Origin of the sequence: Streptomyces sp. NPDC101160 (assembly GCF_044768205.1) — a bacterium.
Lineage (GTDB): Bacteria > Actinomycetota > Actinomycetes > Streptomycetales > Streptomycetaceae > Streptomyces.
Window position 1 is genome coordinate 57,330 of the sequence record NZ_JBIWPJ010000005.1, and the last position, 57,162, is coordinate 114,491.

General features: G+C 72.6%; 46 protein-coding genes and 2 pseudogenes (2 of these 48 running past the window's edge). 32 read left to right on the forward strand and 16 right to left on the reverse strand.

The window, feature by feature from the left end:
- Positions 1-124 carry the end of an aminopeptidase gene (locus ACIRSU_RS16565; RefSeq protein ID WP_403792676.1) on the forward strand. Its footprint begins 1,325 nt before the window's first position, so only the last 124 of its 1,449 coding nucleotides appear in the window; its start codon lies beyond the left edge, outside the window; it ends in the stop codon at positions 122-124.
- A gap of 80 nt (positions 125-204) precedes the next feature.
- Here ACIRSU_RS16565 and ACIRSU_RS16570 read toward each other — a convergent pair whose 3' ends face one another.
- Together ACIRSU_RS16570 and ACIRSU_RS16575 are read right to left on the reverse strand one after the other, a co-directional pair.
- Positions 205-2,019 carry a glycoside hydrolase family 3 protein gene (locus ACIRSU_RS16570; RefSeq protein ID WP_403792678.1) on the reverse strand — a complete coding sequence of 605 codons (1,815 nt, stop codon included), beginning with the start codon at positions 2,017-2,019 and terminating at the stop codon, positions 205-207.
- 145 nt (positions 2,020-2,164) lie between these two features.
- Positions 2,165-3,076 carry a LysR family transcriptional regulator gene (locus ACIRSU_RS16575; protein ID WP_403792680.1) on the reverse strand — a complete coding sequence of 304 codons (912 nt, stop codon included), beginning with the start codon at positions 3,074-3,076 and terminating at the stop codon, positions 2,165-2,167.
- 91 nt (positions 3,077-3,167) lie between these two features.
- Here ACIRSU_RS16575 and ACIRSU_RS16580 point away from each other — a divergent pair, with 91 nt between their 5' ends.
- Positions 3,168-4,103: an EamA family transporter gene (locus ACIRSU_RS16580; RefSeq protein WP_403792682.1), complete on the forward strand. Its 936-nt coding sequence runs from the start codon at positions 3,168-3,170 to the stop codon at positions 4,101-4,103.
- Entirely contained in the window at positions 4,100-4,666 is a 567-nt protein-coding gene (locus ACIRSU_RS16585) for an AAA family ATPase (RefSeq protein ID WP_403792684.1), read from the forward strand. The genes ACIRSU_RS16580 and ACIRSU_RS16585 overlap by 4 nt, the downstream gene beginning before the upstream one ends.
- Before the next feature lie 17 nt (positions 4,667-4,683).
- Here ACIRSU_RS16585 and ACIRSU_RS16590 read toward each other — a convergent pair whose 3' ends face one another.
- The 3 genes from ACIRSU_RS16590 to ACIRSU_RS16600 all read right to left on the reverse strand — a co-directional run bounded on the left by ACIRSU_RS16590 (position 4,684) and on the right by ACIRSU_RS16600 (position 9,383).
- Complete coding sequence (locus ACIRSU_RS16590) at positions 4,684-6,441, reverse strand: hypothetical protein (protein WP_403792685.1); 1,758 nt, start codon at positions 6,439-6,441, stop codon at positions 4,684-4,686.
- Positions 6,442-6,483: 42 nt separating this feature from the next.
- Complete coding sequence (locus tag ACIRSU_RS16595; protein ID WP_403792687.1) at positions 6,484-8,226, reverse strand: hypothetical protein; 1,743 nt, start codon at positions 8,224-8,226, stop codon at positions 6,484-6,486.
- Between the two features lie 113 nt (positions 8,227-8,339).
- On the reverse strand, positions 8,340-9,383 hold the full coding sequence (locus ACIRSU_RS16600) for a LacI family DNA-binding transcriptional regulator (protein WP_403792689.1): 1,044 nt from the start codon (positions 9,381-9,383) through the stop codon (positions 8,340-8,342).
- 176 nt (positions 9,384-9,559) lie between these two features.
- On the opposite strand from ACIRSU_RS16600, the gene ACIRSU_RS16605 reads away from it, so the two are divergent.
- The 5 genes from ACIRSU_RS16605 to ACIRSU_RS16625 all read left to right on the forward strand — a co-directional run bounded on the left by ACIRSU_RS16605 (position 9,560) and on the right by ACIRSU_RS16625 (position 16,608).
- Positions 9,560-10,717 carry a Gfo/Idh/MocA family protein gene (locus tag ACIRSU_RS16605; RefSeq protein WP_403792691.1) on the forward strand — a complete coding sequence of 386 codons (1,158 nt, stop codon included), beginning with the start codon at positions 9,560-9,562 and terminating at the stop codon, positions 10,715-10,717.
- A 131-nt stretch (positions 10,718-10,848) separates the two neighbouring features.
- Positions 10,849-12,015, forward strand: a complete 1,167-nt coding sequence (locus ACIRSU_RS16610; RefSeq protein ID WP_403792693.1) for a dihydrodipicolinate synthase family protein — start codon at positions 10,849-10,851, stop codon at positions 12,013-12,015.
- A 26-nt stretch (positions 12,016-12,041) separates the two neighbouring features.
- Entirely contained in the window at positions 12,042-12,824 is a 783-nt protein-coding gene (locus ACIRSU_RS16615; RefSeq protein WP_403793604.1) for a sugar phosphate isomerase/epimerase family protein, read from the forward strand.
- Between the two features lie 101 nt (positions 12,825-12,925).
- On the forward strand, positions 12,926-15,139 hold the full coding sequence (locus ACIRSU_RS16620) for an ATP-dependent RecD-like DNA helicase (RefSeq protein WP_403792695.1): 2,214 nt from the start codon (positions 12,926-12,928) through the stop codon (positions 15,137-15,139).
- A 179-nt stretch (positions 15,140-15,318) separates the two neighbouring features.
- Positions 15,319-16,608: a citrate synthase gene (locus tag ACIRSU_RS16625; protein WP_403792697.1), complete on the forward strand. Its 1,290-nt coding sequence runs from the start codon at positions 15,319-15,321 to the stop codon at positions 16,606-16,608.
- Positions 16,609-16,977: 369 nt separating this feature from the next.
- Here ACIRSU_RS16625 and ACIRSU_RS16630 read toward each other — a convergent pair whose 3' ends face one another.
- On the reverse strand, positions 16,978-19,212 hold the full coding sequence (locus ACIRSU_RS16630; protein ID WP_403792698.1) for a heavy metal translocating P-type ATPase: 2,235 nt from the start codon (positions 19,210-19,212) through the stop codon (positions 16,978-16,980).
- A gap of 259 nt (positions 19,213-19,471) precedes the next feature.
- A complete protein-coding gene (locus ACIRSU_RS16635) occupies positions 19,472-19,705 on the reverse strand; it encodes a cation transporter (protein WP_403792700.1) in 234 nt (77 codons plus the stop codon).
- A 179-nt stretch (positions 19,706-19,884) separates the two neighbouring features.
- Here ACIRSU_RS16635 and ACIRSU_RS16640 point away from each other — a divergent pair, with 179 nt between their 5' ends.
- On the forward strand, positions 19,885-20,361 hold the full coding sequence (locus ACIRSU_RS16640; protein WP_403792702.1) for a cation:proton antiporter: 477 nt from the start codon (positions 19,885-19,887) through the stop codon (positions 20,359-20,361).
- Here ACIRSU_RS16640 and ACIRSU_RS16645 read toward each other — a convergent pair.
- Positions 20,307-20,975, reverse strand: a complete 669-nt coding sequence (locus tag ACIRSU_RS16645) for a TetR/AcrR family transcriptional regulator (protein WP_403792704.1) — start codon at positions 20,973-20,975, stop codon at positions 20,307-20,309. The genes ACIRSU_RS16640 and ACIRSU_RS16645 overlap by 55 nt on opposite strands.
- 163 nt (positions 20,976-21,138) lie before the next feature.
- On the opposite strand from ACIRSU_RS16645, the gene ACIRSU_RS16650 reads away from it, so the two are divergent.
- Positions 21,139-23,451, forward strand: coding sequence for an MMPL family transporter (locus tag ACIRSU_RS16650; RefSeq protein ID WP_403792706.1), 2,313 nt, complete (start codon positions 21,139-21,141; stop codon positions 23,449-23,451).
- On the opposite strand, the gene ACIRSU_RS16655 is transcribed toward ACIRSU_RS16650, so the two are convergent.
- Positions 23,448-23,639 (reverse strand): helix-turn-helix transcriptional regulator, encoded by a 192-nt coding sequence (locus ACIRSU_RS16655; RefSeq protein ID WP_403792708.1) that lies wholly within the window; start codon positions 23,637-23,639, stop codon positions 23,448-23,450. The two genes, ACIRSU_RS16650 and ACIRSU_RS16655, sit on opposite strands and share 4 nt — an antisense overlap.
- A gap of 235 nt (positions 23,640-23,874) precedes the next feature.
- On the reverse strand, positions 23,875-24,792 hold the full coding sequence (locus ACIRSU_RS16660; RefSeq protein ID WP_403792710.1) for a sugar phosphate isomerase/epimerase family protein: 918 nt from the start codon (positions 24,790-24,792) through the stop codon (positions 23,875-23,877).
- 147 nt (positions 24,793-24,939) lie between these two features.
- Here ACIRSU_RS16660 and iolC point away from each other — a divergent pair, with 147 nt between their 5' ends.
- From iolC to ACIRSU_RS16685, 5 genes are all read left to right on the forward strand, one after another.
- Entirely contained in the window at positions 24,940-26,151 is a 1,212-nt protein-coding gene (gene iolC, locus ACIRSU_RS16665; RefSeq protein WP_403792711.1) for a 5-dehydro-2-deoxygluconokinase, read from the forward strand.
- Positions 26,152-26,180: 29 nt separating this feature from the next.
- Positions 26,181-26,999: a 5-deoxy-glucuronate isomerase gene (gene iolB, locus ACIRSU_RS16670; RefSeq protein ID WP_403792713.1), complete on the forward strand. Its 819-nt coding sequence runs from the start codon at positions 26,181-26,183 to the stop codon at positions 26,997-26,999.
- Positions 26,996-28,858 carry a 3D-(3,5/4)-trihydroxycyclohexane-1,2-dione acylhydrolase (decyclizing) gene (gene iolD / locus ACIRSU_RS16675; protein WP_403792715.1) on the forward strand — a complete coding sequence of 621 codons (1,863 nt, stop codon included), beginning with the start codon at positions 26,996-26,998 and terminating at the stop codon, positions 28,856-28,858. The genes iolB and iolD overlap by 4 nt, the downstream gene beginning before the upstream one ends.
- Positions 28,859-28,872: 14 nt before the next feature.
- A complete protein-coding gene (gene mmsA, locus ACIRSU_RS16680) occupies positions 28,873-30,375 on the forward strand; it encodes a CoA-acylating methylmalonate-semialdehyde dehydrogenase (RefSeq protein WP_403792717.1) in 1,503 nt (500 codons plus the stop codon).
- Positions 30,376-30,438: 63 nt separating this feature from the next.
- On the forward strand, positions 30,439-31,053 hold the full coding sequence (locus tag ACIRSU_RS16685) for a DUF4291 domain-containing protein (RefSeq protein WP_403792719.1): 615 nt from the start codon (positions 30,439-30,441) through the stop codon (positions 31,051-31,053).
- Positions 31,054-31,091: 38 nt separating this feature from the next.
- On the opposite strand, the gene ACIRSU_RS16690 is transcribed toward ACIRSU_RS16685, so the two are convergent.
- A complete protein-coding gene (locus tag ACIRSU_RS16690; RefSeq protein WP_403793606.1) occupies positions 31,092-31,511 on the reverse strand; it encodes a GNAT family N-acetyltransferase in 420 nt (139 codons plus the stop codon).
- Positions 31,512-31,637: 126 nt separating this feature from the next.
- On the opposite strand from ACIRSU_RS16690, the gene ACIRSU_RS16695 reads away from it, so the two are divergent.
- The 4 genes and pseudogenes from ACIRSU_RS16695 (at position 31,638) to ACIRSU_RS16710 (ending at position 36,562) form a co-directional block, all read left to right on the forward strand.
- Positions 31,638-34,304: an alpha/beta fold hydrolase gene (locus tag ACIRSU_RS16695; RefSeq protein WP_403792721.1), complete on the forward strand. Its 2,667-nt coding sequence runs from the start codon at positions 31,638-31,640 to the stop codon at positions 34,302-34,304.
- On the forward strand, positions 34,301-35,143 hold the full coding sequence (locus ACIRSU_RS16700) for an ABC transporter permease (RefSeq protein WP_403792723.1): 843 nt from the start codon (positions 34,301-34,303) through the stop codon (positions 35,141-35,143). The genes ACIRSU_RS16695 and ACIRSU_RS16700 overlap by 4 nt, the downstream gene beginning before the upstream one ends.
- 124 nt (positions 35,144-35,267) lie before the next feature.
- Positions 35,268-35,378: pseudogene (locus ACIRSU_RS16705) on the forward strand (hypothetical protein); the annotation flags it as partial.
- A gap of 170 nt (positions 35,379-35,548) precedes the next feature.
- The gene (locus tag ACIRSU_RS16710) at positions 35,549-36,562 is read left to right on the forward strand and encodes an RHS repeat-associated core domain-containing protein (RefSeq protein WP_403793608.1); all 1,014 of its coding nucleotides are present in this window, start codon (positions 35,549-35,551) and stop codon (positions 36,560-36,562) included.
- Positions 36,563-36,815: 253 nt separating this feature from the next.
- Here ACIRSU_RS16710 and ACIRSU_RS16715 read toward each other — a convergent pair whose 3' ends face one another.
- A complete protein-coding gene (locus ACIRSU_RS16715) occupies positions 36,816-37,526 on the reverse strand; it encodes a DNA-binding response regulator (protein ID WP_403792725.1) in 711 nt (236 codons plus the stop codon).
- Positions 37,527-37,765: 239 nt separating this feature from the next.
- On the opposite strand from ACIRSU_RS16715, the gene ACIRSU_RS16720 reads away from it, so the two are divergent.
- The 4 genes from ACIRSU_RS16720 (at position 37,766) to ACIRSU_RS16735 (ending at position 43,858) form a co-directional block, all read left to right on the forward strand.
- Positions 37,766-39,247: a von Willebrand factor type A domain-containing protein gene (locus tag ACIRSU_RS16720; protein ID WP_403792727.1), complete on the forward strand. Its 1,482-nt coding sequence runs from the start codon at positions 37,766-37,768 to the stop codon at positions 39,245-39,247.
- A gap of 281 nt (positions 39,248-39,528) precedes the next feature.
- Positions 39,529-40,215 carry a ScbR family autoregulator-binding transcription factor gene (locus tag ACIRSU_RS16725; protein WP_403792729.1) on the forward strand — a complete coding sequence of 229 codons (687 nt, stop codon included), beginning with the start codon at positions 39,529-39,531 and terminating at the stop codon, positions 40,213-40,215.
- Between the two features lie 281 nt (positions 40,216-40,496).
- Complete coding sequence (locus ACIRSU_RS16730; RefSeq protein ID WP_403792731.1) at positions 40,497-41,345, forward strand: BTAD domain-containing putative transcriptional regulator; 849 nt, start codon at positions 40,497-40,499, stop codon at positions 41,343-41,345.
- Between the two features lie 176 nt (positions 41,346-41,521).
- Positions 41,522-43,858 (forward strand): helix-turn-helix domain-containing protein, encoded by a 2,337-nt coding sequence (locus ACIRSU_RS16735; RefSeq protein ID WP_403792733.1) that lies wholly within the window; start codon positions 41,522-41,524, stop codon positions 43,856-43,858.
- Positions 43,859-44,225: 367 nt separating this feature from the next.
- Here ACIRSU_RS16735 and ACIRSU_RS16740 read toward each other — a convergent pair whose 3' ends face one another.
- Positions 44,226-45,458 (reverse strand): IS701 family transposase, encoded by a 1,233-nt coding sequence (locus ACIRSU_RS16740; RefSeq protein WP_403792735.1) that lies wholly within the window; start codon positions 45,456-45,458, stop codon positions 44,226-44,228.
- Positions 45,459-45,837: 379 nt separating this feature from the next.
- Between ACIRSU_RS16740 and crcB (ACIRSU_RS16745) the strand changes: the two genes are divergently transcribed.
- The 4 genes and pseudogenes from crcB (ACIRSU_RS16745) (at position 45,838) to ACIRSU_RS16760 (ending at position 48,668) form a co-directional block, all read left to right on the forward strand.
- Positions 45,838-46,251, forward strand: coding sequence for a fluoride efflux transporter CrcB (crcB, locus tag ACIRSU_RS16745; protein ID WP_403792737.1), 414 nt, complete (start codon positions 45,838-45,840; stop codon positions 46,249-46,251).
- Positions 46,248-46,607, forward strand: coding sequence for a DUF190 domain-containing protein (locus ACIRSU_RS16750; RefSeq protein WP_403792738.1), 360 nt, complete (start codon positions 46,248-46,250; stop codon positions 46,605-46,607). The genes crcB (ACIRSU_RS16745) and ACIRSU_RS16750 overlap by 4 nt, the downstream gene beginning before the upstream one ends.
- Positions 46,604-46,957, forward strand: coding sequence for a fluoride efflux transporter CrcB (crcB, locus tag ACIRSU_RS16755; protein WP_403792740.1), 354 nt, complete (start codon positions 46,604-46,606; stop codon positions 46,955-46,957). The genes ACIRSU_RS16750 and crcB (ACIRSU_RS16755) overlap by 4 nt, the downstream gene beginning before the upstream one ends.
- A 201-nt stretch (positions 46,958-47,158) precedes the next feature.
- Positions 47,159-48,668 (forward strand): annotated as a pseudogene (locus ACIRSU_RS16760) (APC family permease).
- 131 nt (positions 48,669-48,799) lie between these two features.
- Here the strand turns inward: ACIRSU_RS16760 and ACIRSU_RS16765 are convergent.
- Positions 48,800-49,351: a hypothetical protein gene (locus ACIRSU_RS16765; protein ID WP_403792742.1), complete on the reverse strand. Its 552-nt coding sequence runs from the start codon at positions 49,349-49,351 to the stop codon at positions 48,800-48,802.
- Positions 49,352-49,776: 425 nt separating this feature from the next.
- On the opposite strand from ACIRSU_RS16765, the gene kdpF reads away from it, so the two are divergent.
- From kdpF to ACIRSU_RS16785, 4 genes are read left to right on the forward strand one after another with little or no spacing between them, the layout of a single operon-like run.
- A complete protein-coding gene (gene kdpF, locus ACIRSU_RS16770) occupies positions 49,777-49,866 on the forward strand; it encodes a K(+)-transporting ATPase subunit F (RefSeq protein WP_327354689.1) in 90 nt (29 codons plus the stop codon).
- 8 nt (positions 49,867-49,874) lie between these two features.
- Entirely contained in the window at positions 49,875-51,539 is a 1,665-nt protein-coding gene (kdpA, locus tag ACIRSU_RS16775) for a potassium-transporting ATPase subunit KdpA (RefSeq protein WP_403792745.1), read from the forward strand.
- Entirely contained in the window at positions 51,536-53,707 is a 2,172-nt protein-coding gene (kdpB, locus tag ACIRSU_RS16780) for a potassium-transporting ATPase subunit KdpB (RefSeq protein WP_403792747.1), read from the forward strand. Before kdpA ends, kdpB begins: the two co-directional genes overlap by 4 nt.
- 18 nt (positions 53,708-53,725) lie before the next feature.
- On the forward strand, positions 53,726-54,364 hold the full coding sequence (locus ACIRSU_RS16785) for a potassium-transporting ATPase subunit C (RefSeq protein ID WP_403792748.1): 639 nt from the start codon (positions 53,726-53,728) through the stop codon (positions 54,362-54,364).
- A 33-nt stretch (positions 54,365-54,397) separates the two neighbouring features.
- On the opposite strand, the gene ACIRSU_RS16790 is transcribed toward ACIRSU_RS16785, so the two are convergent.
- Positions 54,398-55,822 carry a DHA2 family efflux MFS transporter permease subunit gene (locus ACIRSU_RS16790; RefSeq protein ID WP_403792750.1) on the reverse strand — a complete coding sequence of 475 codons (1,425 nt, stop codon included), beginning with the start codon at positions 55,820-55,822 and terminating at the stop codon, positions 54,398-54,400.
- 13 nt (positions 55,823-55,835) lie between these two features.
- A complete protein-coding gene (locus ACIRSU_RS16795) occupies positions 55,836-56,468 on the reverse strand; it encodes an NADPH-dependent FMN reductase (RefSeq protein WP_403792752.1) in 633 nt (210 codons plus the stop codon).
- A 127-nt stretch (positions 56,469-56,595) separates the two neighbouring features.
- On the opposite strand from ACIRSU_RS16795, the gene ACIRSU_RS16800 reads away from it, so the two are divergent.
- A protein-coding gene (locus ACIRSU_RS16800; protein WP_403792753.1) for a TetR/AcrR family transcriptional regulator crosses the window boundary here: on the forward strand, positions 56,596-57,162 show its 5' portion. Its footprint extends 135 nt past the window's final position; only the first 567 of its 702 coding nucleotides appear in the window; the start codon lies at positions 56,596-56,598; its stop codon lies off the right edge, out of view.

Here is a 57,162-nt window from a genome sequence, read left to right on the forward strand (position 1 = left end):
CCTCGCCTGGGCCGGGGTCGACGCCCCCGCCGTCCAGGCCGCGAAGCCGCTGGCCCGCTTCGACGCCCGGATCGACAAGCCGGTCGACGAGGACGCGACCCGCGAGTACGGCCTGCGCCCGTAGCGGTTCGGCGACCGCCGTCCGCTCGAACCGGCCCCCGTCCCGCGCGGACGGGGGCCGGTTCCGCGTCACGCGGCTCCGCGTCACGCGTACGACAGGCCGTACCCCACCGGGTAGAGCACCCGCGTCGGGTCGTCCGCGCTCTGCACGGGCACGGGCAGCCGTCCGCGCGGCCTGTCCTGGCCGGCCAGCACCCGTACGGCCGCGCGCAGTTCCACGTCCGTCCAGGAGTAGCTGGCGAGCGCGGCGCGCTGACCGGTCGTCCTGGCCACGTCGTACGGGTTGCGGATGGCGATCGTCACCACGGGCACCCCGGTCGCGACGAGCCGGGCCACGAGGGTGCGCTGGGTGCTGGTCGCGGAGACGTTGTACGTGCCGACGACGACCAGGTCCTGCCCGGCGGCGGCCGTCACCGCCTCCTCGATCCTCGCGGCGGTCGGGGCGCTCCCGGTGGACAACGCCGTGGCCGTGAAGCCGAGTTCGGTGAGCGCGCCGGCGATCGTGGCCGTCGGCGGACCTGTGGTGCCGGACGGCGAGGCCGGGTCGGCGCCGACGACGAGCACCTTCGGGTGGCTGAGCCGGCTGACCGGCAGGAAGCCGCCCTCGTTGACGAGCAGGGTCGTGGTGGCCCCGGCGATCCGGTCGGCGTGCGCGAGGTGGGCGGCGGTGCCGACCACGCGGTCGACCTCGGCGTCGGTGACGAACGGTTCCCGGAACAGGCCCAGCTTCGCCTTGAGTCGCAGGATCCGCAGGATCGATTCGTCGAGCCGGGCCTCGGTCAGCTCGCCGTTCTTCACGGCGGCGAGCACCGCGTTCCAGGCCACGGCCAGATCCGGCGGGTTGAGCAGCTGGTCCGCGCCCGCCTTGAGCGCGAGGACGGGCACCCGCTCGTCGCCGTACTTCGTCCGCACGCCCTCCATGCTCAGCGAGTCGGTGACCACGACCCCGTCGTAGCCGAGCTCCTCGCGCAGGATGCCGGTGAGGATGGGCCGGGAGAGCGTCGCCGGATCGCCGCTCGGGTCGAGCGCGGGCACCACGATGTGCGCCGTCATGATCGCGTCGATGCCGGCGGCGATCGCCGCGCGGAACGGCGGCGCGTCGAGCTCGGACCACTGCTCGCGGGTGTGGTTGATGACCGGCAGGCCGGTGTGGCTGTCGACGGCCGTGTCGCCGTGCCCCGGGAAGTGCTTGGCGGTCGCCGCGATCCGCGCCTGCTGATAGCCCTTGACCTGGGCGGACACCAGGGCGGCCACCGCCGTCGGGTCGGCGCCGAAGGAGCGGACGCCGATGACCGGGTTGGCCGGGTTGACGTTGACGTCGGCGACCGGGGCGTAGTCCTGCCGGATGCCGATGGCGCCGAGCTCCGTGCCCGCGATCTGCCCCGCCTTGCGGGCGTCGGACAGCGAGCCGCCCGCGCCGAGCGCCATCGCGCCCGGCATCAGCGTGGCCGGCTTGCCGACCCGGGCGACGACGCCGTGCTCCTGGTCGACGGAGATCAGCAGCGGAACCGGGGTGGGCTGGGCGAGACCGGCCTGCTGGATGCCGTTGGAGAGCGCGGCGATCTGGTGCGGGTCGCGGGTGTTGTGCGCCCAGGCGAAGTAGATGATGCCGCCGACGTGGTAACGCTCGATCAGCTCGGCGGCGGTGCGGACGCCGATGTCCTTGAGGTTGGCGTCGATGTCGGCCTGGTCGGGTGCGGTCGCGGAGTGGCCGTAGACCCGCATGACGAAGAGCTGGCCGACCTTCTCCTCCAGCGACATGCGGGAGAGGACGTCGGCGACCTTGACCTCGTCGGCGTGGGCGACCGGGACGGTCACACCGGTGACGGCGGCGGCCGCTGCCGCCGCCGTCACCGTGAGGACGGTGCGTCTGGAGGGGGACGGTGCGCGGTGGTGCACTGGTGCTCCTTCCTTGAAGGAAACTTCCAAGGTGCCACCGATAGCCGGAAAGTAACTGCCAGGTCAAGGATCGGCGCAAGAATCGCGGCCCTCGGATCCGGCGTCACCCGGTCGACGCGCCTCGGGCCACAGCTCGGGTCCGTCGTCACCCGGTCGACGCGACCTCGGGCCACAGCTCCTGGAGCGTGCGCACCGTCTCCGTGATCGCCGGCCGGCGCGCCGCGCCCGTCCGCCACAGCGCCCGCAGCCGCCGCGTCGGGATCGGTTCGAGCCGCAGCGGCACCACCTCGGACGGCAGCGTGCCGCGCCCGAGCCGCGGCACGAGCGCGATGCCGAGGCCCGCCGCGACCAGCGCGACCTGGGTGTGGTTCTCCTCGGCCTGATGGGCGATCAGCGGCTCGCAACCCGTCGCCCGCAGCGTGCGCATCAGCCAGTCGTGGCACACCGTCCCCGGCGGCTGCGTGATCCACCGCTCCCGCGTCAGGTCCTCCCGGCGCACCGTGGCCCGCTCCGCCAGCGGATGCCCGAGCGGTACGAGGATGTCGCAGCGGTCGTCGCCGATCACCGCCTGCTCCACCCCCGGCGGTACGGGCAGCGGCGCGATGTCCCAGTCGTGCGCCACGGCCAGGTCGAGCACGCCCCGCGCCACCAGGTCCACGGACAGATGCGGGTCGACCTCCGTCAGCCGCGCGTCGAGCGACGGATGACGGCGGGCCAGGTCCGCGAGCACCCGGGGCATCAGACCGCGCGCCCCGCTCGCGAAACAGCCGATGCGCAGCCGCCCGGCCGGCAGCCCGCGCCGCTCCTCAAGACGCACCTCCGCCTCCTCCACGAGGGCGAGCAACCGCTGGGCGGTGTCGGCGAGTTGACGGGCCTCGTCGGTGAGCCGGACGCCCCGGCCCTCGCGTTCCAGCAGGGTCGTGCGGGTCTCCCGCTCCAGCTTGGCGATCTGCTGCGAGACGGCGGAGGGGGTGTAGCCGAGGGCGGTGGCGGCGGCGCCGACCGTACCGTGCACGGCGACGGCGTGCAGCGCCCGCAGACGTCCGAGATCGAGCACCTTCCCAGCCCCTTTCTGTAGCGGTGCTTCATCCAACCATGAAGGAATCCGTGCTGGTGCTACACAGTCCCGGCGGGCGATCCTCATGCACATGCGCCCCGCTCACATCGCTCTCGCCGCCCTGGTCGCCGCCGTCTGGGGAGTCAACTTCGTCGTCATCTCCATCGGCCTCGACCACTTCCCGCCGCTGCTCTTCTCCGCCCTCCGCTTCCTCGTCGCCGCGCTGCCCGCCGTGTTCTTCGTCGGCCGCCCGAAGGTGGCGTGGAAGTGGATCGTGGGGGTGGGCCTGGCGCTCGGCGTCGCCAAGTTCGGGCTGCTCTTCACCGGCATGAGCCTGGGCGCCCCGGCCGGCCTCTCCTCCCTGGTCCTCCAGATCCAGGCGGTCTTCACGGCGCTCTTCGCCTTCCTCGCCCTCGGCGAGCGCCCCGGCCGGACCAAGCTGCTCGGCATGGGCGTCGCCCTCGCGGGCATCGCCGTCGCCGCCGTCGACGAGACCTCCGCCCACGGCGGGGCCTCCGGCGCCCTCACCGGCTTCGCGCTCGTCATCGCCGCCGCCGTCTGCTGGGGCGTCTCCAACGTCCTCACCCGCAAGGCCGCCCCGCCGGACCCGCTCAACTTCATGGTCTGGGTCAGCACCGTCCCCGTACTGCCGCTGCTCGGCCTGTCCCTGCTCCTCGAAGGCCCGCAGCGGGACCTCGACGCCCTGCGCGGCCTCGACTGGACCGGTGCCGGCGTCATCGTCTACGTCGCCTGGATCACCACCGTCTTCGGCTTCGGCGCCTGGGGCTGGCTGCTGCGCCGCCACCCGGCCTCCTCCGTCGCCCCGTTCTCTCTCCTGGTCCCCGTCTTCGGCATGTCCTCGGCGGCCCTCTTCCTCGGCGAGTCGGTGAGCCCGCTGCGGTGGTGCGCGGCGGCGCTGCTCGTCGGGGGAGTGGCGCTGACGTCGGTCAATTTCCGGAGGCGGGAGCAGGACGCAGCCGGTACGGTGCGGTCCGAACCCGTCCTCGTAGCGAATGAGCGTGCGTGACCTTCGAGACCTTCGCGAACGTAGTCGTCGACAGCCCCGAACCCGCCCCCGGCACCCTCCTGTTGGCCGGCATCCCCGGCAGCGGCAAGTCCACCGTCGCCGCCGCCCTCGCGGCCCGCTTCGAGCGCTCCGCGCACATCGAGGTCGACCGGCTCCAGGAGCTGATCGCCGCCGGCGGCCACTGGCCGAGCCCGGACGGCGACGACCCCGAGGCGGACCGGCAGATCCTGCTGCGGGCCCGCAACGCCTGCCTCCTGGCCGGCAGTTTCGCCGCGGCGGGCTTCCTCCCGGTCCTGGACGACGTGGTCGTCCGCCGCTCCCACCTCGACTGGTACCGGGCACAGACGACGGCCGGCCCGCTCCACGTCGTCTTCCTCGCGCCCGGCCCGGACAAGGCCTGGAAGCGCAACAACGCCCGCCACAAGCGCCTCACGACCAACTGGGCCTTCCTCGACGAGGCGATGCGCGACGAGCTGTCCGGGGAAGGCGTCTGGATCGACAACGCGGAGCAGACGGTCGAGGAGACGGTGGAGGCGGTCCTGGCCGCGACGGACCTGGCCTGAACCGCCTCCAGGGCCCGTCAGCCGACCCGCGTACGGACAGTCACGGAGTTGTTGACCTGGTTCGGGTCGGCGGTGGTGCTGGTGACGGTCGCCGTGTTGGCGACGGTGGTGCCCGCGTCGGCCCGGACCGTGACGACAATGGTGGCGGTCTGGCTCGTGTTCGGGCCGAGCGTGCCCAGCTTGCAGGTCACGGTGTCCGTAGAGCCGGTGGGCGGGACGACGCAGCTGCCCTGGCTGGGGCTGGCGCTGACGAACTCGCCTTCGGCGGGCAGCGAGTCGTCGAAGGTGACGTTCTCGGCGGCCGAGGGGCCGTTGTTCTTCACCGTCACGGTGTAGGTGAGGTTGCCGTTGGCGGCTACGGGGTTGGGGGAGGACTTGAGGGCGATGGCGACGTCGGCGCTGGGCCGCGACGTCGCGAGGCTGAAGCCGCCGCCCGCACTGATGGCGCCCACGCCGTCCAGGTTCTGGGTGCACGGTGCGGTCTGGCGGGCCGCGCATACCCTGACGGGTACGGAGCGCTGGGTGGTTGTGCCGTCCCCGAGCTGGCCCCAGTAGTTCGCCCCCCAGCTGCGGACGGTGCCGTCGGTGCGCATCGCCAGGCTGTGACCGTAGCCCGCGGAGACGGTCGCGATTCCGGTCAGGACCGTGGCGCAGGGGGCGGTCGTCCCGGGTGCGCAGGCCTGCACGGGCACCGTGCTGGAGGTGGTGGTGCCGTTCCCGAGCTGGCCGCTGTCGTTGTTCCCCCAGGCACGTACGGTGCTGTCGGTCCGGGCGGCCAGACTGTGGCCGTAACCCGCGCCGATGGACCTCACCGCGGTGAGCCCGCTGACCTGGACCGGCGAGCTGCTGGAGGTGGTGGTGCCGTTCCCGAGCTGCCCGGAGGAGTTGTCGCCCCAACTGGCGACGGTGCCGTCGGTGGCGAGTGCCAGACTGTGCGCATCGCCCGCGGAGACGGCGGTCACACCGAACAGGAAGTCGTGGCAGGGGGCGGCTTCCCCGACGGCGCAGACCGCCACCGGGATGGCGCTGTCAGTGGTTGTCCCGTTGCCGAGCTGGCCGGAGTCGTTCCGGCCCCAGCTCTGGACGGTGCCATCGGCCCGCAACGCGAGGCTGTGGTCGCCACCGGCGGAGATGGCGGTCACCTGGGTCGTGTTTCCGTTCCCGACGGGGACAGGCACGGCGCTGTAGGAACTGGTGTTGCCTGTTCCGAGCTGACCGTAGATGTTGTTGCCCCAGGCGACGACGGTTCCGTTCGCCCGAAGGGCCAGGGTGAAGTCATGGCCCGCGGAGACGGCGATCACGCCGGTGAGGAAGGAGCCGCAGGGCGCCGTCGCGCCGACCGCGCACACCTGCACGGGAGTCATGCTGAGGTTGGTCGTGCCGTCGCCCAGTGCGCCGTCGAAGTTGTCTCCCCAGGTCCAGACCGTGCCGTCCGCGCGCAGTGCCACGCTGTGGAAAACGCCGGCGTCGACGGAGACCACGTCGTCGAGGGACGACAGGCACGGAGCGCTGCCGCAGACCCGGACCGGGGTGGTGGAGAAGTCGACCGTGGTGCCGTCGCCGAGCCGGCCCTCGTTGTTGGTGCCCCAGGCGAGCGCGGGCGCGGGGGCGGTCGGCCGCCCGTCCGCGGCCCGCGCGCCCTGCCCGGCGGCGGCCGGGGCGAGACCGCCCATCAGCAGCGCCGCCGCACCGAGGGCCGCGATGCGCGTGCGTACCGACCGCGCGTGTACGTACGTGGACCTGCCTGACGGCAGGAGTCTTCGACTCGTGATCACCTGATCACCTCTCGGTTCGGGGGATGACGTACGGGCGGGGCGTCAGCCCACGCGCGTACGGACGGTCACGGAGTTGTTGACCCGGTTCGGGTCCTCGGTGGTGCTCGTGACCTTCGCCGTGTTGGTGACGGTGGTGCCCGCGTTCGCCCGGACGGTGACGGTGATCGTTGCGGTCCGGCTCCTGTTCGCACCGAGGACGCCCAGCTTGCACGTCACCGTGTCCGTCGAGCCGGTCGGCGGCACGACGCAGCTGCCCTGGGTCGAGCTCGCGCTGACGAACTCGCCTTCGGCGGGCAGCGAGTCGTCGAAGGTGACGTTCTCGGCGGCCGAGGGGCCGTTGTTCTTCACCGTCACGGTGTAGGTGAGGTTGCCGTTGGCGGCTACGGGGTTGGGGGAGGACTTGAGGGCGATGGCGACGTCGGCGCTGGGGCGGGAGGTGACGAGGTTGTGGTAGTCGCCCGCGTTGAGGGCGCCCACGCCGTCGAGGAACTGGGTGCAGGGCGCGGTCTGCCCGACTGCGCAGACCTTGACCGGCACGGTGCTGCTCGTGGTGTCGCCGCTGCCCAGCTGGCCCCTGCTGTTGTCGCCCCAACTGCGGACCGTGCCGTCGGTGCGCAGCGCCAGGCTGTGCTGGAAACCGCCGGAGACGGTGGCGATGCCGGTCAGGAAGGAGGAGCAGGGGGCGGACGTCCCGGGTGCGCAGACCTGCACCGGGGTGCTCTTGCTGGCGTGCGTGCCGTCGCCCAGCTCACCTTCGACGTTGTATCCCCAGCTGCGTACGGTGCCGTCGGTCCGTGCCGCCAGGCTGTGGGAAGTACCGGCGCTGATCGACTTCACCCCGGTGAGCCCGCTGACCTGGACCGGGACGATCCTGCTGGTGGCGGTGCCGTCGCCCAGCTGGCCGCTGCTGTTCTCACCCCAGCTGCGGACCGTGCCGTCCGCCTCCAGCGCCAGTGAGTGGAAGCCGCCCGCGGAGACGCGGGTCACGCCGTCGAGAAAACTGCTGCACGGCGCGGTCTGCCCTGGGGCGCAGACCTGCACGGGGATGTCGCTCGACGTCGTCGTGCCGTCTCCCAGCTCCCCTTCGGCGTTGCTTCCCCAGCTGCGTACGGTCCCGTCGGTCAGCACCGCGAGGCCGTGGCGGTAGCCCGCGGCCATGTCGATCACGTCGATCAGGTTGGTGACGACGGGCACGGTGCGCATGTTGCCGTCGGTGCCGTCGCCCAGCTGGCCATAGGTGTTGTCGCCCCAGGCGACGAGAGAGCCGTCCGTCCGCAGGGCCAGGTTGTAGTGGATGCCCGCGGAGATGGCCATGACACCGGTGAGGAAGCTGCCACACGGCGCGCTCGCTCCGACGGCGCACACCGGGACGGGGGTGGTGCTGTTGTTGAACGTGCCGTTGCCCAGCTGGCCGTAGCCGTTGTACCCCCAGGTCCAGACGGTGCCGTCCGCGCGCAGCGCGATGCTGTGTACCCCGTCCCCGTCCACAGCCACCACTTGGTCGAGGGGCGAGGAGCACGGGGCGGCACCGCACACGCGGACCGGGGCAGTGGCCTTCAGGCTCGTGGCGCCGTCGCCGAGCTGGCCCAGGTCGTTGAGCCCCCAGGCGAGCGCGGTGCCGGGCCCGGCGGTCTGCCGGTCCGCGGCGCGCTCGCCCGGCGTCTGGACGGCCTGCGCCGCTGCCGGGGTGTAGCCGGTGGCCAGCAACGCCGCCACACCGATGGCCGCGAGCCGACGCCGTACGGATCCGGTCCTGCGCGGCGGCGACAGGGGGCTTGCTCTCATGGTCACCTCTCGGTTCGGGGCCTTTGAAAGGAAGCCTTCGGGCGTGTGCCCCGGCACGCCAGTCACGCAGGGCAACCGGCTGATCACTCAGATGCGGCGTCGCTGACCCCGCGTCACCCCCGAGGCGGCGCCGTCGACCCCCGTACCACCAGCTCCGCCGGAATCACCGCCGTGCCGCCCGCCGGTGCCGCCTCCGTGCCGAGTGCGAGCCGTCCGGCGCGGGCCCCCGCCTCGTGCAGCGGCAGTCGTACGGTGGTCAGCGCGGGCACCACGTCGACGGTGAACGGCAGGTCGTCGAAGCCGGCCACCGAGACGTCCCCGGGGATGCTCAGGCCCCGCTCGCGCAGCGCCGCGCACACGCCGAGGGCGACGGTGTCGTTGGCGGCGACGACGGCGGTCAGGCCGGGGGCGCGGCGCAGGAGTTCGGTGGTGGCGGTGCGGCCGGAGGCGCGGTCGTACGGGCCGTGCGCCGTGGGCCCCTCGGGTACCCCGGCCGCGGCGAGGGCCGCCCGGTGGCCCTCCAGGCGGTGCCGGGTGGTGGTGCGGTCGGCCGGCCCCGCCACGTAACCGATCCGCCGGTGACCGAGGGCCAGCAGGTGCTCGGTGAGCAGGCGCGCCCCGGTGCGGTTGTCGAAGGCGAGCGTGGCGGCGGCGACGTCGGGGACGGGCGGCCGGCCGCACAGCACCAGCCGGGTCCCGGCCTCGGCGAGCCGCGCCAGTTTGGCCGTCACCGCCGCCTGGTGCCCGGCGTCCTCCAGGGAGCCGCCGGTGAGGATGACGGCGGCGGCACGCTGGCGCTGGAGCAGGGTGAGGTAGGTGAGTTCGCGCTCGGGGGAGCCGCCGGTGTTGCAGACGACGGCGAGCTTCTCGCCCCCGGCGAGTCCCGGGCCGCCGGCGCCCATCGCGCTCTGCGCCGCGCCCGCCATGATCCCGAAGAAGGGGTCGGCGATGTCGTTGACGAGGATGCCGACGAGGTCGGAGGTGGCGGCGGCGAGCGAGCTCGCGGGGCCGTTGGGGACGTAGTCCAGCTCGTCGACCGCGTGCATCACCCGCTCGCGGGTGGCGGCGGCGACCGGGTAGTTGCCGTTCAGGACGCGGGAGACGGTCGCGGGGGAGACCCGTGCGCGGGCGGCCACGTCCGCCAGGGTGACGGTCATCGCGTACGTACCTCCGGGGCCCTTGTCGACGGTGATGTCGGCAGGCTAGCGTCACCGTCGAAAGAAAGCGCTTTCTACCGTGCTTTCTGCAGTGCTTTCTGCCGCGCCTTCTCGCGTGCCTTCCCTCGCGTCTTCTCTCCCCTCCGCCCCGCCCGCCGAACGAGAGGAACACCTCCGTGACCCGCAGGACAGTCCGCATCGCCATGAACGGCGTCACCGGACGCATGGGCTACCGCCAGCACCTCGTCCGCTCGATCCTCGCCCTGCGCGAGCAGGGCGGCCTCGACCTCGGCAACGGCGAGACCCTGTGGCCCGAGCCGGTCCTCGTCGGCCGCCGCGAGCACGCCCTGCGCGCCCTCGCCGAGCGGCACGGCCTGACCGAGTGGTCCACCGACCTCGACGCCGTCCTCGCCGACGACGGCATCGACATCTACTTCGACGCCCAGGTCACCTCCGCCCGCGTCGACGCCCTCACCCGGGCCATCGCCGCCGGCAAGCACGTCTACACCGAGAAGCCCACGGCCGCGGACCTGGCCGGCGCCCTCGAACTCGCCCGCCTGGCCGAGGCGAGGGGCATCCGCCACGGCGTCGTCCAGGACAAGCTGTTCCTGCCGGGCCTGCGCAAGCTCAAGCGGCTCGTCGACGGCGGCTTCTTCGGCGAGATCCTGTCCGTGCGCGGCGAGTTCGGCTACTGGGTCTTCGAGGGCGACTGGCAGCAGGCCCAGCGCCCCAGCTGGAACTACCGCGCCGAGGACGGCGGCGGCATCGTCGTCGACATGTTCCCGCACTGGGAGTACGTGCTCCACGAGCTCTTCGGCCGCGTCACCTCCGTCACCGCCACCGTCGCCACCCACGTCCCGCGCCGCTGGGACGAGCAGGGCAAGCCCTACGAGGCCACGGCCGACGACGCCGCGTACGGCATCTTCCAGCTGGCGGGCGGGGCCGTCGCGCAGATCAACTCCTCCTGGGCGGTACGGGTCCACCGCGACGAACTCGTCGAGTTCCAGGTCGACGGCACCCACGGCTCCGCCGTCGCCGGGCTGCGCGGCTGCCGCGTCCAGCACCGCTCCGCCACGCCGAAGCCGGTCTGGAACCCGGACCTGCCGCTCGGCGCGGGCCCGTCCTTCCGGGACCAGTGGCAGGAGGTGCCGGACAACGACGAGTTCGACAACGGCTTCAAGGCGCAGTGGGAACTGTTCCTGCGCCACGTCGTGCTGGGCGAGCCGTACCACTGGGACCTGCTCGCGGGCGCGCGCGGCGTGCAGCTCGCCGAACTCGGGCTCCGGTCGGCGGCCGAGGGCCGCCGGTTCGAGGTCCCGGAGGTGACGCTGTGAGCCCCGACCGCGCCCCTGCGACCTCCGCCCCTGCGACCTCCACCCCTGCGCCCGGGAGCTCAGCCTCCGTGCGCGTGAGCCCCGCCCCCGTACGCCTGAGCCCCGCGCACGTGAGCGTGAGTCCCGCGCGCGTGAGTCCCGCCCCCGTCCGGCTGCCCCAAGCCGGCGGCGGGCTGCGGACGTACGAGCCGCGCGCCGAGCCCCTCGCGCTCACCGCGACCGGCCGCCCGCCGACCTCCCGTACCGTCTTCGCCGCCGCGCACGTCGTCGCCGACCCGTACGCCGACACGACCCCCGGCGGCCCCGCCGCCGTCGACTGGGACGCCACCCTCGCCTTCCGCCGCCACCTGTGGTCGCACGGGCTCGCCGTCGCCGAGGCGATGGACACCGCGCAGCGCGGCATGGGCCTGGAGTGGGCCGGGGCAGCCGAGCTGATCCGCCGCTCGGCCGCCGAGGCGAAGGCGGTGGGCGGCCGGATCGCCTGCGGAGTCGGCACCGACCAACTCGTCCTCCCCGCCGGCCTGTCGGCGATCCGGCGGGCCTACGAGGAGCAGCTCGCCGTCGTCGAGGAGTCGGGCGCCCAGGCGATCCTCATGGCCTCGCGCGCCCTCGCGGCGACGGCGACCGGGCCCGAGGACTACCTGGAGGTGTACGGGCAGCTGCTGCGCCAGGCGGCCGAGCCGGTGGTCCTGCACTGGCTGGGCCCGATGTTCGACCCGGCCCTGGAGGGCTACTGGGGTACGGCGGACCTCGACGCGGCGACGGACGTCTTCCTGGAGGTGATCGCCGCCCACCCGGACAAGGTCGACGGCATCAAGGTGTCGCTGCTCGACGCGGGGCGGGAGATCGCGCTGCGGCGGCGGTTGCCCGACGGGGTCCGCTGCTACACGGGCGACGACTTCCACTACCCCGAGCTGATCGCCGGGGACACACGGTCCTTCAGCCACGCGCTGCTCGGCATCTTCGACCCGCTGGGCCCGCTGGCGGCGGAGGCGGTGCGGCTCCTCGACACGGGCGACACGGCCGGCTTCCGCGCCCTCCTCGACCCGACCGTCGCGCTCTCCCGGCACCTCTTCGAGGCCCCGACCCGCTACTACAAGACCGGCGTCGTCCTCCTCGCCTGGCTCGCCGGCCACCAGGACCACTTCACGATGGTCGGCGGCCTCCAGTCCGCCCGCTCCCTCCCGCACCTCGCCCGGGCGTACGAACTCGCCGACGGCCTCGGCCTGTTCCCGGACCCGGAGCTCGCGGCGGCCCGGATGCGTTCCCTGCTCACGGTCCACGGAGCGTCCCAGTGAACCTCGACCGTTTCAGCGTCAACCAGATGACCGTCAAGCAGCTCCCGCTGCCCGACCTGGTCGCCCAGTGCGTCCGGCTCGGCGTCCCGGGCGTCGGCCTGTGGCGCGAACCCGTGCGGGAGTACGGGGTCGAGGCCGCCGCCGCGCTCGTCCGGGACGCCGGGCTGACCGTCACCACCCTCTGCCGCGGCGGCTTCTTCACGAGCGAGGGCTGGGAGGCGGAGAACCGCGCGGCGATCGACGAGGCCGCCGCCCTCGGCACCGACACCCTCGTCCTCGTCTCCGGCGGCCTGCCGGCCCGCGGCCCGGGCCTGCGCGACCTGCCCGCCGCCCGCGCCCGCATCGCCGACGCGATCGCCGCCCTCGCCCCGTACGCGGCCGAGCGCGGCATCCGCCTCGCCATCGAGCCCCTCCACCCCATGTTCGCCGCCGACCGCTGCGCGATCTGCACCCTCGACCAGGCCCTGGACATCGCCGAGCGCTTCCCCGCCGGCGAGGTGGGCGTCGTCGTCGACACCTACCACCTCTGGTGGGACGACCGCGCCCCGGCGGCGGTGTCCCGCGCGGGCGCCGAGGGCCGTATCCACTCCTTCCAACTGGCCGACTGGATCACCCCGTTGCCGGCGGGCGTGCTGAACGGCCGGGGGCAGCTCGGGTCGGGGGCGATCGACCTGGCCGCGTGGTGCGAGCTGGTGGAGCAGGCGGGCTACTCGGGCCCGGTGGAGGTCGAGCTCTTCAACGACGAGCTGTGGGCGCGGGACGGCGTGGAGGTCCTGGAGGAGACGGTGGAGGCGTTCCTGGGGGTGTGAGCGGTGGGCCTCGGGGCGGGCACCCTGCCGCGGGCCCCCTTCCCGCGCCGGTTTTCCACAGCCCCGGCCCTGCTGTCCGACCCCTTCGCTACCGTCGCCTCATGTCCAATCCCGCAGTGGTCGAAGGGGTCCTGGAGCGGATCACCTACGCCAACGAGGAGAACGGGTACACGGTCGCCCGTGTCGACACCGGCCGTGGCTCCGGCGAGCTGCTCACCGTCGTCGGGTCGCTGCTCGGTGCCCAGCCGGGGGAGTCCCTGCGGATGGAGGGGCGCTGGGGCTCACATCCGCAGTACGGGCGGCAGTTCACCGTGGAGAACTACACGACGGTGCTGCCGGCCACCGTCCAGGGCATACGCCGCTATCTGGGCTCGGGCCTGATCAAGGGCATCGGGCCCCGGATCGCCGAGCGGATCGTGGACCACTTCGGCACGGACACCCTCGACGTCATCGAGACCGAGCCGAAGCGGCTCATCGAGGTGCCCGGCCTCGGGCCCAAGCGGACGAAGCTGATCGGCGCGGCCTGGGAGGAGCAGAAGGCGATCAAGGAGGTGATGGTCTTCCTCCAAGGGGTCGGCGTGTCGACCTCCATCGCCGTGCGGATCTACAAGAAGTACGGGGACTCCTCGATCTCCGTCGTGAAGAACCAGCCCTACCGGCTGGCCGCCGACGTCTGGGGCATCGGCTTCCTCACCGCCGACCGGATCGCCCAGGCCGTCGGCATCCCGCACGACAGCCCGGACCGGGTGCGGGCCGGCCTGCGATATGCGCTGTCGCAGTCCTCGGACCAGGGGCACTGCTTCCTGCCGGAGGAGCGCCTGATCTCGGACGCCGTGAAGCTCCTCCAGGTGGACACGGGCCTGGTCATCGACTGCCTGGGGGACCTCGCCGAGGATCCGGAGGGGGTCGTGCGGGAGAAGGTGCCGGGACCGGAGGGGCTGCCGGTCACGGCCGTGTACCTGATCCCGTTCCACCGGGCCGAGCTGTCCCTCGCCGGTCAGATCCGCCGTCTGCTCACCGCCGACGAGGACCGGATGCCGGGCTTCCAGGACGTGGCCTGGGACAAGGCGCTGGCCTGGCTCGGGGACCGTACGGGCGCCTCGCTCGCGCCCGAGCAGGAGCAGGCGGTGCGGCTCGCCCTGACCCGTAAGGTCGCGGTGCTGACCGGCGGACCGGGCTGCGGCAAGTCGTTCACGGTCCGGTCGATCGTGGAGCTGGCCCGGGCCAAGCGGGCCAGGGTGGTGCTCGCCGCGCCCACCGGCCGGGCGGCGAAGCGGCTCGCGGAGCTGACCGGGGCGGAGGCGTCGACCGTGCACCGGCTCCTGGAGCTGAAGCCGGGCGGCGACGCGGCCTACGACCGGGACCGGCCGCTCGACGCCGACCTGGTCGTGGTCGACGAGGCCTCGATGCTGGACCTGCTGCTCGCGAACAAGCTGGTCAAGGCGGTGGCACCGGGTGCCCACCTGCTCCTGGTGGGGGACGTGGACCAGCTGCCGTCGGTCGGCGCCGGCGAGGTGCTCGGCGATCTGCTCGCCCCGGGCAGCCCGGTCCCGGCGGTCCGGCTGACCCGGATCTTCCGGCAGGCGCAGCAGTCCGGTGTGGTCACCAACGCGCACCGGATCAACGCGGGCGTCCCGCCCGTCACCACCGGCCTGCCGGACTTCTTCCTCTTCGCCGAGGAGGAGACCGAGGACGCCGCCCGGGTGGCGGTGGAGGTCGCCGCCCGCCGGATTCCCGCCAAATTCGGCCTCGACCCGCGCCGTGACGTCCAGGTCCTCGCCCCCATGCACCGGGGCCCCGCCGGCGCCGGCTCGCTCAACGGGCTGCTCCAGCAGGCGATCACGCCGGCCCGCCCGGACCTGCCCGAGAAGCGTTTCGGCGGCCGGGTCTTCCGGGTCGGCGACAAGGTCACCCAGATCCGCAACAACTACGAGAAGGGCGCCAACGGCGTCTTCAACGGCACCGTGGGCGTCGTCACCTCCCTCGACACCGTCGAGCAGCGGCTCGTGGTCCGCACGGAGGAGGACGAGGAGGTGCCGTACGACTTCGACGAGCTGGACGAGCTGGCCCATGCCTACGCTGTGACCATCCACCGCTCGCAGGGCAGCGAGTACCCGGCCGTGGTGATTCCGGTCACCACCAGCGCCTGGATGATGCTCCAGCGCAACCTGCTCTACACGGCCGTCACCCGCGCCCGGAAGCTCGTGGTGCTCGTCGGCTCCCGCCGCGCGATCGCCCAGGCGGTGCGTACGGTTTCGGCCGGGCGCCGCTTTACCTCACTGGCCCATCGGCTCACAGGGGCCACTCTGGTGTGAAAGATCACGGAGGACTTCCAGAACCGGGGCGAAGGGGGCAGGATGAGCAGGTTGGCGGCACTGAGTGCCGCCAAATGGCCCAATGGTCGACCCCGAGTGCACTCTCCTGAGCCAAATGGGGGATGGTAGAGACAGTCAGGGCACCTCGAAGAAGAGGCACTACGTCGGTGAGGGATGACGTGAGCGACAACTCTGTAGTACTGCGGTACGCGGACGGTGAATACACCTACCCGGTGGTCGACAGCACCGTCGGCGACAAGGGCTTCGACATCGGCAAGCTCCGAGCCCAGACCGGTCTGGTCACCCTGGACAGCGGATACGGCAACACCGCCGCCTATAAATCCGCCATCACCTACCTCGATGGTGAGCAGGGCATCCTGCGGTACCGCGGCTACCCCATCGAGCAGCTGGCCGAGCAGTCCACCTTCCTGGAGGTGGCGTACCTGCTGATCAACGGTGAGCTGCCGAAGGCGGACGAGCTCACCACGTTCCAGAACGAGATCACCCAGCACACGCTGGTCCACGAGGACGTCAAGAACTTCTTCCGCGGCTTCCCGCGGGACGCCCACCCGATGGCGATGCTGTCCTCCGTGGTCTCCGCGCTGTCCACCTTCTATCAGGACAGCCACAACCCGTTCGACGAGAAGCAGCGCCACCTCTCCACGATCCGGCTGCTCGCCAAGCTGCCGACGATCGCGGCCTACGCGTACAAGAAGTCGATCGGTCACCCGTTCGTCTACCCGCGTAACGACCTCGGCTACGTCGAGAACTTCCTGCGCATGACCTTCTCGGTCCCGGCCCAGGAGTACGACCTGGACCCGGTCGTGGTCTCGGCGCTCGACAAGCTGCTGATCCTGCACGCGGACCACGAGCAGAACTGCTCGACGTCCACCGTCCGTCTGGTCGGCTCCTCGCAGGCGAACATGTTCGCCTCGATCTCCGCCGGCATCTCGGCCCTGTGGGGCCCGCTGCACGGTGGCGCCAACCAGTCCGTCCTGGAGATGCTCGAGGGCATCCAGGCCAACGGCGGCGACGTCGACTCCTTCATCCGCAAGGTGAAGAACAAGGAGGACGGCGTCCGCCTGATGGGCTTCGGCCACCGGGTGTACAAGTCCTTCGACCCGCGCGCCAAGATCATCAAGGCGGCGGCGCACGACGTCCTGTCGGCCCTCGGCAAGTCCGACGAGCTGCTCGACATCGCGCTCAAGCTGGAGGAGCACGCGCTCTCCGACGAGTACTTCGTCTCGCGCAACCTCTACCCGAACGTGGACTTCTACACGGGTCTCATCTACCGCGCGATGGGCTTCCCGACCGAGATGTTCACGGTCCTCTTCGCCCTCGGCCGCCTCCCGGGCTGGATCGCCCAGTGGCACGAGATGATCAAGGAGCCGGGCTCCCGCATCGGCCGCCCGCGCCAGATCTACACCGGTGTCGTCGAGCGCGACTTCGTTCCGGTCGAGGCCCGCTGACCCGAGGCCACCGCACGGCCGTGAGGCCGGCCGAGCCGTAAAGCGAAAGCGCCCCGCCGTCGATCCCCCCACGGGTCGACGACGGGGCGCTTCCCATATCCCCGGTGCGGATTCCCCCCACGGGATCCGGGCCGGGCGCCGTGCGGCGCGGTCTGCCGGGGTACGTATACGGGAGGGCCGCTCAAAGCTCCCCGGTGCACGTGCCCCGGCCGCGCTTGCCTGGGACGTCCCCCAAGACATCCCATGAACGTCCCCCAAGACGTTCTTGGCATCGCCCACTTAGACTCGCGAACGGCCCAGATGGTTACCCTCAAATATCTGTGATCTAGATCTCTTTGTGAAGGTCCTGTGAGTCACGTGTAGGTCAATTCACGAGAACCGGCGCAGCCGCAGGCTGTTCGTGACGACGAATACGGACGAAAAGGCCATCGCGGCGCCGGCGATCATCGGGTTGAGCAGTCCGGCCGCCGCCAGCGGCAGCGCGGCCAGGTTGTAGCCGAAGGCCCAGCCGAGGTTCCCCTTGATCGTCGCGAGGGTCCGCCGGGACAGCCGGATCGCGTCCGCCGCGACCCGCAGGTCTCCGCGCACCAGCGTGAGGTCGCCCGCCTCGATGGCCGCGTCGGTGCCGGTGCCCATCGCCAGGCCCAGATCCGCGGTGGCCAGGGCCGCGGCGTCGTTCACGCCGTCGCCGACCATGGCGACCGTGCGCCCCTCGGCCTGGAGCCGCCTGACCACGTCCACCTTGTCCTGCGGCAGCACCTCGGCGATCACCTCGTCGATGCCGACCTCCGCCGCCACCCGCTCGGCCACCGCGCGGGTGTCCCCGGTGAGCAGCACCGGCCGCAGCCCCAGGCCGCGCAGCCGGGCCACCGCCTCCGCGCTGGTCTCCTTGACCGCGTCGGCGACCGTCAGGGTGCCGCGCGCCCGCCCGTCCCAGGCCACGTGCACCACGCCCGCAGCGGCCTCCCCGGGCACGTCGACGCCCTCGGCCGCGAGCAGCCCGGCGCGTCCGACGAGCACCAGATGCCCGTCGACCGAGCCGCGCACCCCGAGCCCGGGCACGTTCTCGAAGGTCTTCGGTACGGGCAGCTCGCCGACCTTCTCGGCGGCGCGGGCCGCGATCGCCCGGGCCACCGGGTGCTCGGAGGAGTGCTCCAGGGCGCCCGCGAGCCGCAGCAGCTCCGCCTCGTCCGTACCGCCGGAGCCGTACGCGCCCCCGTACACGTGCACGCCGGTCAGCTCCATCCGGCCGGTGGTGACCGTGCCGGTCTTGTCGAGGACGACGGTGTCGACGCGGCGGGTGGACTCAAGGACCTCCGGACCCTTGATCAGGATGCCGAGCTGGGCGCCGCGGCCGGTGCCGACCATGAGGGCGGTCGGGGTGGCGAGGCCCAGGGCGCACGGGCAGGCGATGATCAGGACGGCGACGGCGGCCGTGAAGGCGGCCGTGATGTCGCTCGTGACGAGCAGCCAGGTGACGAGGGTGCCGAGCGCGATCAGGATCACGACGGGCACGAAGACGGCCGAGATGCGGTCGGCGAGCCGCTGCACCTCGGCCTTGCCGTTCTGGGCGTCCTCGACGAGCCTGGCCATGCGGGCCAGCCGGGTGTCGGCGCCGACCCGGGTGGCCTCGACGACGAGGCGGCCGGAGGTGTTGACGCAGCCGCCGGTGACGGCGTCGCCCGCCGTCACGTCGACGGGCACGGACTCGCCGGTCAGCATGGACGTGTCGACGGCGGAGTCGCCCTCGGTGACGGTGCCGTCGGTGGCGATCTTCTCCCCGGGCCGTACGACGAAGCGGTCGCCGACCGCCAGCCCGTCGACCGGCATCCGTACCTCCGTGACCTTCCCGTCGGCGCCGGCCCGCAGGACGGCCACGTCCTTGGCGCCGAGCCGCATCAGGGCGCGCAGGGCGGAGCCGGCCTTCCGCTTGGCGCGTGCCTCCAGGTAGCGGCCGAGCAGGAGGAAGGTGACGACGCCGGCGGCGACCTCCAGATAGACGGTGGAGGATGCGTGGTCGCGGGAGACGGTGAGGTCGAAGGTGTGCCGCATGCCGGGCATGCCGGCGTCGCCGAGGAAGAGCGCCCAGAGCGACCAGCCGAAGGCGGCGAGCGTGCCGACCGAGACGAGGGTGTCCATGGTGGCGGCGCCGTGCCTGAGGTTCGTCCAGGTGGCGCGGTGGAAGGGCAGGCCGCCCCAGACGACGACGGGCGCGGCGAGGGTGAGCGAGAGCCACTGCCAGTTCTCGAACTGGAGGGCCGGGACCATCGCGAGCAGGACGACGGGCAGGGCGAGGACGGCGGAGACGGTGAGCCGCTCGCGGAGCGAGGCGAGCTCGGGGTCCCGCTCGGGCTCCTCTTCCCCGGCGGGCCCGGGCTCGGGCTCCGGCGGAGGGGGTTCCTCGGCGGTGTAGCCGGTCCTGACGACCGTGGCGACCAGCTCGGCGACCGGGATCTGGGCCGGGTGTTCGACCCGGGCCTTCTCCGTGGCGAAGTTGACCGTGGCCGTCACCCCGTCCATCCGGTTGAGCTTCTTCTCGACGCGGGCCGCGCAGGAGGCGCAGGTCATCCCGCCGATCGTCAGCTCGGTGATCGTGGAGGTCATCAGCGGTTCCAAACGGGAGCAGGGCCGTACGTAGTCACCGTACGGCCCTGCGGCAGCGCTGCGGGAACCCCTTCCGGGCGAGGCCCTGGCCGAGACCCTAGGGGGTGTCTCGCCGATCATGCCGGGCTCGCGACGCCTGGCACCGCGCCTCGCCGCGTTGTCGTCGGTCGCCGATGCTCCGCATGGACTCCCTCCTCCGCCTTGCGATGCACGGCACCAGACGCCGCTCCCTGATCCGGCCTGATCGACAAGACACCCCCTAGGCGAGGCCGACCAGCTCGTAGCCGGCCTCGTCGACGGCGGCGGCGACGGCCTCCTCGTCGAGCGGGGCGGCGGAGACGACGGTGACCCGGCCGGTCGCGGCGACGGCCGTGACCGAGGAGACGCCGGCGATCTCGGAGATCTCGCCGGCCACCGCGCCCTCGCAGTGGCCACAGGTCATGCCCTTGACCTGGTAGACGGTGGTGAGTTCGGTCTTCGTCTCGGCGGTCATCGGCTCTCCTCTTCGAGGCATTCGGGGTGCGCGGTCCCGCGCGTCGCGGGTCCGTACGCCGTACTACCAGGCAGTGTACCCCCAGGGGGTATCAGTTCGCCCTGTGACCCTCCTCGCGCCGCTCCCGCGGCCCGGGTCGAGCCTTATGGTATTCGCCCGATATGTCGCATTCGGGGACCATGCTGATCCTGATCATGACGGTCGCCGTCCTGGCGCCGCTGCTCGCCTGCGGGGCCGGCCGCCGGCTCCCCGTGCCGCTCGTCATCTTCGAGACCCTGCTCGGCATCGTCATCGGCCCCGACGTACTCGGCTGGGCGCAGCCCGACGCGCTCGTCGACGGGCTCTCCCGGCTCGGCCTCACCGTGCTGATCTTCCTCGCCGGGTACGAGATCGGGTTCGGCAAGGTCCGCGGCGACACCCTGCGCCGCTCGGTGTGGGCCTGGCCGGCCGCCCTGGCGCTCGGCCTCGCCGCCGGCGTGCTGCTCGGCGGCGGCCGTACGCTGCTGCTCCTGCCGCTCTTCCTGGTGCTGTTCCTCGTCGCGCCGGGGGGGCGGCCGGGTGTCCGCGCGCGGGGAGGGGCGGGAGCAGGAGCGGGAGCGGGTCACGGGCTCGGAGTCGTGGTGAGCGCCCGGTCCGTCAGGAGCGGGCCGAGGTAGCGCAGCAGGACCGTCTTCAGCTCGGTGATCACCGCCTGCCGCTCCGGACCCTCGGGCGCGGCCAGGACGAGAGCGAGTCCAGCCTTCACGATGGCGAAGATCATATCGGAGATCCGGGTGCGCTGGGCGGCCTCGCTCGCGGGCAGGTAGTGGGCCATCAGCTCGCCGACCGCGGCCAGCATCGAGGCGTGCAGGGCATCGTGCTCCTCGGCGATCCGCCCGGGAATCTCCGAGCCGTGCATGAGGGCGAGGAGGACCGGGTGCTGGCAGTTGAACTCGATCAGCGGGTCGAGGACGGCGTCGACGAGCTCGGGGAGCGGCAGGCCAAGGTTCGCGGGAGTGAACGCCTGGCCGTGGGCCGCCCGCATCTCGGCGAGCAGCCGGTCGCCCAGCTCGAGGGCGATCGCCTCCTTGTTCGGAAAGTACTGGTAGAGCGTGCCGGGGGAGACGCTCGCCTCGCGCGCGATCGCGTTGGTGCTCGCCGCCGTGTAGCCCTTCGCGCAGAAGACGTTCGCGGCGGCCTGGAGCAGCTGCGCGATGCGGCGCTCGCCGCGGGCCTGACGGCGGCGCGGCTTCGTTTCCTCGGGGGTCGTCCCGGGAGTCTTCTCGGACATGGCTGTCCCCAGCTCTCTGAACGCGATTGACAAACACGAGAGGTCGCTCGCATTCTTGAAAAACGCGAGTGATCACTCGTGTTTGCCAGTCTATGGGCAATGGACGGGCGCTGGACGACCCCCGCACGGTCTGCGGGGGCCCTGGTGAAGGGGACACCGCGGCATGGCCGAAGTCAAGAAAGCGCTGCTCACGGGGGGTGGGTCCCCGCCGGTGGGCGACGGGCCCGGTGGCTGGACGAGGTTCGTCACGGCCCGGCCGCGCCTCTCGCTCCTCCTCGCGCTCGTGATCACCGCGCTCGCGGTGTTCGCCGGCAGTGGTGTCGCCGACCGGATGGGCAGCGGCGGCTGGGAGGACCCGGACGCCCAGTCCACGTACGCGCTCAAGGCCCTGGAGCGGGAGTTCCCCGCCTCCCAGCCCAATGTGCTGCTGCTCCTCGACGCCGGCCGGGCCGGGGTCGACTCCCCGGCCGTCGCCGCCGAGGCCCGGCGGCTCACCGGGCGGCTCGACGCCGAGCCGGGCGTAACCGGCGTCGGCTCCTACTGGCAGACCGGCTCCCCGGCCCTGCGCTCCAAGGACGGCCACCAGGCCGTCATAGCCGCCCGGATCGACGGCGACGAGAAGGCCGCCGGCGCGGTCCTGGAGCGCATCGCCCCCGAATTCCGCGGCATCCATGGGCCCGTACGGGTCTCCGTCGGCGGCCCGCTCGCCGTCCGCCACGAGATGCAGACGCTCATCCAGGAGGACCTGCTGCGGGCCGAGCTGATCGCCCTGCCGCTCACCCTCGTCCTGCTCGTCATGGTCTTCGGCAGCGCCGTCGCCGCCCTGCTGCCGCTCGGCATCGGCGTCGTCGCCATCCTCGGCACCAACGCCGTGCTGCGCGGCCTCACCGAGGTCACCGACGTCTCCGTCTTCGCCCTGAACCTCACCACCGCCCTCGGCCTCGGACTCGCCATCGACTACGCCCTCTTCGTGGTCCGGCGCTTCCGCGAGGAGCTGGCCGGCGGAGCCACGCCGGCGACGGCCGTCGCCACCACCCTGCGCACCGCCGGGCGGACCGTGCTCTTCTCCGCCCTGACCGTCGCCGTCTCGCTCGCCGCCATGATGGTCTTCCCGCAGTACTTCCTGCGCTCCTTCGCGTACGCCGGCATCGCCGTCGTCCTGCTGGCCGCCGCGGCGGCCCTGATCCTGCTGCCGGCCGCGCTGCTGCTCCTCGGCGACCGGGTCAACGCCCTCGACCTGCGCCGGCTCTTCCGCCGGAAGAGCGCCCGGAGCGCGCAGAGCGCCGAGGAAGGCGCGGGCTGGGGGCGGGCGGCGGCCCTCGTGATGCGGCGCGCGCCCTGGTTCGCCGTCGCCACCGCCACCGGGCTCGTGCTGCTCGGACTGCCCTTCCTGGGCGTCACGTTCGGCACCGCCGACGACCGTCAGCTCCCGGCCACCAGCGAGTCCCGCGTCGTCCAGGACCAGCTCCGCGACGGCTTCCCCGGCAACCCCGGCGGCACGCTCACCGTGCTCGCCGAGGGCCGGGCCACTCCCGGCCAGTACGCCGACTACCGGGACCGGATCGCCCGGCTCGACGGGGTCGCCCGGGTCGACGGGCCGGTGACCTCCCCGGCCGGCGGGCAGGCCCGCGCCTACTTCACGGTCGTCCCCGACGGCGAGAGCGTCGGCGCCGGGGCCCAGCGGGTGGTCGGCGAACTGCGCGCCGAGCGGGCCCCGTTCGGCACCTCCGTCACCGGCGCCGCCGCCGTCCTCGTCGACTCCAAGCACGCGATAGGCGGGCGGCTGCCCTGGGCGGCCGGCATCATCGCCGTCGTCACCCTGGTCCTGGTCTTCCTGCTCACCGGCAGCGCCCTCATACCGATCCAGGCCGTCGTGCTCAACGCGCTCAGCCTCACCGCCATGTTCGGCGCCGTCGTCTGGGTCTTCCAGGACGGCCACCTCTCCGGACTGCTCGGCTTCACCCCGAGCGGCGACATCGAGACCACCCTGCCCGTCCTGATGTTCTGCGTGGCCTTCGGACTCTCCATGGACTACGGGGTGTTCCTGCTCTCCCGCATCAAGGAGGAGTACGACGCCACCGGCGACCACGAGCACGCCGTCCGCTTCGGACTGCGCCGCACCGGCGGTCTGATCACCGCGGCCGCCGTCATCCTGGCCGTCGTGATGGTCGCGATCGGCACCTCCCGGGTCACCAACACCAAGATGCTCGGCCTCGGCGTCGCCCTCGCCGTCCTCATGGACGCCATGGTGGTGCGCAGTCTGCTCGTCCCGGCCGTCATGAAGCTGACCGGCCGCCTCACCTGGTGGGCCCCCGGGCCGCTGCGCCGCCTCCACGACCGCTTCGGCATCAGCGAGGGCGGCGGCGGTGGCGAGGGCGGCGACGGCGGCGGGAACGGCGGCGGTGGCGACGGCGACGGCGGGATACCGCAGGCGCCCCGTCCCGAGGGGGAGCGGGCGCCCGAACCGGTCGGCTAGGGCCTCCTGTTCCCTGGTCGGTTGGCGACCCAGGCGTGGATGGTGTCCGCGTACCAGTAGGGCTTGCCCGACTCGACGTGGTCGGGCGCCGGGAGCAGCCCGTGCTTCCGGTAGGAGCGGACCGTGTCCGGCTGCACCTTGATGTGCGCGGCGATGTCCTTGTACGACCAGAGCCTTCTGTCCGTCATGCGTGGCACCTCTCCTGCGTGTCCGGCGGCCTCGGCGCGGGGGCGCCGTCGGAGGAGTCGCCGGACGTCACTGGTGATCACTGAGCCTGTGCCCGGAGAACGGCCCCTGCCGACCGGAGGAGAGCGGCTGTTGAGCGCCTGTGACGGAAAACCCGCGTAATGGAGATATGTGTGACGAAGGGAGGACGGATGGCACGAAAGTGACACACGCTCACCAGAGCGCATCAGAGGGACATCAGTAACCGCAGGAACGGAGGAAGCGGCGGGTGCGCTCGGCGATCGGGTACGGCCGGTCCGGGTCGCACGGGTACATGTCCTGCTCGACGATCGCGAACAGGTCGACGTCCAGGGCCTGTGCGGCGGCGAGGACCGGTTCGAGGGCCGGGATCCCGGCCGGCGGCTCGCACATCACCCCGCGGGCCACCGCCGGGCCGAACGGCACCTCGTCGGCGACGACCTGGGCCAGCACTTCGGGATCGACCTGCTTGAGGTGGAGGTAGCCGATCCGCTCGCCGTAGGTCTCGATCAGCTTGACGCTGTCGCCGCCGCAGTAGGCGTAGTGCCCGGTGTCCAGACAGAGCGAGACCAGGTCCGGATCGGTGGCGTCCAGGAAGCGGGTGACGTTCTCCTCGCTGTCGAGATGGGTGTCGGCGTGCGGGTGGACGACGATCCGCAGGCCGTAGCGGTCCCGGACCTCGTGGCCGAGCCGCTCGGTCAGACGGGTCAGATGGCGCCACTGCTCGGCGCCGAGGACGCGGTCCTCCAGGACGGCACCGGTGCGGTCGTCCCGCCAGAAGGAGGGGATCACGACCAGGTGCTCGGCGCCCATCGCCTGGGCGAGGGCCGCGTTCTCGGCCACATGCCCCCAGGTCCGCTCCCACACCTCCGGGCCGTGGTGCAGCCCGGTGAACACGGTCGCGGCCGAGACCCTCAGCCCCCGGTGGGCGGTCTCCTCGGCGAGGACACCCGGATCGGTGGGCAGATAGCCGTACGGGCCGAGCTCGATCCACGCGTATCCGGCGCCCGCCACCTCGTCGAGGAACCGCTGCCACGGCACCTGCCGGGGGTCGTCCGGGAACCACACCCCCCAGGAGTCGGGGGCGGAACCCACACGGATACGGGACGGCGGCGACGGGTTCGTCGGGTTCGTCATGAATGCCACCTTGGGACGGACCCGCAGGGCCGTCAAGACGTCGTCCGACGGCACGTCCGAATGTCAGGACATGTCGTTGACACCGCCGGGGGCCGTGGATAGACCTGGGGCGTGGGCCCGGGGGGCCGTGGCGAGAGGTGACGTGGCATGGCGGCGGAGCCGTACGACCAGCCGTACGACCTGATCACGATGGGCCGGCTCGGCGTGGACCTCTATCCGCTGCGGGTCGGTGTGGAGCTGGCCCGGGCCGAGACCTTCGCCAAGTTCCTCGGCGGCTCGCCGGCCAACGTCGCCGTCGCCGCCGCGCGCCTGGGCCGACGCGTCGCACTCGTCAGCCGCACCGGCGCCGACCCGTTCGGCACGTACCTGCACCGCGAGCTGAGGGCGTTCGGGGTGGACGACCGGTGGGTGACCGACGTCGCGGCCTGCCCCACGCCGCTCACCTTCTGCGAGATCTTCCCGCCCGACCACTTCCCCCTCCATTTCTACCGCCGCCCCAAGGCCCCCGACCTGGAGATCCACCCCGGCGAGCTGGACCTGGCGGCTCTGCGGACCGCGCGCGCCTTCTGGGCGACCGGCACCGGCCTGAGCGCCGAGCCCAGCCGCTCGGCCACCCTCGCCGCGCTGCGCGAGCGGACCGCGCACGCCGCTCCCGACGCGCTGACCGTCTTCGACCTGGACTGGCGGCCCACCCTCTGGGACGGCGACACGCCCGCCGACGAGGCCCGGCCGCTCTACCGGGAGGCGCTGCGGCACGCCACGGTCGCCGTCGGCAACGTCGAGGAGTGCGAGATCGCGACCGGTGAGCGCGAGCCGCACGCCGCCGCCCGCGCCCTGCTCGCCGCGGGCGTGCGGCTCGCCGTCGTCAAACAGGGCCCCAAGGGCGTGCTCGCCCTCGCCGCCGACGGCACCGGCGCCGAGGTCCCCCCGCTGCCGGTCGACGTCGTCAACGGCCTGGGCGCGGGCGACGCGTTCGGCGGCGCGCTCGTCCACGGTTTGCTCGCCGGCTGGGACCTGGAGCGGGTGCTGCGCCACGCCAACGCGGCCGGCGCGATCGTCGCGGGCCGGCTCGCCTGCTCCTCCGCGATGCCGTACGACACCGAGATCGCCCTCGCGCTGGAGCACGGCACCGGCTCGATCCCCGAGAACCCCGGGAGCCGCGAGAACCCCGGGAGTCCCGGGAACCTGGGGCCCAGGGGCCCGGGGAACCCCGAGAACCCCGAGAACCCCGTGGCCAGGGGCCCTGAGAACCCCGAGAACCGCGGCCCCGAGAACCCCGAGCATTCCGGCCCCGGGAACCCCGAGGACCTCGGCCCCGGGGACCCCGAGATCACCCGGAACTCCCCGCGCGGCCGGTGAGGCCGCCGGACAACGGGTAGGCACAGATCATGGAAGTCACACCGCACCTGCACCTCCCGTCCGGGGCCGCCGCCCGCGGGCCCTACGCCGTCGACATCGAGCCCTCGCTGGCCGGCTGGACGCACAGTTCGCTGCGCGTGCTCGACCTGCCGCCCGGCGGGACCCACGAGTTCGAGACAGGGAACAGCGAATGGGTGGTGCTTCCGCTGTCCGGGGGCGGTACGGTGCGCGCAGACGGGGAAATCCTCGAACTCGTGGGGCGCGCGAGCGTGTTCGACGGGGTCTCGGACTTCGCCTATGTGCCCAGGGACGCCCACGCCCAGATCGCCTCCGGTGCGGGAGGCCGCTTCGCTTTGGCAGGAGCGAAGTGCGAGCGACGACTCCCCGCCCGCTACGGCCCCGCGCCGGAGGTTCCCGTCGAGACCCGCGGGAGCGGCAACCGCAACCGCCAGGTGCGGAACTTCGCCGCGGCCGACACGTTTCCCTGCGACCGGCTGATCGCCGTCGAGGTGCTCACCCCCGGCGGCAACTGGTCCTCCTATCCGCCGCACAAGCACGACGAGCACCGCCCGGGCGAGGAGTCCGTCCTGGAGGAGATCTACTACTACGAGGTCCGGGGCCCACACGGCTACGGCTACCAGCGGATCACCCCGTCCCGCCCCGGCGGCGCCGAGCTGCTCGCCGAGGTCCGCACCGGCGACGCCGTCCTCGTCCCCGACGGCTGGCACGGGCCGTCGATCGCCCAGCCCGGCCACGACCTCTACTACCTGAACGTCATGGCGGGCCCCGGCTCCGAGCGGGAGTGGCGGATCAGCTTCCACCCCGACCACACGGAGGGATACGCATGAGCGTCCGGCTGACCGTCGCCCAGGCCCTGGTGCGCTTCCTCGCCGCGCAGCACACCGAGCGCGACGGCGTGCGCCGCCGCCTGATCACCGCCACCTGGGGCATCTTCGGCCACGGCAACGTCGCCGGGATCGGCCAGGCGCTCGTCGAGTACGGCACGCTCATGCCGTACCACCAGGGCCGCAACGAACAGGCCATGGTGCACGCGGCCGTCGGCTACGCCCGCCAGTCCCGCCGGCTCCAGGCGCACGCCGTCACCACCTCCATCGGCCCCGGCGCCACCAACCTCGTCACCGGTGCCGCCCTCGCCACGATCAACCGGATCCCCGTCCTCCTGCTGCCCGGCGACACCTTCGCCACCCGCCCCGCCGACCCCGTCCTGCAACAGCTCGAAGTGCCGTACGCGGGCGAGGTGTCCGTCAACGACTGCCTGCGCCCGGTGTCGAAGTACTTCGACCGGATCACCCGCCCCGAGGCGCTGATCCCGGCCGCGCTCGCCGCCGTACGGGTGCTCACCGACCCCGCCGAGACGGGTGCCGTCACCCTCGCGCTGCCGCAGGACGTGCAGGCGGAGGCGTACGACTGGCCGGAGGAGTTCCTCGCCGAGCGGACCTGGACCGTGCGCCGGCCACGGCCCGACGCCGCCGAGCTCGACGCCGCCGTGCGGGCGGTGCGGGCGGCCAGGCGGCCCATGGTCGTCGCGGGCGGCGGAGTGAAGCACAGCGCCGCCGAGGACGCCCTGCGCACCCTCGCCGAGCGGGCCGACCTGCCGGTCGCCACCACCCAGGCCGGCAAGGGCGTCCTGCCCTGGGACCACCCCTGCGACGTCGGCGGCATCGGCCACACCGGCACCGGCACCGCCAACGCCCTGGCCCGCACCAGCGACCTGGTGATCGGCGTCGGCACCCGCTACACCGACTTCACCACCGCGTCCGGCACCCTCTTCCGCCCCGGCACGCGCTTCCTCAACCTCAACATCACCGGCTTCGACGCCCACAAGCAGGCCGCCGCCCTGCCGCTGGTCGCCGATGCCAGAGAGGGCCTCACCGCGCTCGCCGAGGCACTCGGGGACCACCGTCAGGACCTGGTCCAGTGGATCTCCTCCAAGCGGGACTGGCAGGAGCAGACCGACGCCGCCTATGCCGCGCCCGACCCGCGCGCCCGCCCCACCCAGGCCCAGGTGCTCGGCGCACTCGACACTCTGGTCACCACCGACGACATCCTGATCAACGCGGCCGGTTCGCTCCCCGGCGACCTCCACAAGCTGTGGCGGGCCCGCTCCTCGGACCAGTACCACGTCGAGTACGGCTACTCCTGCATGGGCTACGAGATCCCGGCGGCCATCGGCGTCGCCCTCGCCGCGCCCGGCCGGCCCGTCTGGGCGCTCGTCGGCGACGGTACGTATCTGATGAACCCCACCGAAATCGTCACCGCCGTGCAGGAGCGCCTGCCGATCAAGGTGGTCATCCTGCAGAACCACGGCTACGCGTCGATCGGCGGCCTGTCGGAGGCCGTGGGAGCCGAGCGGTACGGCACCGACTACCGCTTCCGGGCGGCGAACGGCGGTTTCACCGGGCCGCCCCTGCCCGTCGACCTGGCCGCCAACGCCGCCTCCCTCGGCATGCGGGTGCTGCGCGCCCGCACCGTGCGTGACCTGCGGGAAGCGCTCGCGGACGCACGGGAGGCGACGGTTCCCACATGTGTCTACGTCGAGACCGAAACGGCAGACAGTGTGTCGGGCGCGCCCCCCGCCCAGGCGTGGTGGGATGTGCCCGTGGCCGAGACCTCGACCCGACCGTCGGCGGTCAAGGCCCGCGAGGAGTACGACCGGCACGTCACCGCCCGACGCCGCCATCTCTGAAGGAGTAACTCGTCATGACGAAGACCGTCCACCACTGGATCGGTGGCAAGACCGTCGAGGGCACGTCGGGCAACTGGGGCCCGGTCACCGACCCGGCCACCGGCGCCGTCACCACACAGGTGGCGCTCGCGTCCGTCGAGGAGGTCGACGCGGCCGTGGCCGCCGCCAAGGCGGCCTTCGAGACCTGGGGCACCTCCTCGCTGGCCCAGCGCACCACGATCCTCTTCAAGTTCCGCGCGCTGCTCGACGCCAACCGCGACGCCATCGCCGAGCTGATCGTCGCCGAGCACGGCAAGGTGCACTCGGACGCGCTCGGCGAGGTCGCCCGCGGCCTGGAGATCGTCGACCTGGCCTGCGGCATCACCACCCAGCTCAAGGGCGAGCTGTCCACCCAGGTGTCCAACCGGGTGGACGTGGCCGCGATCCGCCAGCCGGTGGGTGTCGTGGCCGGCATCACCCCGTTCAACTTCCCGGCGATGGTGCCGATGTGGATGTTCCCCATCGCCATCGCCTGCGGCAACACCTTCATCCTCAAGCCCAGCGAGAAGGACCCGTCGCCGTCCCTGAAGATCGCCGAGCTGCTCGCCGAGGCCGGCCTGCCGGACGGCGTCTTCAACGTCGTGCACGGTGACAAGGTGGCCGTGGACCGGCTCCTGGAGCACCCGGACGTCTCCGCGATCTCCTTCGTCGGCTCGACCCCGATCGCCCGCTACATCCACACCACCGCCTCCGCCAACGGCAAGCGCGTCCAGGCGCTCGGCGGCGCCAAGAACCACATGCTGGTGCTGCCCGACGCCGACCTCGACGCGGCCGCCGACGCGGCGGTCTCGGCGGCGTACGGCTCGGCCGGCGAGCGCTGCATGGCGATCTCCGCGGTCGTCGCGGTCGGCGCGATCGGCGACGAGCTGGTCCAGAAGATCCGCGAGCGCGCCGAGAAGATCAAGATCGGCCCCGGCAACGACCCGACCTCCGAGATGGGCCCGCTCATCACGGCCGTCCACCGCGACAAGGTCGCCTCCTACGTCCACGGCGCGGCGGACGAGGGCTGCGAGGTCGTCCTCGACGGCACCGGCTACACCGTCGACGGCCACGAGAACGGCCACTGGATCGGCCTGTCCCTCCTGGACCACGTCCCCACCACCGCCAAGGCGTACCAGGACGAGATCTTCGGCCCGGTCCTGTGCGTGCTGCGCGCCGAGACGTACGAGGAGGGCGTGGCCCTCATCAACGCCTCGCCGTTCGGCAACGGCACCGCGATCTTCACCCGCGACGGCGGCGCCGCCCGCCGCTTCCAGCTGGAGATCCAGGCGGGCATGGTCGGCGTGAACGTGCCGATCCCGGTGCCGGTGGGCTACCACTCCTTCGGCGGCTGGAAGGACTCGCTCTTCGGCGACCACCACATCTACGGCAACGACGGCGTCCACTTCTACACCCGCGGCAAGGTCGTCACCACCCGCTGGCCGGACCCGTCCGAGGCCCCGGCGGGCGTGGACCTGGGCTTCCCGCGCAACCACTGACAGGCCGGAAGGCCGGGCAAAACCAGTGGCCCCCGGGGCGCGTTGCGACGCACCCTGGGGGCCATGCCCGTTTCCCCGCAGACCCCGCAGATCCCGAAGTGCCAGATCCGCGCCGTCCACACCGACACCACGGTGACCGTCTACCAGGCGTACACCCCGTCGATCGGCCTCCCGGCCGCCCGCGACGGGCGCTTCCCGGCCGCCTGGAAGCGGGACCGGATGACCTGGGTCAAGCCCTCGTTCCTGTGGATGGCCTACCGCTGCGGCTGGGGCCTGAAGGAGGGCCAGGAGACCGTCCTCGCCGTCGAGATCACCCGCGAGGGCTTCGAGTGGGCGCTGCGCAACGCCTGCCTCTCCCACTACGTGCGCGGATTCCACGCCGACCGGGCCTCCTGGCAGCGTGAGTTGAAGCATGCGCCGGCCCGCGTCCAGTGGGACCCCGAGCGGGACCTGCACCTGAGGGCCCTCGACCACCGCTCGCTCCAGCTCGGCCTGGCCGGTGAGGCGTCGCGGCGGTACGCGGACGAGTGGACGGTCGGGATCCGGGACGTGACACCGCTCGTCCACGAGGTCCACGGCCTCGTACGCGAGGGGCGGCTGACGGAGGCGGAGGAGCTGCTGCCCGAGGAGCAGCCGTACCCGGTGGGGGAGGAGCTCCTGGCGCACCTGGTGCCGTGAGCGCCGCGTGTTCGCCGCGGCCCCCGGCGCCCCCGCGTTCAGCCGGCGTCGAACGTCCAGACGCGCATCGCGAACACTCCCTCGTCCGCCGCGCCCGCCGACCGGTAGGTGCGCAGGGCCGGCTCGTTGTCGGTGTCCACACCGACCCACATGTCGTAGCAGCCGCGCGTGCGGGCCTCCGCCGCCAGGGCCTCCGTCAGGGCCCGGCCGACGCCCCGCCGCCGGTGCGCCTCGTCCACGGACAGCTCGTACAGGCACATCTCAACGCCCTTGTCGGGGTGGCGCATCTCGATCCCCGACACGAAGCCGGCGGGAGAGCCGTCGGCCGCGTACGCGATCAGCAGCACATGCCCCGGCGCGGCCAGGAAGGCGGCAGCCCACTCCTCGCGCGGCGCGGCGTCGTACAGGTGGGCCGCCGCAAGCAGTTCCGCCACCGTCGTCGCCCGCCGGATCTCCACCTCGTACCTCCCGTTGCGCATACCGCGGCTGGTGTACGACGACCGTAGCGGCTACGACCTGAGAAGGCCGCCGACTTCCGCCCCTGGACAGCCGGGTCCGCCCCGCCCGGCACCTAGGCTCGACCCATGAAGCTGCGACTTCCCCGGAGGGGCCTGCCGCGGTGGGCCGCGATCCTCGCCGTCCTCGCCGTGCTCGCGGGCGGCGGTGTCGCCTGGACCGCCGTCGCCGCCGACGAACCCGCGCCGGTGCGGCGCGCCGACCGGACGCTCGCCCTCGACGGAGTACGGCTCGACACCTCGTACTTCACCGCCGGAGAGTCCGGCCGCCGGCGCCCCGCCGTCCTCCTCGGGCACGGCTTCGGCGGCTCCAAGGACGACGTCCGCGCCCAGGCCGAACAGCTCGCCCGCGCCGGATACGCCGTCCTCACCTGGTCCGCCCGCGGCTTCGGCGCCTCCACCGGGCAGATCGGCCTCAACGACCCGCAGCGCGAGGTCAAAGACGTCCGCGGGCTCGTCGACTGGCTGGCCCGCCGCCCCGAGGTGCTGCTCGACGGCCCGGGCGACCCGCGCGTCGGCGTCACCGGCGCCTCCTACGGCGGCGCGGTCGCGCTGCTCGCCGCCGGGTACGACCCGCGCGTCGACGCGATCGCCCCGCAGATCACGTACTGGAACCTCGCCGACGCCCTGTTCCCGAACGGCGTCTTCAAGAAGCTCTGGTCCGGCATCTTCTTCACCACGGGATCCGGGGCGGGACCCGGGGCCGCGGCCGGGGCAGGTTCCCGGAACGGGGGCTCCTGCGGGCGGTTCAGCCCCGAGGTCTGCGCCCTCTACCAGCGCGTCGCCGTCTCCGGCCGCCCCGACGCCGCCGCCCGCGCGCTCCTGGAGGCCCGCAGCCCGTCCGCCGTCGGCGCCCGCATCAAGGTGCCCGCGCTGATCGTCCAGGGCCAGGCCGACTCCCTCTTCCCGCTCGGCCAGGCGGACGCCATGGCCCGCACCATCGCCGCCAACGGCGCGCCCGTCGCCGTCGACTGGACGGCCGGCGGTCACGACGGCGGCGACCGCGAGACCGGGCGGATCGAGGCCCGGATCACCGCCTGGTTCGACCGTCACCTCAAGCGGGGCACGTCCGTCGACCCCGGGCCGGCCTTCCGCGTCAGCCGTACCGGAGGCGTCGACTCCACCGACGGCCGCGCCACCCTGCGCGCCGCCACCGCCGACCGCTACCCCGGCCTCGCCGCCGGCCCCGTCCGCGTCGTGCTGTCGGGCCGGCCCCAGTCCTTCGCCAACCCGGCCGGCGCGGCCCCGCCCGCCCTCTCCGCCGTGCCCGGCCTCGGCGGCGGCCTCTCCGCCCTGTCCTCCTCCCTCGGAGTGGGCCTCTCGCTCGACTTCCCGGGCCAGTTCGCGGCCTTCGACGCCCGGCCGCAGACCCGCCCGATCCGCGTCACGGGCACCCCGACCGTCCGGATCCGGGTCACCTCGACCGCGCCCGACGGCTCGGCGGTGCTCTTCGCCAAGGTGTACGACGTGGGGCCGGACGGCCGGCAGCAGGTGCTGCCCGCGCAACTCGTCACGCCGGTACGGGTGGAGCACGCGGCCCTCGGCCAGGAGCTGGCGCTCACCCTGCCGGCCGTGGACCACGAGGTGCCGACCGGGCACCGGCTGCGGCTCGTGCTCGCCGCGACGGACCTCGGCTACGCCTCGCCGGCCGCGCCCGCCACGTACACCGTCTCCGTCGCGAGCCCCCTCACCGCCCCGACCGCCCCGGCCGTGACCGGCCGGGCGGCGGGCCTGCCGTGGTGGGTGTGGGGCCTGCCGCTCGCGGGCGCGCTCGTCGCCGCCGCGCTCCTCCTCACCGCCCGGCGCCGCACCACCGCACCGCCCGCCGACCCCGGACTGGCCGACGTGCCGCTGCAGATCACCGGACTGACCAAGAAGTACGCAGGCGGCGACCGGTACAGCGTCCGTGACCTCTCCTTCCGTGTCGAACGCGGCCAGGTGCTCGGCCTGCTCGGCCCCAACGGCGCCGGCAAGACCACCACCCTGCGCATGCTCATGGGCCTCATCACCCCCGACCAGGGCGAGATCCGGGTCTTCGGCCACGCGATCCGCCCCGGCGCCCCGGTGCTGTCCCGGGTCGGCGCGTTCGTCGAGGGCGCCGGCTTCCTGCCGCACCTGTCCGGGCGGGAGAACCTGGAGCTCTACTGGCGCGCCACCGGCCGCCCCGCCGAGGACGCCCACCTCGACGAGGCGCTGCGGATCGCCAACCTGGGCGGCGCCCTCCAGCGGTCCGTACGCACCTACTCGCAGGGCATGCGGCAGCGGCTCGCCATCGCCCAGGCCATGCTGGGCCTGCCCGACCTGCTGATCCTCGACGAACCGACCAACGGGCTCGACCCGCCGCAGATCCGCGAGATGCGGGAGGTGATGATCCGGTACGCGGCCGGCGGCCGCACCGTCATCGTCTCCAGCCACCTCCTCGCCGAGGTCGAACAGTCCTGCACCCACCTGGTCGTCATGGACCGCGGCGGCCTGGTCACGGCCGGCCCCGTCGGCGAGATCAGCGGCTCCGGCGACACCCTCCTCGTCACCCTGGACGGCCCGGTGCCGGACGCGGTCGTGGAGAAACTCGGCGCGGTACGGACGGAGGCCGGCCTGCTGGTCCGGCTCACGGACCGCACCTCCACGCAGCTGATCGGCGAACTGGTGCGGCTCGACGTGCCGGTGACCGGCGTGGGGCCGCACCGGCGCCTGGAGGACGCCTTCCTGACCCTGATCGGAGGAGAGACCGCATGACCGCCCCGGGCTACGCACCTCACCGCACGCTGCGGTTCCGGGTGGAGGCGGTACGCCAACTCGGCCGCCGTCGCACCCTCGTGATGGGCCTGATCCTGGCCGCCCTGCCGTTCGTCCTCATCACCGCCTTCGCGATCGGCGGCGGCCCGGACGGCGCCGGCAACGACCGCATCACCCTGATGGACACCGCGACCGCCTCCGGCGCCAACTTCGCGGCGACCTGCCTCTTCGTCTCCGCGGGCTTCCTGCTCGTCATCCCGGTCGCCCTGTTCTGCGGCGACACCGTCGCAGCCGAGGCCGGCTGGTCCTCCCTGCGCTACCTGCTCGCCGCGCCCGTCCCCCGGGCCCGCCTGCTGTGGTCCAAACTCGCCGTCGCGCTCGCCTTCAGCGCCGCCGCGATGCTCCTGCTCCCGCTGGTCGCCCTGGCCGCCGGCACCGTCGCGTACGGCTGGGGCCCCCTCGCCCTCCCCACCGGCGGCGCCCTCCCCGCCGCCCCCGCCGTGCTCCGCCTCGCCCTCGTCGTCGCCTACCTCTTCGTCTCCCAACTCGTCACCGCCGCCCTCGCCTTCTGGCTCTCCACCCGCACCGACGCCCCCCTCGGCGCGGTCGGCGGCGCCGTCGGCCTCACCATCCTCGGCAACGTCCTCGACGCCGTCACCGCACTCGGCGACTGGCGCGCCTTCCTGCCGGCGCACTGGCAGTTCGCGTGGATCGACGCACTGCAGCCGCAGCTGGAGGGGGCGGGGATGGTGAAGGGGGCGGCGGTGTCGGTGACGTACTCCTTGGTCTTTTTCGCGCTGGCGTTCCGGGGGTTCGGGAGGAAGGACATCGTCTCCTGAGGAGCTCCCGCACGCCGTCACCAAGGTCGACGAGACGTCACCCTCCGGCCCTCGTACCGCCACGTACCACGACGACGCGAGCGGCAACACCGACACGCGGACCGCGGGCACGGCCACGCGGACCATCGAGTGGAACTCAGAGGGCAAGCCGTCCAAAACCACCGAGCCGGACGGCAAGGTCTCGTCGTACGTGTACGACGCCGACGGCAACCGGGCCGTGAAGAGCGACGCCACCGGCACCACGCTCTACCTCCCCGGCATGGAGCTGAAGCTCCCGTCCACCACGGGCGCCGCCGTCCAAGCGACCCGCTACTACTCCTTCGCCGGCCAGACCGTCGCCGTCCGCCCTTCCTCGGCGCCGACCAGCAGGGCACCGGCCTCGTCGCCATCGCGGCCGCCACCGGCCTGGTCACCCGCCGCCGCCAGGACCCCTACGGCAACCCGCGCGGTGCGGCCCCGACCGCCTGGCCCGGCGAGAAGGGCTTCGTCGGCGGCACCCTCGACACCCAGACGGGCCTCACCTACGTAGGCGCCCGCGCCTACGACCCGTCACTGGGCAAGTTCCTCTCGGTCGACCCGGTCATGGACCCCCAGGACCCGGCCCAGATGAACGCCTACAGCTACGCCCACAACTCCCCGATCACCCAGTCCGACCCGACGGGCCTGCGCCCCGACGGCCCGGCGGGTGGCGCGTCGTACAACGACGAGCGGTGGGCGGACGACCGGGGCATGTCGATCCACTACGACTACGGGAAGGGCGACTTCGACATCAGGCCGAAGTCGGACTCCGCGTCGCGGGAGAAGTACCGGCGGTACCGGTCGAACCCGGCCAACTACAAGGTCTACCACTACAACGCGAAGGTGGTGGAGGCGCAGCGGGCTAAGGCGGAAAAGGAAAGGTTGGAGCGTGAGATCGCGGAAAGAGATCGGAGGCAGGAGAGCGAACGGGGCGGCCTCTGGGGAGCGATCAAGAGTGGGCTGAAGTCGACCGGCGAGTTCCTGAACGCTCATCGCACGACGATTCTTGGCGTAGCCTCGATCTTTGTCCCGGCGCTCATTCCCCTGGCAATGGCCAGTGCAGCAGCGGACGCCTACGTAGACTTCTCCAAGGGGGATTGGGTTTCCGGTACTCTCGATCTCGTGGGAGTTGCCGGAGGCGGGGTTGCGCTAAAGCTTGGAAGAGCCGTATATGCAGGGGAGGCTGCGCAATCTGCCCTGCAAAGTGTTACTCGAGCCTCTGTCAAGCTCGGTCGCAATCAGTTTCATGCGTTGAGGGCCGGGCTGGGCCGTGCCGTGAGCGTCGGCGAGCGAGCAGGTCGGTATGACCGGATCAATACGGCAGTCGGTCTCGCAGCAACCACCATGTACGAAGTGAGGGCCTGGCGAGCCAACTGTGGACCTGTGCCGAGCGGATGTTGAGAGGGAAGACATGGGCTATGCAGGCGTCGCGGTTCTCGTCGTGGGGGCGGTTGGGATCATCGCGTCCACGAAGGGCCAGCGTGGCTGGGAGAATTGGACACGGTCGCAGAGGAAGTGGGCCTCTCTCAGCGCTGTGCTGTTCTTTTCGGGGATCGTCTTGATGTCCCTGAGCCGCTCTGTTTGATGGCATGCCGGCAGTCCTCTGATTGTCCTGAAGTGAGGTTGCGGCTCGTGGCGAGATCGAGCTGAGCCCTCACACCCACCCCCTTCGAGCCGCTTCCGCGCCCGCGCGGAAGCGGCTCGTCGTTCCCAGCGCCGACATCAGCTCACCCACCCGTCGGCTGTACGTCCGCGGCGACATGCCGAGGCGGGTCGCCGCCGTTTCGTCCGTCAGGCCGGACAGGAGCGCGTCGAGGACCGGGCGGAGTTGGGGTGGGAGGTCGCGGGTGGGTGGGGTGAGGCCGGAGAGTTCTTGGGCCGCGTCCCAGGAGGTGTGGTGGGCGCGGACGAGGGCGGCGATCACGACCGGGTCGCGGATCAGGAGCAGGCCGTTGTAGAGGAGTTCGAGGTCGAGGGGGACGGCCGCGACCGTGCGGTCGACGACGATCAGTTTGAAGGGGATCGAGTCGCTGACCCGCGCCCGCCCCGGCACCCGCACCGTGCCCGCCACGTGGGGGAGCGCGTGGCGGGGCACGATGCGGCGGACCTCCGCGGCCCGCTCCGTCGCCGCGCGCATGCACGCTCCTGCAAGCTCCAGGAACGGCTCGGGGATCGCGCGCGACGCGGAGGCGGCCGGGTCGTCGAAGGTCAGCAACTCGTGCCGGGTCGAGGCCGCGAGCCCCGCGAGTGCGGCGCTGACCCGGCGGGTGCCGCGGACCGGGCGCCCGGCGAGGCGCTGTGGATCCGGTCCGGCGCGGCCCATCGCCGAACGGGCGAGCATCACGGAGCCCGCAGTCTCTGCCACCGCTGACCACCCCCGCCCGATCGGTGCGCCACCCTGTGCCACTCCATGTACGCACGTGACTGCGTACGGTGACAACCCCTGTTGAAAAGGATGGCGAGTCCCTGCCACAGCGGTGTGCCCCCGCCGCCGTTGCCGCATTGAGATCCATCCGCAACTCCTTCGTCTGCTCCTTGCCGCCTCCCCGGACGTCACATTCACAAGTGCCGTACGAACGGCGGTATCAGAAGGGGGAGTTGCTCATGAAGCGAAGACTCGCCGCAGGGGTGCTCGCGGCCGCGCTGCTGCTCGCCGGCTGTTCCGGCCGGTCGGGCGGCGGTTCCTACCAGGTCGACCGCCCGAGCGGCAACGACCGGCCCGCGCCCCGCGAGACCGGTCAGGCGCACACCTCCACCTTCGCCCTCGACGTGGACACCGCCTCCTACGGCTATGCCCGCCGCGCCCTCGCCGAAGGCCGCCTGCCCGACCCCGCCTCCGTGCGGCCCGAGGAGTTCGTCAACAGCTTCAAGCCCGATTACCCCCGTCCGAAGGACAACGGCTTCAGCGTCACCCTCGACGGCGCCCGCTCCGGCGCCGTCGGCTGGTCGCTGCTGCGCGTCGGACTCGCGACCCGGCCCGCTGACGGTGAACGGCCGCCCGCCGCACTGACGTTCGTCGTCGACGTGTCCGGTTCGATGGGGGAGCCGGGCCGGCTCGACCTGGTCAAGGAGTCGCTGCGGCTGCTCGCGAGCCGGCTCCGCGACGACGACTCCGTCGCGCTCGTCACGTTCAGCTCGGAGGCGGAGACGCGGTTGCCGATGACCCGGGTCGGCGGCAACCGCGACCGGCTGCGCGAGGCCGTCGACGCGCTGGAGATCGCCGGTTCCACCAACGTCGAGGCGGGTGTCCGCACCGGGTACGACGTCGCCGTCGAGGGCCGCCGCGACGCCGTCACCAACCGGGTCGTGCTGCTCTCCGACGCGCTCGCCAACACCGGCGACACCGACGCCGCCGGCATCCTGGAGCGCATCGACACGGAGCGCCGCCGGTACGGGATCACGCTCTTCGGGGTCGGTGTCGGCAGCGAGTACGGGGACGCGTTCATGGAGCGCCTCGCCGACAAGGGCGACGGCCACACCGCGTACGTCTCCACTCCCGAGCAGGCCCGCAAGGTCTTCGTCGACCAGCTCCCCGCCCACATAGAGCTGCGCGCGCGTGACGCCAAGGCGCAGGTCGTCTTCGACGACCGGACGGTGGAGAGCTACCGGCTCGTCGGGTACGAGAACCGCAAGGTCGCCGCCGAGGACTTCCGCGACGACCGGGTCGACGGCGGCGAGGTCGGGGCCGGGCACACGGTGACCGCGCTGTACGCGGTGAAGCTGCGGCCCGGGCGGAGTGGGCGGGTCGCCACGGCCACCGTCCGCTGGCTCGACCCGGCCACCCGCGCCCCGCACGAGCGCTCCGGTACGGTCGACGCGGCCGCGCTGACGCGCGCGTCGGTCTGGGGCGACGGCCATGACAGCCTGCAACTCACCGCCATCGCCGCGTACTTCGCGGACCAACTGCGCGGCGGTGCGGCGGGCGGCGGCGGCCCGCTGCCCGGTTCGCCCGGGCTTGCGGCCCTCGCGGCCCGGGCCGGTTCGCTCGCCGAGCGCGCCGGCTCCGACTCCGTACGGGAGCTGGCGACGGCGATCCGGCAGGCCGACGGAGTGGACGGCGGCGGCTCGGACCCGTACGCCGACTGATTCTTGAAACCGAGTCAACCGGCGCGTCGGTTTTTTCGTCGCCCTGGGTGAAGGGGTGCGCGGACCGGGGCCGGGCGTGACCCTCGACCTGACGTTCTGATGACCGATCCTGTCGTCAAAGCCGCTGGTCAGGCGAGTGGTTCGGCGACTGGCCGATGTTCCGTGTTCACGGCGAACAGGGCTTCGGGTATCTTCCAGTCGCCGGAAAACAGATACCCATGGGTTTGTTTTGTCGGGCTGCCGGGATGCCGGTTCGGGCGATGAGAGGGACGGACTTCCCCATGGCGAAGCAGGATCGTGCGATCCGTACCCGCAAGGCGATCCTGGAGGCGGCGGCGGCCGTCTTCGACGAGCGCGGCTACGAGTCGGCCAAGCTCTCCGACATACTCGCACTCGCCCAGGTGACCAAGGGCGCGCTCTACTTCCACTTCGACTCCAAGGAAGACCTCGCGCACGCGGTGCTCGACGCCCAGGTGGCGGTCGTGCCCACGGCGCCCCCGCAGATCTCCAAGGTGCAGGAGTTCGTCGACGTCGGCATGGTGTTCGCGCACCGGCTGACCCGGGACCGGGTGCTGAGCGGCAGCGTGCGGCTCACCCTCGACCAGGGCGGCCACGAGCTCGACCGCAGCGGCCCCTACCGCGAGTGGACCGAGATCAACCTGCGGCATCTCACCGCGGCCAAGGAGCGTGGCGAGCTGCTGCCGCACGTCGACCCCGCCGAGGTGGCCGGCCTGGTCGTCGCCGCCTATGCCGGGCTCAACCTGATGACCTTCGCGATGGAGGGCGACCGGTCCTCGATGGAGCGCTGGGCCTCGACGCTCTACCACCACTTACTGCCCAGCGTCGTCGTCCCCGCCGTCCTGACCGCGCTCGACCTGGAGCCCGGCCGCGGCGCCCGCGCGCTGGGTCTCGACGAGGGCCGCGACCAGGATGTCGACGCGCGATTCAACGGTCCGGACCAGGGCTGAAAACAGTCCACAAAGCATACCTGCGGGTCCAGTTGCCGCTTCGCTCGGTACGTTTCCCTGCATCTTGATGCGCCCTTGATGCTGATGAATCGCCTCAAAGAGGGCAATTTTCCAGGTCGGACGGTGCACCGATTCCGTACCAGGCGGTTTCTTATTGACATGCTTCCCGGTCTCTTTTCTAATCGTCCCCGGGGGAGCATCCGTTGCGCGTGTGCGCAGACGCTGAGGGGGCAAGGGTGGACGTCCGGATCCTGGGGGGGCTTTCGGTACGCGAGAACGGGGTGTCGCTCACCCCTGCCGCGGCCGCGCCACGACAACTGCTCGCCCTGCTCGCCGCGTCCGCCGACCAGATCGTGCCGGTCTCCGTCCTCATGGAGGAGCTCTGGCCGTCCGGCGCCCCGCGCGGCGCCCGCGCCGAACTCCACGCCCATGTGCTCGGACTGCGCTCCCTGCTCGCCTCCGCGCGGCCCGAGGGCCGTACCGGTGAGGGCGGGCGCACGCCGGAGACCGTGCTCGCCGCCGAGACCGGCGGCTACCGGCTCGACACCGGCGGCGGCTCCCACGACGTCTGGCAGTTCGAGCGCGCGGCCGGCGCCGGCTACCGCGCCATGGAGGCCGGCGACCTGGCGCGCGCCGCGCTCCGGCTCGGCGAGGCCCTCGCGCTCTGGCGCGGCGAGCCGTACGCCGGAGTCGCCTCCGGTCCCCGGCTGGCCGCCGAGGTCGAGCGCCTCGAAGCCTCCCGGCTGAGCGTGCTCGACCAGTGGGCGGAGGCCCAGCTGGGGCTCGGTCTGCACGCCGAGATGGTGCCCGAACTCGCCATGCACGCCGCCCAGTACCCGCTGAGCGAGGCGCTCAACGCCCACTTCATGATCGCGTTGCTGCGCACCGGCCGCACCGACGACGCCCTGGAGGTCTACCAGCGGTTGTGCGCGATGCTCGAGCGCGACGGCGGCCGGACGCCCTCGGCGCGTCTGCGCCGCCTGCACCGCTCGCTCCTCTCCGTACGGGACACGGTGCTGCCCCGGGTGCCGACGCAGCCCCGGTTCCGCGGTGGCCCCACGGCGGTTCCGATGACGGCGGCGCCCTCCGTGACCTCGACGGTGACCCCGACGGCGACCGCGGCGGTCTGATCCCCCGTCAGGGCAGGGGAAAATAGCGGACGCCGGGGGAGGCGGCGGAAGGGGAGCGAACGGGAATGAATCGGGCGATCCTACCGTTGACCGCCATCCACGGCGGATTCAGTTTCGGCCAGCGGTACGGGTTTCCACTGCGTCACCCGGTTCTGCTCAGCAGCGGGAGTTGAAGCATGACCAACCACGGCGCAGACGCGGACGGGGGCGGGGGCCCGGTCGTGGGCATCGACGCGCTCGCCGTCCTGGAGATGCTGGCCCGGCGTGAGCCGCCCGAGCGGTTCACCGAACTCCTCGACCAGGCCCGTGCCTCGGGAACCGAGGACGCCGACCGGGCCCAGCTGGAGCGGGCCGTGCAGCTCGCGGGCGGGGTCGCACACTTCCTCGCGCGCCGCGACCGCTGTGAGACCGGCCTCGACGCCCTCTCCGACACCGCGCGCGACCTGACCCTCCCGTACGACCTCGAAGGACTGCTCCGCACCGTCCTCCGCCGGGCCAAGCGGGTGCTCGAACTGGACCTCGCCTGCCTGACCCTGCGCGGCGACGCGCACGGCGTCCGGGTCATACACGCCTCCGAGGGCAGTGACAGCCGGCGCGACCCGGCGGACTGGTCCGCCGCGCTCGACGGCGACGGTCACGACCGCATCGGCGGCGGACTCAGCGAACTCGCCCAGACGCTCGGCGAACCCGTCTGGACCGAGGACTACCTCAAGGACCAGCGCTTTCCCCATACGGGCGTCCTCGACCAGCTCGTCCGGGACGAGGGGATGCGGGCCGTCGTCGCCGTGCCGCTGCGCGCCGGCGACACCGTCATAGGACTCCTCTACGGGGCCGACCGCCGGGTCCGCCGCTACAGCCCGGGCGAGATCGGGCTGATCAGCTCGCTCGCCGACCTGGCCGCCGTCGCCACGGAGAAGGCCGGGCTCCTCGACCAGACCAGAGCCGAGGTCACCGAACTGGAGCGGGACAGCTCCCGCGTCCGCACCGCGCTCACCCGCATGCGCCACCTCGGCGAGGCCCACGGCCGGATCATGAACCTGATCCTGGCCGGCGGCGACCTGCGCGGCGTGGCCAAGGCGACCGGGGACGCGCTCGACGCCTGTGTCCTGATCCGCGATCCGGGTGGCCGCACCCTCGCCTCCACCGGCGAGATCGGCGAACTCGACGAGGAGGTCGTGGCCAAGGCGTCCCTCGACGCTCACGCGAGCCGCCGGCCGGTCCTCGTGGGCGGGGGCCCGGAGGAGGCCGCGGAGGACGAGCAAGCGGAGGAGCGGGAGGTCGAGCGGGGATCGGAGCGCGAGCAGGCGGCGGACGGCGATCCGGAGGACGCGCGGCGGCCGGGCCGCGGCCATGAGCAGGGCCTCGCCGACGCTCTCGCCGACGATCGCGGGGACGACCTAGGCAATGACCTGGGCGACGGCTTCGCCGACGGTTTCGCCGGCGACGCCGAGGAGTTCGGCGAGGAGTTCGGCGAGGGCCTCGACGACCTCGCCCCGTACGCCCGCTGGGGCCTCGGCCGCACCCGGCGGCCGCAGCAGCGGCCCGGGACCTGGATCGCGCCCGTCATCGCCGGCTCCGAGGACCTGGGCGTGCTCATCGTGCGCGCCGCGACCCCGCTCAGCGGCGAGGACGAGCGACTGCTCGAACTCGCCGCGCAGTCCGTCGCCCTGCTGATCCTGATGCAGCGTTCCACGGCCGTCGCCGAGGGGCCGGTCCGTGACGAGCTGCTCGACGACCTGCTCGCCGAGCCGCAGCACGCGCCGCAGCAGATCGCGCAGCGCGCCCGCCGCCTCGGCATCGACCTGCGCGAACCGCATGTCGTCGTGGTCGCCCGCCCCGAGGGCGGCGAGCAGGGCCGGGCCGTGGTGTGGGCGTCCTCGTACGCCTACCGGATGTCCGGCCTGAAGACCGTGCAGGGCGGCAGCGTCGTCCTCCTGCTGCCCGGTGTGGACGCGTCGGGCGCCGCCAAGGCCGTCTCCGGCGAGCTCGCCCCGCTGCTCGGCCACCCGGTGTCGGTGGGCGCGGCCGGTCCCGGCTGGAGCCCGGACGGCGTGGGCCGGCTGTTCCAGGAGGCCATGCGCTGCCTGGACGCGATGAGCGCGCTGGGCGGCGCGGGCTCGGCGGCGTCGGCCGAGGACCTGGGCTTCCTCGGCCTGCTCCTGTCGGACGACCACGACGTGGACGGCTTCATCGAGTCGGCGATCGGGCCCGTACTGGACTACGACGCCGAGCGGGTCACCGATCTGATCCACACCCTGGAGGCGTACTTCGCGTCCGGCGGCAGCCCCACGAACGCGGCCGAGGCGCTGCACGTCCACCCGAACACCGTCTCGCGGCGACTGGAACGCATCGGCGAACTCCTCGGCCCGGAGTGGCAGAAGCCCGGCCAGGTCCTGGAGGTCCAGCTGGCGCTCCGGCTCCAGCGCACCCGGGCCGTCCTCGCCCGCCGCCGCGCCGCCCTCGCCGAGCAGCGCCCAACGGGCGGCCCGTCCTGCGCCGACCGCCCAGTCTGAGCGGCCGGGAGTCCGAGCGGCCGGGAGTCCGAGCGGCCGGGGGGCCGGGAGCCGACCGGCCGCGAGTCTGAGCGCCCGGGAGTCCGACCGCTCGGGATTCCGAGCCGCCGGCCGTCTGACTGCCTGGGGTTGATCCGCCGGGAGCCCGACCGCCCGGGAGTCTGAGCGCCCGGGAGTCTGAGCGCCCGGGAGTCTGAGCCGCCGGCCGTCCGACCGCCAGGGGCTGATCCGCCGGGAGCCGACCGCCCGGCAGTCGGAGCGGCCGCGGTGCGGGTCGGCGTACGGCGCGCGTACGAGGCCCGGGAGTCCCGACTCCCGGGCCCCTGCCGATGCCCTCGGCGGAGGTCGGCTCTTCGCCGCGGCGAGGTCAGCCCGCCGAGCGGGCCTGGATCTCGCAGTACGGCGCGATCCGCTCGGTCCCGAGCACGGTCGCCGCGTGCGCGGCCGAGGCCAGCGTGATGTGCCGGTGCCAGCCGCGGAACGAGCGCCCCACGAAGTCCCGCAGCCCCGCGCCCTCGCCGACCTGCCGGAAGTCCCGCTCCACCCGGCGCGACAGCTTGGTCAGCCGCAGCAGCGGACCGACCGCCGAGCCCGTCAGGTCCGTGATCCACAGCCGGGCGGGCGAGCGCCGCGGGTCGTCCCACTCGCCGAGCAGGAGCAGCGGCCGCTGCCGTTCTCCCGGCGGCACGGGCAGGGTGACGCGCACGGCGGTGGCGAGCGAGGTGCGCGAACTGCGCACCCCGGCCGCCGAGTCCACCCAGCTCACCGGGCGGCGCAGGCCCTTGAGCGACTCCAGGATCTGCAGTGCGGTGAGCGGCCCGGCGCCGAAGCCGGGCAGCGAGCGGTCGGCGACGGTCAGCCGGCAGTTCGTGCCGATCCGGGCGACCACGGGGACGCCGGCGAGCGCGAGCCGGTGCAGGGCGGCGCGCCCGGCGCCGCCGCGGATGTCGAGCAGCACCGGCTTGCGGGCCACGTCGGGCCAGCGGGCCGTGTCGAGCGCCGCGTTGACCGCGCACTCCTCCAGGGTCTCCTCGCCGGCGCCCTCCGGCACCTCGGCGCGGTCCCGGCGCGTCGGGTCCTTGACCCACGGATCGGGCAGGAACAGGCGCCAGTTGACGGGGACGCTGGTCTCCTCGCCCGCGAACCACACGCCGAACGCCTGCTGGCCGCGGAACACCTGCCCCTGCTCGGGGTCGAAGCGCCGGTCGACGCCGACCGAGTGCTGGCCGGCCTTCGGTATCGGCATCGGCCGCACCACCCACGCCTGCGGGGCGCCGTGCCGCTGCAGATAGCGCGCGAGCTCGGCCCGCATGGGCCGCCAGTCCCAGGTCGAGCTGGAGATGAAGTGGTGCAGGCTCTGCTCGGCCGCCGGGCCGCCGATCTGCGCGGCGATGTTGCGGATCGACTTGCGGCCCTGCGCGGTGAGCAGCCCGCGCAGGTACTGCTCCGCCTTCATGCGCTGGTCACGGCGCGGAAAGCCGGAGAAGAGCGCGGCGCAGAGTTCGCCGTACACGTCGTCGTCGGCCGTGTCCCGAAGCTCCCCCCGGAGCTCCCGATGCGCGGCGACGGTTCTGAACCTGGTGGTGACGGATGTACTCACGACACTCCTGCCCTACGGATTGCGCAGCTCCCTCCAGCTGCCCCTCCACCGTCGCCTGTCGCGGCCCGCGACACGAGGTGTACGCGGCACCCGTCTGGGCGCCTCGATGGTGGCCGGACCACCGCCATACCCCGCGGGGGGATCTGACAGACTCGCCGCACGGGCTTTGACCGGTGCGACGCCCCGCCGGACGATCGGGTCGAGGCAGCACGGGCCGGGCTCCGGTTAATGCCCCAGGCCGGAGCCCGCGCCTGTGCGCCTTGCCTTTTTCCCGCCCCGTCGGAGGTGGCAGCGGGTTCCGTACGGACGGGTAGACCCGCGGGTAACCCGGCCCGGGCCGTGGACCGCGGACCGGTCGCTACCCGACTAACCTGGCTCCATGGGATTCCGCGCGCAGCTGCCGGTCGTCGGGGTGGTCGCCGCGGGCGGCGCACTCGGCGCCGTGGCGCGTTATGCCGCGATCCTTGTCTGGCCCACTCCCGCCGGCGCCTTCCCCTGGACGATCCTGACCGTCAACGCGGTCGGCTGCGCGGTCCTCGGCGTGGTCATGGTCCTCGCGACCGAGACCGTCACCCCGCCGCATCCGCTCCTGCGCCCCTTCCTCGGCACCGGGGTCTGCGGCGGTTTCACGACATTCTCGACCTACGCCCTCGACACCCAACGCCTGCTCGCCGCGGGCGACGTCGCCCGCGGAATGATCTATCTCGCGGCCACCGCGCTCACCGCGTTCGCCGCCGTGGCGGCGGCCGTCCTCGCCACCCGGGCCGCCGTACGAGCGAGGAGGACGGCATGACCGCACGCACACGGCTCGCGGGCCGGGCGCTCCGCATGACGATCGTCGTCGGCGAGACCGACACCTGGCACCACCGCCCGCTCTACAGCGAGATCGTGCACCGCGCGCACGCCGCCGGGCTCGCCGGCGCCTCCGTCTTCCGCGGCATCGAGGGCTTCGGCTCCTCCGCCCTCGTCCACACCACCCGGCTGCTCTCGCTCACCGAGGACCTGCCGGTGGCGGTGCTGATCGTGGACACCGAGGCGCGGGTACGGGCCTTCCTGCCCGAGCTCGACGAACTGCTCACCGAGGGCGGCCTGGTGCTGCTCGACGCCTGCGAGGTCGTACGGTACGGGCCCGGGGAGCCCGAGGAGTGAACTGGCTGCTCGTCGTCGTGGGCGCCGCCGTAGGCGCGCCCCTGCGCTACCTGACGGACCGCGCCGTCCAGGCCCGCCACGACTCCGTCTTCCCCTGGGGCACGTTCGTCGTGAACGTGGTCGGCTCGCTGATCCTGGGCCTGCTCACCGGCGTCGCCTCGGCCCGCGCCGGACTGCTGCTCGGCACGGGCCTGTGCGGCGCCCTCACCACGTACTCCACCTTCTCCTTCGAGACCCTGAAGCTGTACGAGGGCGGGGCCCGCGCCTACGCGGCCGCGAACGTCCTCGGCAGCACCGCCGCCGGTCTCGGCGCGGTGTGGCTGGGCGTGGAGCTGGCCAAGGGCTTCTGAACGCCTCCGAACCTCTCGCGACCTCTCGCGACCTCTCGAACCCCTCGCGACCTCTCGCACCTCTCGCAACCTCTCGCGCTCGCGTCAGGATCGCGTCAGGACGGAGGCCGTGGGCGTCAAGAGCGCGGGAGGACCGCACGGACCCGGCCGAAACGGACCGCACTCTGGGGCAGACCTGCAGGGACGCTGCAAGGACCCGTCGTGAAAGGAAACCCGGGAGATGGCCGTCAAGACCGAGAGCACTGCCGTAGGGGCGCGGAGGAGCCTCCTGATACGGCGGGGAACGATCCCGGTGCCCGGCACCGGCTCACCGCGCTCCAGGGCCTCGCCGCCCTCTCGCTCGACGCGATGGCGTCCGTCGCGTACGGCCCCGAGGCCGTCGTGCTCGTCCTGGCCGCCGCCGGCGCGCACGGGCTGGGCTTCACGCTGCCGGTCACGCTCGCCATCGCCGGGCTGCTCGCCGTCCTCGTCGCCTCGTACCGACAGGTCATCGCCGCCTTCCCGGACGGCGGCGGCTCGTACGCGGTCGCCAAGAGGCACCTGGGCCGGCGCGCCGGCCTGGTCGCCGCGGCCTCGCTCGTCCTCGACTACGTGCTCAACGTCGCCGTCGCCGTCACGGCCGGCGTCGCCGCCCTCACCTCCGCCTACCCGGCGCTCTACGCCGACCGGTTGCCGCTCTGCCTCGGCGTCCTCGTGCTCGTCACGGCCGTGAACCTGCGCGGCATCGTCGAATCGGCCCGCGCGTTCATCGTGCCCACCGCCGTGTTCGTCGGCGCGATCCTCGCCATGGTGGTCGTCGGCCTCTTCCGCGACGCCCCCGTCTCCCTCGTCTCCGGCGTCTCGCCCGTCTCTCTCGCCTCCCCTGTCTCTCTCGCCTCCCCTGTCTCCCCCGTCTCCACCGTCGCCTCCGCCGGACAGGCCTCCGTCCTTGCACCGGCACGGCGTGGTCTGGCTCGCGGTCGTCTCGGCCGGACTGCTCGTCTTCTCCGGGGGCGACACCAACACCCTCGTCCCGCTCTTCGCGATCGGCGTCTTCGTCGGGTTCACGCTCGCCCAGACCGGCATGGTGCTGCACTGGAAGGCCACCGGGCAGTGGGGCAAGGCACTGCTCAACGGCCTCGGCGCGGTCCTGACCGGCGTCTCGGCGGTCGTCGTCACCGCCACCAGGTTCCACGACGGCGCCTGGCTGATCGTGATCGCGCTGCCGCTGCTCGTCGCCCTCTTCGAGGGCGTGCACCGGGCGTACGGGAGGATCGGCGAGCGCCTGGGCGTCGGGCGTGTGCCCGAACCGCCGCACCGCGCCCACTCGCTCGTCCTGGTGCCCGTCTCCTCCCTCACCCGGGTCACCAGCGAGGCCCTGACCGCCGCCGTCTCCCTCGGCGACGAGGTCCGCGCGGTCACCGTCTGCCACCCCGACCCCGAGGACCGCGCCCAGACCGAGGCCCTGGAACGCGACTGGGACCTGTGGAACCCGGGCGTCCCGCTGATCCGCCTCACCTCCGAGCGCCGCTCGCTCGGCCGCCCCATCACCGCGTACGTACGGGAGTTGACCGCCGCCCGGCCGGACAGCCGCGTCACCGTCCTCATCCCGGAGGCCGAGCCCGAGCGGCTGTGGCAGCGGCTCCTCCAGAACCAGCGCGGTGCGGTCGTCGCCCACGCGGTACGGCGGGACACGGACGCGGCGGTGTGCCGGCTGCGGTTCCGGATCTGACGGCCGTACGAAGCGGGCGCCGCTCGGCCGTACGAAGCGGGCGCCGCTCCACGCGGGAGCGGCGCCCTTCGTCGTACGTCGGCCCAGCGGCCCAGGCGCTCAGGCGCTCAGCGGCTCCAACGCTCCTGGGCTCAGAGCCCGGAAACCCGGAACACCCGTTCCGCCGTCTCCCGGTCGATCCGCCGCTGCATCTGGTGCAGGGCGGTCTGGCCGCACAGCAGCGTGCCGTCCCGCAGGGACGTACGGGCGGCGGTGCTGACGAGCTGCCACAGCGGCGGGTTGTCGACCAGGACCTGCGGGTCGAGCTCGGCCCGGCCGCCGTCCTTGTCGCGCAGCACGAGGCGCTGCGCCACGCCGTTGGACCAGCGCACCGAAGCGAGCCGGTCGGTGCGCACGGTGTGCCGCGTCCACAGCCCGCGCACGCTGAGCCGGCCCGGGGCGGCGCTCACCCGGGCCGGCAGCAGGATGACGAGGAGCAGGACGGCGAGGCCGACCCACAGCGCCACGCTCCAGGTCTCCAGACCGCCGTCGACCGCGTCCACGACGAGGAGGGCGGCGAGCAGCAGCCCGGCGCAGCCGGCGGCGGTGCGGGCCTCCCCGGCCCAGGTGGTGTCATGGGCGGTGACCGGGGGTTCCGCGTCGTCGGCGTCGGGACGGACCCTCATCGGCTTCATGTGCTGCATACGACAGACGCTAGGCCCGTGCCCCGGCACCGACACGGCGCCCTGACGGACCGCTTACGCCACCTACGGCAACCTTGATGCCCGCCTGACGGGACGGACGGACGGGCGGCCCGGTCACCTAGTGCGTGCTCGGGGTCAGGCCACTGACGCCCCGCCTGCTGACCGCGCGCGTCAGGCCACTGACGTCCCGCCTGCTGACCGCGCGGCTGACCGAAACCGGCGTAGGGGATGCGTCAAGACGACTGCTCGCGGCGTTAGGGGCCCGTCAACAGCGGCGATGTCCTGGCCGGAAGGCGTTTTCCTCGTCACGTCAGACACATCCGCTCTCTCTGTCAGGAGCTCACGATGGCCGACGTGGCCTTCGTGGTCACCACGCTCGCGGTCTTCGCGCTGGTGGCCTTCATCGCCAAGGGGGTGGCGAAGCTGTGAGTGCCGAGAACATCGTCGGTCTCGTCGTCGCCGTCGCCCTGCTCGGGTACCTCGTCCTCGCCCTCGTCAAGCCGGAGAGGTTCTGAGCCCCGACATGAGTCCCGTTCTTGCCGGTGCCCTCCAGCTCCTGGCGCTGATCGTCGCCCTCGGCCTGTCCTACAAGCCCCTGGGCGAGCACATGGCGCGGGTCTACTCCTCGGAGCAGCACCTCAGACCCGAGAAGTGGATATACAAGGCCATCGGAGCCGATCCCGACACCGAGATGCGCTGGCCCGCGTACCTGCGCGGGGTGCTCGCCTTCTCCGTCGTGAGCGTGCTCTTCCTCTACCTGCTGCAGCGCGTCCAGGGCTCCCTGCCCGGCTCGCTCGGCTTCGTCTCCATCGACCCGGACCAGGCGTTCAACACGGCCGCGTCCTTCGTGGCCAACACCAACTGGCAGTCGTACTACGGCGAGCAGGCCATGGGCCATGTCGTGCAGACCGGCGGCCTCGCGGTGCAGAACTTCGTCTCGGCGGCGGTGGGGATCGCCGTGGCGGTGGCCCTCGTGCGCGGCTTCGCCCGGTCCCGTACCGGTGTGCTCGGCAACTTCTGGGCCGACCTGGTGCGCGGCTCCGTCCGCATCCTGCTGCCGATCTCCGTCGTGGGCGCGCTGGTCCTGGTCGCCACGGGCGTCATCCAGAACTTCTCCGGCATCCACGAGGTCGGTCAGTTCATGGGCGGCAGCCAGCAGTGGAACGGCGGCGCGGTCGCCTCGCAGGAGGTCATCAAGGAGCTGGGCACCAACGGCGGCGGCTACTTCAACGCCAACTCCGCCCACCCCTTCGAGAACCCCAACGGGCTCTCCAACCTCTTCGAGATCTACCTGATCCTCGTCATCCCCTTCGCGCTCACCCGCACCTTCGGGCGCATGGTCGGCTCGATCAGGCAGGGCTACGCGATCCTTGCGACCATGGGCGTCATCTGGCTCGGCTTCGTCGCGCTGATGATGTGGACCGAGTTCGCCCACCCGGGCCCCGCCTTCGACATCGCGGGCGGCGCGATGGAGGGCAAGGAGACCCGCTTCGGCATCGGCGGCTCGTCGATCTTCGCGGTCACCACCACGCTGACCTCGACCGGCGCGGTCAACTCCTTCCACTCCTCGTACACCGGCTTCGGCGGCGGCCTCACGATGCTGGGCATGCAGCTCGGCGAGATCGCGCCCGGCGGTGTCGGCTCCGGCCTCTACGGCATGCTGGTCATGGCGGTCATCGCCGTCTTCGTCGCCGGCCTGATGGTCGGCCGCACCCCCGAGTACCTGGGCAGGAAGATCGGCACCCGCGAGATCACCTACGCGGCCTGCTACATCCTCGTCACCCCGGCGCTCGTGCTCGTCTTCACCGCCCTCGCGATGGCCCTGCCCACGCCCGCCCACTCCATGACGAACACGGGCGCGCACGGCTTCTCCGAGATCCTCTACGCCTACACCTCCGGCGCGAACAACAACGGCTCCGCCTTCGCCGGCCTGAACGCCGACACCCAGTGGTTCAACACGACGATCGGCATCGCGATGCTGCTCGGCCGCTTCCTGCCCATGGTGTTCGTGCTCGCGCTCGCCGGCTCGCTCGCCGAGCAGACGCCCGTCCCCGAGACCGCGGGCACCCTGCGCACCGAGAAGCCGCTCTTCACCGGCCTGCTCGTCGGCACCGTCGTGATCATCACCGGTCTCACCTACTTCCCGGCCCTGGCCCTTGGCCCGCTCGCCGAAGGACTCGCAGCATGAGCACCCTCACACCCACCCGCGCACCGCACGAGGACGCACCCCGGCCCGCGCACCAGCACGAGGACGGCGACGCAGGCCGGGTCGGCGGGGGCCTGTTCGACCCGAGGCAGCTGCTGAAGTCGCTGCCGGACGCGCTGCGCAAGCTCGACCCGCGGGTGATGGTCAAGTCGCCGGTCATGTTCGTGGTCCTGGTCGGCTCGGTGGTCACCACCGTGCTCGCGTTTCTGAACCCGGGCGACTGGTTCGGCTGGGCGATCACCGCCTGGCTGTGGCTGACGAACATCTTCGCCAACCTGGCGGAGGCCGTCGCCGAGGGCCGTGGCAAGGCCCAGGCCGACACCCTGCGCAGGGCCAAGACCGACACCGTGGCGCGACGCCTGACGAAGGACGGCAGGGGCGAGGAGCAGGTCCCCGGCACCGAGCTGCGCATCGGCGACCTGGTGGTCTGCGAGGCCGGCGACGTCATCCCCGGCGACGGTGACGTCGTCGAGGGCGTGGCGTCGGTCGACGAGTCCGCCATCACGGGCGAGTCGGCGCCGGTGATCCGCGAGTCCGGCGGCGACCGTTCGGCTGTCACCGGCGGTACGAAGGTGCTGTCCGACCGGGTCGTCGTCAAGATCACGACGAAGCCGGGCGAGACCTTCATCGACCGCATGATCAACCTGGTCGAGGGCGCCGCCCGGCAGAAGACGCCGAACGAGATCGCGCTCAACATCCTGCTGGCGTCCCTCACCATCGTCTTCCTGCTCGCCGTCGTCACCCTGAAGCCCTTCGCGGTCTACGCGGGCGCCGACAGGCAGACCTCGATGATCGTGCTGACCGCCCTGCTGGTCTGCCTCATCCCGACGACCATCGGCGCGCTGCTCTCCGCGATCGGCATCGCCGGCATGGACCGCCTGGTCCAGCGCAACGTCCTCGCGATGTCCGGGCGCGCCGTCGAGGCGGCCGGCGACGTGTCGACGCTGCTGCTCGACAAGACCGGCACGATCACCCTCGGCAACCGCCAGGCCGCCGAGTTCGTGCCCGTGCGCGGTACGACGGAGGCGGAGGTCGCCGACGCCGCCCAGCTCTCCTCGCTGGCCGACGAGACGCCCGAGGGCCGCTCGGTGGTCGTCCTCGCCAAGGAGAGGTACGGGCTGCGTGAGCTCCCACCCGTCGCCCACCACCACCCTTCCGCGGAAGCGCTTCGCGCGCCTTCTCTCGGCGAGCTCGCGCACGCCGAGTGGATCGAGTTCACCGCCCAGACCCGGATGTCCGGCGTCGACGTCGACGGCAGGAAGGTCCGCAAGGGCGCGGCCGGGTCCGTCATCGCCTGGGTCGAGGAGCGCGGCGGCACCGTCGCCGCCGACGCCCGTACCGTCGCCGACGCGATCTCCGAGGCCGGCGGCACCCCGCTGCTCGTCGCCGTGGAGGACGCCGAGGGCGCCCGCGTCCTCGGCGTCATCCACCTGAAGGACGTCGTCAAGGAGGGCATGCGCGAGCGGTTCGACGAGCTGCGGCGCATGGGCATCAGGACGATCATGATCACGGGTGACAACCCGCTGACCGCCAAGGCCATCGCCGAGGAGGCGGGCGTCGACGACTTCCTCGCCGAGGCCACCCCCGAGGACAAGATGGCCCTCATCAAGCGCGAGCAGGCCGGCGGGAAGCTGGTCGCGATGACGGGTGACGGCACGAACGACGCCCCGGCGCTGGCCCAGGCGGACGTGGGCGTGGCGATGAACACGGGCACGTCGGCCGCGAAGGAGGCCGGCAACATGGTCGACCTCGACTCCGACCCGACCAAGCTCATCGAGATCGTCGAGATCGGCAAGCAGCTCCTCATCACCCGAGGGGCCTTGACCACCTTCTCCATCGCCAACGACGTGGCGAAGTACTTCGCGATCATCCCCGCGATGTTCGCGGTCGCCTACCCGGGCCTGGACAAGCTGAACATCATGCGGCTCGCCTCGCCGGAGTCCGCGATCCTGTCCGCGGTCGTCTTCAACGCGCTGATCATCGTCGCGCTCGTGCCGCTCGCCCTGAAGGGCGTGCGCTACCGGCCGACCAGCGCCGACAGGATGCTCCGCCGCAACCTCGGGCTCTACGGACTCGGCGGCCTGGTCGCCCCGTTCGTCGGCATCAAGATCATCGACCTGCTTCTCTCCCTCATCCCCGGACTGAGTTAATTCAGAAGGCGTGCTGACATGAACAACTCCATAGGAAGCGCGGGGCGGTTGCTCTGGGCGGGCCTGCGTGCCCTCCTCGTCCTCACGGTCGTGCTCGGCGTCCTCTACCCGCTGGCCGTCACCGGCCTCGCCCAACTCGCCTTCCCCCACCAGGCCAACGGCTCGGAGATCAAGGACGCGAGCGGCCGGGTCGTCGGCTCGGAGCTGATCGGACAGAGCTACACGGACCTCAAGTGGTTCCAGTCGCGCCCGTCGAACGGCCTCGGCACCAACTCCGTCAACACCCGGTACAAACTGATCCTCTCGGGCGCGACCAACCGCTCCGGCGACAACCCCGAACTGATCAAGTGGGTGACCGACGCCAAGACGGCCGTGATCAAGGACAACTCGACCCCGGACTTCACCGTACGGCCGCAGGACGTGCCCGCCGACGCCGTCACCTCCTCCGGCTCCGGCCTCGACCCGCACATCTCGCCGGAGTACGCAAGGCTCCAGGTGCACCGGGTCGCCGAGCTGAACCACCTCACCGTCGCCCAGGTCGACAAGCTCGTCGCCGACCACACCGACGGCCGGATCCTGGGCTTCGTCGGCGAGCCCCGGGTCAACGTCCTCCGGCTCAACATCGCGCTGAAGGCGCTGATGTCGAGCCGGGGTTGATCCGAGGCGGGAGCCGGAGCCGTCGCGAGGCGGTCAGCGGGTGGCGGCGCGGGGCCTGCCCGGCAGGAACAGGGCCGGTACGAGGGCCAGGGCGAGCAGCGTCGCCGCCACCGCGTACGTGGTCCGGAAGCCGGCCGGGCCGATGCCCGTCGAGCCGAGGACCACCGAGCACAGGGCGGTGCCGATCGACGCGCCCACCTGCGAGTTGATGCTCAGGGCCGTGCTGGCGGCAGCGAGCCGGTCCTTCGGCAGGCCGCGGCTCGCGATGGTCATCGTCGGCATCAGGACCATGCCCGCGCCGGCGCCCATCACCATCGCGGAGCCGAACACCTGCCAGACCGGCGCCCCGTCCCGGCCGGTCTGCACCGCGCTCAGCGCCATGCCGAGCGCCGCGAGCGCGACGCCGGCCGGGATCATGCGCCGGGGCGCGACGTGGTCGATGCGCCGGGCCGCGAGCTGCATGGTCAGGCCGACCGTCAGGCCGACCGGGATGGACAGCTGCCCGGCCGAGCTCGCGCTGAACCCGCGTACCCCCTGCCAGTAGAGCGGGGCGAGCAGCATCGAGCCGAAGTAGCCGCAGGTGAAGAGCGCCAGGGTGCCGATCGCCGTGGCGAAGGTGCGGTCGCGCAGCAGCCGCAGGTCGAGCAGCGGCGCACGGGCCGTCAGGGCGCGCCGGACGAAGGCCGCGACGAGCAGCACACCGGCGGCCGTGGGCAGCCACGCCCCGAGGGCCGTGAAGTCGCCGGCCTCGCCGCCGCGCGCGAGCCCGTAGAGCAGCACGGCGAGACCGGGGGAGAGCATCAGCAGACCGGGCACGTCAAGGCGCGGCGCCGGGGCGCCGGCGCGCGGCGCGTCGGGGCGCAGCAGCCGGGCCGCGAGGAGGAGCGCGGCCGCGCCGATGGGCAGGTTGACCAGGAAGATCCAGTGCCAGGAGGCGGCGTCGACGAGCCAGCCGCCGAGCGTGGGGCCGATCACCGGGCCGACCAGGACGGGCAGTCCGCCGACGGCCATCGCCTTGCCGAGCCGGGCCGGGTCGGCGGCGCGCATCGTCATCGCCATGCCGACCGGCATCAGCAGTCCGCCGCCGAGCCCCTGTACCGCCCGGAAGGCGATCAGGCTGCCCGCGTCCCAGGCGCAGGCGGCGAGCAGCGAGCCGAGGGTGAAGAGGACGAGTGCGGTGAGGTAGGTGCGCTTGGCGCCGATCCGGCCCATCGCCCAGGCGGCGGTCGGGATGACGGCGGCGAGCGCGAGGGTGTAGGCGGTGGCGGTCCACTGGATGGTGGTCAGCGGGGCGTGGAAGGCCGTCGAGAGGCTGCGCAGCGCGACGTTGACGATGGTCATGTCGAGGACGGACATGACGGAACCGATGACGGTGACGGTGAGGACGCGGCGGAGCGGGGTCCCGGTCGTGGTGTCTTCGGCGGGCCCGCGGCGCGCGCCGAGCTGGGTGGTGCTCATGGTGCGTGCCCCCTCACACCTGGTACGGGCGCTCGGCGCGGGCGGTACGCAGGGCCCGGCCCCACCAGGTGAGCTGGCCCAGCATGCCCTTGGCCGCGCCCTCGGCGATCGTCCCGTCGAGCGGGGTGCCGTCCTCACCGAGCCCGTTCCACGGGCCGTGCAGGCTGACCTGGTCGCGCACGGTGGTGGCGTGCAGTTCGGCGAAGACCGTGCGCAGCTGCTCGACCGCGCGGACGCCGCCGCCGAGCCCGCCGTACGAGACGAAGCCGACCGGCTTGGCCTGCCACTGCGGGTTGTGCCAGTCGATGAGGTTCTTCAGGGCCGCGGGGAAGCTGTGGTTGTACTCGGGCACGACGACCACGAAGGCGTCGGCGGCGGCCAGCTTCGGCGTGACCGGGGCGAGCGCGGCGACGGCCCGGGCGCTGGGCGTGCCGCCCCAGCCCGGCATGGCGAGCGGCAGGTCGACCTCGGCGAGGTCGATCACGTCGAACTCCATGCCGCCGTGCCGCTCGGCGACGTCCAGGAACCAGTTGGCGACGGCGCGGCCCTGCCGGCCCTCGCGGACGCTGCCGACGAGGACGGCGACGCGCAGCGGGGCGTGGGCGTCGGTGGCGTTCTCACGGTTCTCAACGGCAGTCGTGGACATGGCTGTTCCCCCTCCAGGAGCGGCCGGGACGCCCGCTGCGTCCGGCACACCAAGAAGGTACAACGCTCGTTGTAAAAAGTGCAACGCTCGTTGTACTTCACTGGCCGTACGGGGGTAAGGTGCCGATATGAGCAGCAGCAACGACGCCTGGATCGAACGGGCCCGGCGCGAGGTCCCGCCCCGCAAGCTGGAGAAGCAGATCGCCATCGTCCGCCAGGCCTGCCGGGTCTTCGGCCGCGAGGGCTACGCGCGCGCCTCCGTCGACTCGCTCGCCGCCGCGGCCGGCGTCTCGACGCGCACGCTCTACAACCACTTCCCGGGCGGCAAGGCCCAGCTGTTCCAGACCGTCATCACCTGGACGGCCAACGAGGTGCGCGACGCCCAACTGGCCACGATCCACACCCTGCTGAACCCGGAGCGCCTGCCCCACCCCGACAACCTCGAACGCGATCTCGTCGCCGTCGCCCGCGCGTTCGCAGACCTGATCACCGACTACCCGGACCACTTCGCCCTGGTCCGGCACATCCACGCCGAGGCCGACCACGTCCCCGCCGAGGTGCTCGCCGCCTGGCGGGAGGCCGGGCCCGCCTCGGTCGCCGCCGCCTTCGCGGTCGCGCTGACCACACTCGCCGACGGCGGCCTGCTCGACCTGCACGGCAACCCCGAGCTCGCCGGCATCCACTTCACGGTGCTC

Excerpts from the sequence above, each read along its gene's own strand:
- ACIRSU_RS16640 (WP_403792702.1), top strand. The coding sequence starts at position 19,885 with ATGCTGATCCTGATCATGACGGTCGCCGTCCTGGCGCCGCTGCTCGCC.
- ACIRSU_RS16650 (WP_403792706.1), top strand. The coding sequence starts at position 21,139 with ATGGCCGAAGTCAAGAAAGCGCTGCTCACGGGGGGTGGGTCCCCGCCG.
- ACIRSU_RS16725 (WP_403792729.1), top strand. The coding sequence starts at position 39,529 with ATGGCGAAGCAGGATCGTGCGATCCGTACCCGCAAGGCGATCCTGGAG.
- iolC (WP_403792711.1), top strand. The coding sequence starts at position 24,940 with ATGGCGGCGGAGCCGTACGACCAGCCGTACGACCTGATCACGATGGGC.
- kdpA (WP_403792745.1), top strand. The coding sequence starts at position 49,875 with ATGAGTCCCGTTCTTGCCGGTGCCCTCCAGCTCCTGGCGCTGATCGTC.
- ACIRSU_RS16785 (WP_403792748.1), top strand. The coding sequence starts at position 53,726 with ATGAACAACTCCATAGGAAGCGCGGGGCGGTTGCTCTGGGCGGGCCTG.
- ACIRSU_RS16765 (WP_403792742.1), bottom strand. The coding sequence starts at position 49,351 with ATGCAGCACATGAAGCCGATGAGGGTCCGTCCCGACGCCGACGACGCG.
- ACIRSU_RS16695 (WP_403792721.1), top strand. The coding sequence starts at position 31,638 with ATGAAGCTGCGACTTCCCCGGAGGGGCCTGCCGCGGTGGGCCGCGATC.
- ACIRSU_RS16620 (WP_403792695.1), top strand. The coding sequence starts at position 12,926 with ATGTCCAATCCCGCAGTGGTCGAAGGGGTCCTGGAGCGGATCACCTAC.
- ACIRSU_RS16645 (WP_403792704.1), bottom strand. The coding sequence starts at position 20,975 with ATGTCCGAGAAGACTCCCGGGACGACCCCCGAGGAAACGAAGCCGCGC.
- crcB (WP_403792737.1), top strand. The coding sequence starts at position 45,838 with ATGGGATTCCGCGCGCAGCTGCCGGTCGTCGGGGTGGTCGCCGCGGGC.
- ACIRSU_RS16720 (WP_403792727.1), top strand. The coding sequence starts at position 37,766 with ATGAAGCGAAGACTCGCCGCAGGGGTGCTCGCGGCCGCGCTGCTGCTC.
- ACIRSU_RS16795 (WP_403792752.1), bottom strand. The coding sequence starts at position 56,468 with ATGTCCACGACTGCCGTTGAGAACCGTGAGAACGCCACCGACGCCCAC.
- kdpB (WP_403792747.1), top strand. The coding sequence starts at position 51,536 with ATGAGCACCCTCACACCCACCCGCGCACCGCACGAGGACGCACCCCGG.
- ACIRSU_RS16615 (WP_403793604.1), top strand. The coding sequence starts at position 12,042 with ATGACCGTCAAGCAGCTCCCGCTGCCCGACCTGGTCGCCCAGTGCGTC.
- ACIRSU_RS16630 (WP_403792698.1), bottom strand. The coding sequence starts at position 19,212 with ATGACCTCCACGATCACCGAGCTGACGATCGGCGGGATGACCTGCGCC.
- iolD (WP_403792715.1), top strand. The coding sequence starts at position 26,996 with ATGAGCGTCCGGCTGACCGTCGCCCAGGCCCTGGTGCGCTTCCTCGCC.
- mmsA (WP_403792717.1), top strand. The coding sequence starts at position 28,873 with ATGACGAAGACCGTCCACCACTGGATCGGTGGCAAGACCGTCGAGGGC.
- ACIRSU_RS16685 (WP_403792719.1), top strand. The coding sequence starts at position 30,439 with ATGCCCGTTTCCCCGCAGACCCCGCAGATCCCGAAGTGCCAGATCCGC.
- ACIRSU_RS16735 (WP_403792733.1), top strand. The coding sequence starts at position 41,522 with ATGACCAACCACGGCGCAGACGCGGACGGGGGCGGGGGCCCGGTCGTG.
- ACIRSU_RS16595 (WP_403792687.1), bottom strand. The coding sequence starts at position 8,226 with ATGAGAGCAAGCCCCCTGTCGCCGCCGCGCAGGACCGGATCCGTACGG.
- ACIRSU_RS16750 (WP_403792738.1), top strand. The coding sequence starts at position 46,248 with ATGACCGCACGCACACGGCTCGCGGGCCGGGCGCTCCGCATGACGATC.
- iolB (WP_403792713.1), top strand. The coding sequence starts at position 26,181 with ATGGAAGTCACACCGCACCTGCACCTCCCGTCCGGGGCCGCCGCCCGC.
- ACIRSU_RS16600 (WP_403792689.1), bottom strand. The coding sequence starts at position 9,383 with ATGACCGTCACCCTGGCGGACGTGGCCGCCCGCGCACGGGTCTCCCCC.
- ACIRSU_RS16635 (WP_403792700.1), bottom strand. The coding sequence starts at position 19,705 with ATGACCGCCGAGACGAAGACCGAACTCACCACCGTCTACCAGGTCAAG.
- ACIRSU_RS16655 (WP_403792708.1), bottom strand. The coding sequence starts at position 23,639 with ATGACGGACAGAAGGCTCTGGTCGTACAAGGACATCGCCGCGCACATC.
- ACIRSU_RS16700 (WP_403792723.1), top strand. The coding sequence starts at position 34,301 with ATGACCGCCCCGGGCTACGCACCTCACCGCACGCTGCGGTTCCGGGTG.
- ACIRSU_RS16580 (WP_403792682.1), top strand. The coding sequence starts at position 3,168 with ATGCGCCCCGCTCACATCGCTCTCGCCGCCCTGGTCGCCGCCGTCTGG.
- ACIRSU_RS16660 (WP_403792710.1), bottom strand. The coding sequence starts at position 24,792 with ATGACGAACCCGACGAACCCGTCGCCGCCGTCCCGTATCCGTGTGGGT.
- ACIRSU_RS16790 (WP_403792750.1), bottom strand. The coding sequence starts at position 55,822 with ATGAGCACCACCCAGCTCGGCGCGCGCCGCGGGCCCGCCGAAGACACC.